Origin of the sequence: Bacillus sp. NH11B (assembly GCF_001884205.1) — a bacterium.
GTDB classification, from domain to species: domain Bacteria; phylum Bacillota; class Bacilli; order Bacillales; family Bacillaceae_G; genus Bacillus_A; species Bacillus_A proteolyticus.
Map to the genome: position 1 here is coordinate 1 of NZ_MAOG01000141.1, position 57671 is coordinate 57671.

Sequence of the window (57671 nt, forward strand, 5' to 3'; positions counted from 1 at the left end):
AATCGGGATGTTGTCTTGCAGGGTGATTATTTGATAATCGATTTATATCAGTGTGATTCATCGTTATTCGGTATGGGTTAATCCATGCGTGAAATTCTATATTTCTTTTATGTGCTTCTTCAACCATAAATGCGAGTGGATCGTATCCAGGGTCTTTTCCTTGTGTGCCCGTAATGTATTCAGACCAAGGACCGTATTTGGAAGGATAAAAAGCATCAGCAGTGGGTTTAATTTGTACAACTACTGCATTCATGCCAGTGCTTTTTACATCGTCTAGCAATCTTATAAATTCTTGTTTCTGCTTTTCAATAGGTAAGCCAGTTTTTGAGGGCCAATCAATATTAAGAACTGATGCAATCCATACTGCACGTAATTCATGTTTTTTGTACGTAGTATTAACTTCAGCATAAGTAGAGTGAGGGGGAATGAAAGAGAAAGGAATAAAAAAGATGACGATACAACATATCATTAATAAACGTTTCAAGATCATTTATACGCCTCCTTATTATATGGTTAACTAAAATAATATCTGAGGTGAGGTTGTTCTTACAATTGAGAAAAATGAATATTGAAACATTAATTTAATAGGAAAAATATTTTTAGTGAAATTTACTTTCATCACAACTAAATTCTTTCACTACTTCATATGCTTGTTAGTAAAGTGAAACTTCCTTTCATTCGAAGGGGATAATTCATAAGTATAGGAGGATTAATAAATGAAGGTTTTATTTGTTTGTTCTGGGGGAATGTCCAGCGCAATTGTTGTAAACGCTTTAAAAAAAGAAGCGGAGAAAAATGGTATGAACATGGAAGTACATGCAATTGGAACAAGTGAGGTGGAGGAAGAAGTAAAGAATGGTTGGGATGTTGTAATGGTTGCACCTCAAATTAGACATCGATTTGATTCAGTAAAAAAACTTGCAGAAGAGGAATCTGTTCCTTGCGGTATCATTCCGCCGAAAGCATACACACCGCTTGGTGGACCAACATTATTGAAAACTGTAAATGAATTAATTAGTTAGGGGGAAGCGTTATGAATAAGTTTGTCACGTTTCTTGATAAAAACTTATCTGGACCGATGGCAAGGCTTTCTGAACAGAGGCATTTACAAGCAATCCGTGATGGAGTTATTTCGGCGTTACCATTTATTATCGTAGGAAGTTTCTTTTTAATCGTAGCATTTCCGCCATTACCGAAAGATAGTTTCATATCCGTTTGGGCATTAAAGAATCAAACAAGTATATTAATACCATATCGTTTAACAATGTTTATTATGTCTTTATATATAGCATTTGGAATAGGATATAATTTAGCCAAAAGTTATAAGTTAGATGCTTTATCAGGGGCGCAGTTAGCAGTATGCTCACTACTTTTAACATTGACGCCTGAATTAATCGATAAAAAAGGATTTATGCTTCCGATGACAAATCTCGGGGGGCATGGATTATTCGTAACGATGATCGTATCTATTTTATCAGTAGAGATTTTAAGATTTTGTAAGACGAAAAATGTAATGATTAAAATGCCAGAACAAGTACCGCCGTCTGTTTCACGTTCGTTTGAAGCACTTATACCTGCTGCATTCGTTATTATTATAATGAGTCTAGTAACTGTCGTTTTTAGCATTGATTTACACCATGTTGTTGATAAATTAGCAGCACCATTAGTAAAAGCTGGGGATAGTTACTTCGGTGTAATCATTCCAGTGTTTTTAATTACGTTTTTTTGGTCATTCGGAATCCATGGTGTGTCGGTTGTTGGAACTGTTGCTCGGCCATTATGGGAAGTATACCTAGGGAAAAATGGCGAAGCAGTTGCTAGTGGAGCAGATCAGTTGCCATTCATTTCACCAGAGCCGTTATATCAATGGTTTATATGGATTGGCGGTTCTGGTGCGACGTTAGGACTTGTATTAGCTATGATTGTATTTGGTCGATCAAAATATTCGAAAGCATTATCAAGAACTTGTATTGTTCCGGGTATTTTTAATATTAATGAACCAGTCATATTCGGATTACCGATTGTACTAAATCCAATTTTAATTATCCCATTTATCATTACACCACTTGTAACAGCAACTGTTGCATATTCAGCAACTGCGATGGGATTTGTAACGCCAACACATATTATGCCACCGTGGACATTACCAGCTCCAATTGGTGCGTATTTAGCTACAGGCGGAGATTGGCGTGCAATTGTATTAGTTTTCATAAATATAGCAATATCATTCCTTATTTATCTACCATTCTTTAAAATGTACGACAAAAATATGCTTGAAATTGAAAAGAATGGAGACGGAGAATCTGTTAATCCGTGATTTTTATACTGTATTTATGAGTGATAGGTATTTTGCCTATCACTTCTTTCACATGAAGTCCAGAGAGGGTGAAATGGAATGAATATAAAATTTAGTTATAAAGGTGTATTTTTATTACTATTTGGAGTGATATGTGCGAATTTACTATTTGTACCTTTATTAAGAATGCTAAATCTATCACAAATGCATAGTATATGGCTCGTTACAAGCATTGCGGCAAGTATTTTGCTTACAGTAGTTGTTTCTTTCATTGATGGGTCGTTTACATCAAAAGTGCAGTTGTTTTTTAGATTTATAATATTTTCAATTGGCTGTACGTTTGTAACTTACATGATTGTTTTTTAGTAAATAGGAGGTTATGCATGTTATGTATATTGCAGGGGTAATGTCCGGTACTTCGTTAGACGGAATAGATGTAGCACTCGTTCATATAGAAGGAAGCGGTGTAGGTTCTAAAGTTGAACTCATCCATTTTACTACTGTGCCATTTTATAATGATATGAAAAATGAGATCCAGCAGGCATTATCAATAGAAAATTCAAATGTCCAACTCATATGCAGTTTAAATTTCAAACTCGGTTTATGCTTCGCCAACGCTGTAAAGGAAGTTTGTAAAGAGTCAAATATTTCATTGGAAAAATTAGATTTAATAGGTTCTCACGGACAAACGATTTATCATCAGCCAAAGCAAGATGGTAATATGATTCCCTCAACATTACAAATTGGAGAGCCAGCAGTTATAGCATATGAAACGAACACTACGGTTATCTCTAATTTTCGAACGATGGATATGGCAGCAGGGGGACAAGGTGCACCACTTGTGCCATATTCAGAGGTCATTTTGTATCGTCATCAAACTAAAAATAGACTACTACAAAATATTGGCGGGATCGGCAATGTTACAGTGATTCCAAGTAAACAAAGTAATGAGAGCGTTATTGCTTTTGATACTGGTCCAGGGAATATGGTAATGGATGATGTATGTCAAAGATTATTTCAGTTACCATATGATCAAAATGGTAGGATTGCAAAACAAGGAGTAGTTGTAGATGAAATTTTGACATATTGTATGAACCATCCATTTTTGAAAATGAATCCACCGAAATCAACTGGTAGAGAACAGTTTGGAGAAGAATTTGTAAGTGAATTATTGAAGCGGTTTGGAAAGCATGGTAAAGAAAATCTTTTGACGACTGTAACGATGTTTACAGCAAGTTCAATTGTTCAACATTATAAGAAGTTTATTCTTCCATATTTTGAAATCGATGAGGTAATTCTAGGTGGTGGTGGAAGTTATAATGATACACTTGTTGAAATGATACGGAATGGATTGAAAGAAGAAAAATGTGCAATATTCATTCAAGAAGATATAGGCTATTCTTCAGAGGCGAAAGAAGCAATCGCATTTGCTATTTTAGCAAACGAAACGCATCATCGTAATCCGAGTAATGTACCGAGCGCAACAGGTGCAAAGAAATCTGTAGTTTTAGGGAATACAACATTCCCTCCAATAAGAAGATGAAAATGAGGTGAACATATGAAGTATATGATTGGAGTAGACGGCGGTGGATCTAAGACAGAAGCAATGGTATTTGATAAAGATGGAAACGAACTTGTAAGAGCTACAAGTGGATTTGGAAACATTTTAATAGATTTTAAAGAAGCACTTTTTCATATTATGGAAGCGATTGATCAATGCCAGAAAAGTGTAGTGAAAGAGAATTGCGTTTGTATTTGTTTAGGATTAGCGGGTATAAGTGGAGCAAATACAAATGAATTAACATTACGTCTAAAACAGAAGTATGGAACACAAATTGAAGTTTTTAATGACGCAATGATAGCGCATGTAGCTGCTTTAAAGGGGAAGGATGGAATTATAACGATTGGCGGTACAGGCGCGATTTGTCTTGGAAAGAAAGGAGAAGTGTACGAGTATAGCGGTGGATGGGGGCATATTTTAGGTGATGAAGGAAGCGGATATTGGATTGCGTTACAAGGTTTAAAGAGAATAGCAAATCAATTTGATCAAGGAGCTGCACTTTGCCCATTAAGCTTAAGTATTCAAGACGAGTTTCAACTTTTGACATCGTCTCATATAAAAAGACTAGTATATAGCTCTTCAAAAAATAAAGTTGCAGCAATTGCACCATTCATTATTGAGGAAGCGAGAAATGGGAATGATGACGCACGTGAAATAATTATACAAGCTGGAAAGGAATTAGCTAGGATTACAGTAAATGTTTATAACAAGCTGAAATTTAAGCACCCAACTCCAATTGCAGTAAGTGGCAGCATATTGCGTTTAGTTCCTGAAATATATGCATTATTCAAGAAGTGCTGTGAAGAAAGTATGGAAGAGATTACATTTGTATCACAAACAGAAATGGCAGTGAAAGGAACATATTATTTAATGAAGGATAGATACTTTTAAGAATAGTTGTATGAGAATTTTTGTATGAATTGTAAATATATGATGTTAAAATATATAAAGGGATGTGGATAAAAAAGTACAATATACATAGTTCTTGAATATTGTATATGTATTCCCATGTAGAAAGTGAATGATAACATGATTAATAGTATGCAATTTTTGTATTTGGTGGCTTCTTATTTATTTGGAAACATATTGACCGCTTATATAGTAACGAAATGGAGACATAACGTTGATATTCGAGATGAAGGAAGCGGTAATCCTGGTGCAAGAAATATGGGGCGCGTATATGGAAAAGGGTATTTCGTCGCTACATTTTTAGGTGATGCAATCAAAGGAGCAATCGTAGTTTCTATTGCAAAATACCTTTTTGAAGATTCTACATTCATAATGTTAGCTTTACTGGCTGTTTTACTTGGACATATTTACCCAATTGTATTTAAAGGCAAGGGCGGAAAAGGCATATCCACTTTTATTGGAGGATTAATCGCATTTGATTATTTGATAGCGCTTACTCTTATTGCTGTTTTCATTATATTTTATTTAATCTTTAAAGGATTTACTAAGCCAGGCTTAATTACAATCGCTTGTTTACCGGTTTGCATGATTTTGTATTCTTACTCTATTGTTACGACTATTTTAAGTGCTCTTATCATTGTACTTATTTTATATGTAAATCGAGAATGAAATGAACTTGTAATAAGTGGAGTTAATCTCCACTTATAATTTTTATTAAATACATAAAGGAGATACAACATGGGGTTAATTTATAAAGTTGCTGATCAAGCTTGGGAATTTGAACGTATACATGAATTGAATTATAAAACATTTGTAGAAGAAATTCCGCAACATGAAGAAACGAAAGAGCGTGTTCGTATAGATCGTTTCCATGAAGAAAATACATATTTAATTTGTTTAGACGACAATAAAGTAGTAGGTATGGTTGCGTTGCGAGGAAAACGACCATTCTCGTTAGACTATAAAATTTCAAATCTAGATTTTTATTTGCAAGAACATGGAGAAAATGTATATGAAATTCGTTTGCTTTCAGTAGAACGTGCATATCGAAATGGAAGAGCATTGTTAGGTTTAATTCGCTTTTTACATCGTTATTTGCTTCTAAATGGATATGAATTGGCGCTCATTTCTGCTACAACTCGTGAACTACCTTTATATGAGCAAATGGGATTCAAATCTTTCCATACGTTAGTTGGAACAGAAGAAGCAGCCTTCCAGCCAATGTATGTTACCCCTGCTATGTTTGAAGCGTCGAATGTTGGGGGTATTATGACGAAGGAATATACGTTTTTACCTGGTCCAGTCGATATTGAAGAGAATGTTCGAAAGGCATTTTCTACTAAGCCTACTTCGCATCGTTCTAAGTCATTTCAAGTGACGATGGAAAATGTGAAAAAACGTTTACTGCAAATGACAAAAGCAAAACGTGTGCAAATCATGTTAGGAACAGGGACATTCGCGAATGATTCGATTGCTTTACAGTTACGTTCTATAAAAGGGAAGGGACTAGTATTAACAAATGGGGAATTTGGTAATAGATTAGTTGGACATGCAACACGCGCACAATTACATTTTGATACGTATAAAAAAGAATTGGGAGAACCGTTTATTTATACAGAATTAGAAAAAATAATGGAAACTGGCAATTATGAATGGCTTTGGTTTGTTCACCATGAAACGTCAACTGGAATGTTAAATGATTTAGACGGGCTAAATACTCTTTGTAACAAGCGTCAAATGAAATTATGTGTAGATTGTATCAGTTCGATTGGAGCAATACCGATAAATTTAAAGGATGTATATTTTGCAAGCGGCGTTAGCGGAAAGGCAATTAAATCGTTTACTGGATTATCTTTCGTTTTTTATAATCACAATGTGAAAGTAAATGAGACATTACCGGCCTATATGGACATTGGTATGTACGAAGAAAATGAAAGTATTCCATATTCTCATTCATGGAATTTAATGTATGCATTGCAAGAAGCATTAAAAAGATTCGAAGATGAAATGGCATTTGAAAAAATAAAAGAGACGTATGCATATATTGAACAAGCTATTACTACTATGAGTTTAAAACTTGTTTCACCTAAAGAACATGCTGCATCAATTATACTTACCATTCAATTAAATAAAGGTCTTTCTTCTAAAGCAGTAGGTGATGCGTTAGCATTACAAGGATATATTGTTCATTATGAGTCATCTTATTTACAAACAAATAATTGGATCCAAATTGCATGTTTAAATCATTATAAAGAACGTGATATGAAGAGGATGTTAAATTGTTTGCAAATGTGTGTATTACAGAATGGGGTACATATATAAAAACTTTTTCTTAACATAGATGGATTCGTATAAAGGAGCTACTGCATACGAAAACTTAGAATAGATCATTGGAAGAGGTGTTATTATGATAACTAAAAAACTACCATTACATATAGACGATATTAAAAAAGCTCAAAATATTCTAGATAGAAATGCTCGTAAAACCCCATTAGTAAAATCTTTTTATTTGACTAGTAAAACGGGCGGAGAAATTCACTTGAAATTAGAAAATATGCAATTAACAGGTTCTTTTAAATTCCGTGGCGCATTTAATAAAATGTCGCAGCTCACGGATCAAGAAAAAGAACGAGGCGTAATTGCATGTTCAGCAGGTAATCATGCGCAAGGAGTTGCATTATCTGCACATTTACTTGGTATTAAGAGTAAAATTGTTATGCCAATTTCTGCACCACAGGCGAAAGTTGAAGCAACTAAAGGATATGGATCTGAAGTGATTTTACATGGTGAAACTTTTGATGATGCAAAGGCAAAATGTGAGGAGATTACAAGGGAAACAGGTGAAACATACTTACATCCATATGATGATGTAGAGGTAATGGCTGGTCAAGGTACAATTGGATTAGACATTCTGGATGATATGTGGGATGTTGATACTGTTATTGTACCAATCGGCGGAGGCGGAATTATTTCTGGTATTGCTGTTGCATTAAAATCTTTTAATCCATCCATTAATATAATTGGTGTCCAAGCAGATAATGTTCATGGGATGAAGGCATCTTATGACAAAGGTACAATTGTAGAACATTATGAGGCACCTACTATAGCAGATGGTTGCGCGGTTAAAATACCAGGAAATTTAACTTTTGAAGTTGTAAAAGAATTAGTAGATGATATTGTAACAGTATCAGAAAAAGAGCTGGAAGTAGCGATGAAAGATTTATTACAACGTGGAAAGGCTGTTGTAGAAGGTGCGGGTGCATTAGCTACTGCTGCTCTACTGGCAGGGAAAGTTGATCAATATATTAAAGGGAAAAAAGTAGTAGCGGTAATATCTGGTGGGAACGTAGACTTACAGCGTATTTCGAGTGTTTGTGAGCAATTTTTTGTGGCGAATGAAGTGAAGTAGTATTTTAAAAAATTGTTTTATGAACAAGGAGCTAAGAGGAATGATCTTAGCTCTTTTTAATTATGCCTGTGCTGAAGAAAATAATGACTCCATTTTTACTTTGCTCTTCTCTCGAATTTCAGCATCTGCGTGTCTCATAACATATTTATGCGCTACAGCGATTGCTAAAACATCATCTAATAAGCCAATCCCAATAATAGCAGCAATATCTGGAATGAAATCAATAGTTAATACGTAATAGGATAAAGCGGCTAATATTATGAACTTCGCTTTAGTAGGTAACCCTTTTTTTCTCATTGTGTAGTATAAAATAATACTTTCATATACGCTTGATTTCCCAAGGTTTGCTGAGCTTTTTTTGAACTTTTTCCAAAGTGTCTGTTTCTCCATATAAACACTCCTTTTACAAAAACATCGATTTTTTAAAAGGATAGACAAAGAAGTAGGGAAATAATCAATTTTATTGTTTTTCTTATTGTATATTCCATAAAAATAGGGAATTACCTGTTCAAAATAATAGAATGTTGGTTATGTAACGACTCACAGTGTTTTGTTACATAAGTATGTACAGTAAAATGTATGTGGATGATTTATTTATTATTAAAAATTGAATAAAGGGTATGGGGGAAGAAAAATGAAGATAATAGAACTACCAATTGAATTTGAATTTAATGAGGCAAAACAATGTATTTATCCGAGCTTACTTATAGTAAACAATGAATTAACTTTAGTAGATACAGGTTATATAAACTTTTTACCTTTAATTGAAGATGCAATTGTAAAACTTGGGTTTGAGATGGAAAACTTAAAAAATATAATTATTACTCATTATGATGATGATCATATAGGATCTTTATATGATTTCAAAATGAAATATCCTCACATTAATATTATTGCTAGTGAAATTGAATCTAACTACATTAATGGTGAAATAAAATCGGAGAGACTAGTCCAAGCTGAAGAAATGTTAGAATGTATGCCAAATGGAGAAAAAGAATTTGGTAAATGGTTTATACAACAGCTAAAAAATATAAGACATATTTCCGTCGATGAAAAAGTAAATGATGGCCAAATGATTTTGAATAATGAATGTCAAATAGTAGCGACGCCAGGACATACTTCGGGGCATATTTCATTATATTTTCCGAATTTAAACTGTGTAATTACGGGAGATGCAGCGGTTCAAGAGAATCGTGAATTAGTTATAGCTAATCCGAATTTTTGTTTAGATTTAGAAAAAGCGGAAGAGTCTTTAAAGAGGATTAAAAACCTTAAAGCTGTAACTTATTATTGTTATCATGGAGGGAAACTTACTGTTTAAAATAATAAAAAAACGATCTTTCCTATATCGAAAAAATCGTTTTTTTAATTCATAGATTCTGCAATTTGGATTAAATCCTTTACGTTATATTTTCCTTGTATATAGCGTTTGTTACCAATTGCAATTGTATATTGAAAACCATTCTTCTGAAAGATAAGTTCATATGCTGAATCAAAATGAGGATTATATAATGCTTTTATATTATTTTTTAAGCTGTAGAACGTAGCTCCCCTATGTACATAGAAGCCTAATTTGTTTTGAACTGGTGAAACAGTGATTTTAAAAATCCCATTAATATCTTCATTGTAGTATTGGAGGTTTAAGTAATCGTTATAGATGTACCCTTGAAATTCGTGAATTTCGAACGGGAATTTTGTAGGAGTAAGTATATGTTCCTTATACTTCATTTCATATTCTTTTACGATAGTAGCTTCTTTCATAAGTGGATTGGTACCATCATAAATTTGATTCATTTGAGATATTTTATTATTTTTTGTTACTATTTCTAAAATGAAACCGATAGTAAATTCATCATTAGTGCCTTTGAAATAAGAAATAAGAATTGTAGTATCTTCTTTTGGAGATGATACTATTTTAATTTCATGAATAGGTTTTTCCTTTTGGAAAGTAGGTAGTTCAACTCCTTCTGTTACATATGACTGCATTAATTTTTTATCATTTTTGAGTAAAGCATGTTTGAATTCACTGATTACATCTGTTTGAGATTTCGCCATTATAATTGTGGTGGATTGAAAATATAGTAAGAAAAATAAGTAAAAAATTTTTATGAATGTAGTAGTTAATTTTATTATCATATAACTATCTTTCCATAAATTTGAAATATATATGTATAGGAGGAGAGAAGATGAGTTTATTGCTTGATGTAATAATGGATATAATTTTATTTTACCCTCGAAATGACATGAAATTAAAACATCATATTGCCAAATTAAGTGAATTTGAGTGGTTTCGAAGGCTACACGAAGATACAAAGTATACGAGATTAATTTGGAGTAATAGAAAAATTAAAAAGTTCATTTTGTCTTCTACTAACATGGAAGCATTAATAAATTCGGAGGAAAAACAAAAAGAATTTATTCATCTAGTACACGAGGAATATAAAAAAAGAAGATAAGAATTTTTTTATTTTTCATATTTGGCGAAACAAATGGTACAATGAAAGCTAATGTGAAAAATAAGGAAAAGAAGTGGTCTATTTGAAAAACTTTTTAGAATTAGGAATTAGTGAAACTTTTAATCATACATTACGTGAAAATGGAATTACAGAAGCAACACCAATTCAAGAGAAAGCAATTCCGGTAATACTGTCTGGTAAAGATATAATTGGTCAAGCAAAAACTGGAACAGGTAAAACACTTGCATTCGTGTTACCGATTTTAGAAAAAATCGATCCAGAATCTAGTGATGTTCAGGCTTTAATTGTTGCGCCAACAAGGGAACTAGCACTGCAAATTACAACTGAAATTAAAAAAATGCTTGTTCAAAGAGAAGATATTAATGTACTAGCGATTTATGGCGGGCAAGATGTAGCGCAACAATTGAGAAAATTAAAAGGTAATACACATATTGTTGTAGCGACACCAGGACGACTATTAGATCATATACGACGTGAAACAATTGATTTAAGTAATCTTTCAACGATTGTACTAGATGAAGCTGATCAAATGCTTTATTTCGGTTTCTTATATGATATTGAAGATATTTTAGATGAGACACCTGATAGTAAACAAACGATGCTATTCTCAGCAACGATGCCAAAAGATATTAAAAAATTGGCGAAACGTTATATGGATGAGCCGCAAATGATTCAAATACAAAGTGAAGAAGTAACGGTAGATACAATTGAACAGCGTGTCATTGAGACGACAGATCGTGCAAAGCCAGATGCACTTCGTTTTGTTATGGATCGTGATCAGCCATTTTTAGCTGTTATTTTCTGTCGTACAAAGGTTAGAGCAAGTAAGCTTTATGATAATTTAAAAGGACTAGGTTATAATTGTGCTGAACTTCATGGTGATATACCTCAAGCGAAACGTGAAAGAGTTATGAAGAGTTTCCGCGAAGCTAAAATTCAGTACTTAATTGCGACTGATGTAGCAGCTCGTGGACTTGATGTAGATGGTGTAACGCACGTATTTAACTTTGATATTCCAGAAGATGTAGAAAGCTATATTCACCGCATTGGCCGAACAGGACGTGCAGGTGGATCAGGTCTTGCAATTACATTCGTTGCAGCGAAAGATGAAAAACATTTAGAAGAAATTGAAAAAACGCTTGGTGCACCACTGAAAAGAGAAATAATTGAACAACCGAAGATAAAACGTGTTGATGAAAATGGAAAACCGTTACCAAAGCCGGCTCCAAAGAAATCAGGTCAATATCGTCAAAGAGATAGCCGTGAAGGTTCTAGAAGTGGTTCAAAAGGTGGTCCAAGAAACGATTCAAGAAATAGTTCGAGAAATGATAACAATCGATCATTTAATAAGCCAAGTAATAAGAAAAGTAGTACAAAACAAGGTCAGCAAAGACGTGGCCGTTAAATAGTTATTATTCTAAAAGAGTCGCAATGCGTTGCGGCTCTTTTTTGTTTTTATACAATGAAGTCGATATAAGTACAAGGGTGGTGCACAGAAGTAATTTTTAAAATTTCATTCACCGAATTTAAAAATTAAAAATTCATAAAGGAAATCAAAAGTAGGATGTTGTATATGTACAATAATTAGGAAACTTTTTATTAACTAAACATATAATTTAAATAGACCGAAAGTCGGTCTGGTGGGAAGGGGAACTTGAATGCGAATTGTAAAGGAGTATGAGGAGCGCAGAAAGGAAATTTTAGAAACTGCTGAACGTTTATTTGTTACTAAAGGATATACGAAAACAACAGTAAATGACATTTTAAAAGAGATAGGGATAGCAAAGGGGACGTTTTATCATTATTTTAAGTCGAAAGAAGAAGTGATGGATGAAATCATTATGAGGATTATTAAAGCGGATGTTGCTAAAGCGAAAGTAATCATCTCTAATCCAAATATCCCAGTTTTAGAAAAGTTATTTCGAGTTTTAATGGAGCAATCGCCAAAATCAGGTGACATAAAAGATAAAATGATTGAACAATTTCATCAACCCAATAATGCAGAAATGCATCAAAAAAGTTTAGTACAATCCATTATACATTTATCTCCTGTTTTAGCAGAGATTTTAGAACAAGGAATCGATGAAGGCGTATTTTCTACACCATACCCACAAGAAACGATTGAATTATTACTCTCTTCAGCACAAGTCATATTTGATGAAGGTTTATTCCAGTGGAAGCCGGAAGAAATGATGAGAAGAGCGAAAGCTTATATTAAAATGATGGAAGTATCTGTTGGAGCGAAAGAAGGATCCTTTGATTATATGATCGAGGTTTTAATGAAACAGAAATAGCTTTTTTCTGTTTGGGTATTATAGACCGGCAGTCGGTCTAAATTTGAATGAAGGGTGTGATGAAGATGCCAGCAAGTATAAAATCTTCTATGAAAGATTTTCATTTAATGGTGAGTGGGCAAATTATTACTATTTTAGGATCAACACTTTTACGTTTTGCTCTGTCGTTATATGTGCTAGATATAACAGGGCGTGCTGATATATTCGCAGGATTATATGCTGTTACGAGTATTCCGTTTTTGTTAGCCCCTGTTGGCGGAGCGATAGCAGATCGTTTCAATCGCCGTAATGTAATGGTCATTTTTGATTTTATTAACGCTGCGATTGTATTAAGCTTTATAGTTTTATTATTTACTGGATCTGTATCTATTATATTGATTGGGACAATTATGTTTTTACTAGCAGTTATTAGTGCAATGTACTCACCTGTTGTAATGGCAAGTATTCCGCAATTAGTTCCTGAGAAAAAGTTAGAACAAGCGAACGGTATCGTAAATGGTGTGCAAGCACTATCTAATATAGTTGCGCCTGTATTAGGTGGAATATTGTACGGCATAATTGGTTTGAAAATGCTCGTAATAATAAGTTGCTTCGCTTTCTTTTTATCTGCGATTTTAGAAATGTTTATTACAATACCTTTTATAAAAAGAGCGCAAGAAAGCCATATCATACCGACAATTGTAAAGGATATGAAAGAAGGGTTTATATACGTTTTAAAACAACCATTTATTTTGAAATCTATGCTTTTAGCCGCATTACTAAATTTAATACTAACACCGCTATTTGTAGTTGGTGCTCCAATTATTATAAGAGTAACAATGGAAAGTAGCGATACTTGGTATGGAATTGGAATGGGGTTGATCGATTTTGCTACTATTTTAGGTGCATTATCAATAGGTTTTTTTGCGAAAAAACTACAGATGAAAACACTGTATTACTGGATGCTTTTAATAGCTTTATTAGTAATACCAATGACACTATCAGTTACGCCATTTATTCTTAATTTAGGATACTATCCATCATTTATCCTCTTTATACTTTCTTCTATTCTAATTGCAATGATCATGACAAGTGTATCCATCTATGTGATTACTGTAGTCCAAAAGAAAACACCAAATGAAAACCTAGGAAAAGTAATGGCAATTATAATAGCAGTATCTCAATGTATGGCGCCAATTGGGCAAGTCGTTTATGGTTTTATGTTTGAAGAATTCAGTATGAACATTTATTTACCTATATTAGCAATTAGTTTCATAATGATAATAATAGCGATAGTGACGAAGAAAATATTATGGAATGAAGGGAACTAGCTTCATATGATTAAGAGAATGTTAAAACGAGATTTATCTCAAAATAAAATGATAATTACCATTTTATTTATGTTTATCATGTTATCAAGTCTTTTAATGGCTAGTGCTTCAAGTAACGTTATAAATCTATTGAATTCAATGGATCAATTGTTTAAAGTATCAAGCGCACCGCATTTCGTACAAATGCATGCTGGAGAAATAAATCAAAAGTCAATCGATTTATTTGTTAAAAGAACGCCTATTATAAAAAAACAGCAAACGGCTGAAATGGTTCAAATAAATGGAACCAACATTTTTATAAAGAAGAAAAATCAAGCGGAACATAATAGTGTAATGGACATTAGCTTCGTGAAACAAAATAGTAATTTTGACTTTTTATTAAATTTGAATAATGAAGTGGTCGATGTTAGGAAAGGGGAAATAGGTGTACCCATTTATTATATGCAAAAATATAATTTGCATATTGGAGATAAAATATGGGTTGTTAAAAATAATAATGAACTAGAATTTACTATTTCAGCATTTGTTCGTGATGTTCAAATGAACCCATCAATTGTTAGTTCAAAACGATTTGTAATAAGCAATGAAGATTTCGAAAGAATAAAGGGGAATTTTGGAGAAAGCGAATATCTTATTGAATTCCAGCTAACAGATGTAGATAAAATAAATGAATTTGAAAACCTATACCAGTCATCGAACTTACCTCAAAAAGGTCCCTCTATTACGTATTCACTCTTTAAAACACTCAATTCATTAACAGATGGAATAATAGCTGCAGTACTTATCATAATAAGTGCATTATTAATGATAATCGCAATTTTATGTATTAGATTTACGATTATTACTTCAATGGAAGAAGACTATCAGGAAATTGGTGTAATGAAAGCTATCGGCATTAAAAGTAAAGATATTCAAAAACTATATGTAACAAAATATGTTGTTATTTCTGCTAGCGGATGTATATGTGGATATATACTTTCATTATTTGTTTCAAAAATATTCACCTCTAATATCTCACTTTATATGGGGACAGCAAATACAAGTGTTTTACATTTTGTTGTACCATTAATAGTCACAGCTTTGTTATTTCTAGCCGTTATCCTTTTCTGTCGTCTCATTTTGCGGAATTTCAGGAGAATAACAGCAATAGATGCTTTACGATCAAAAGATAATCTAGGAAAGAGGAAGGTAAAAAGTTCTTTTTCTCTCTCTCAAACTAATATTACAAATGTAAATATATTTATTGGTATACAAGATGTAGTAAAACGATTTAAGTTATATCGCGTATTAAGTATCGTTTTAATCATAGCCGTGTTCATGATTGTTGTACCTGTTAACTTTTTGTATACGATTCAGTCACCGAAGTTTGTAAATTATATGGGAACAGGAAAAAGTGATATTCGAATAGATTTACAGCAATCTGAAAATATAGAGAAACGATTTAAGGATGTAATTTCATATATACGAAATGATGAAGAAGTAGAAAAATATGCAGCATTTGTAACGAGTACATTTAAAATGGTGAACGCTGATGGTACACATGAAAACTTAAATATAGAAGTAGGAGACTTCACTCAATTTTCAGTAGACTATATTCAAGGTATGGCACCAAAAAATGAAAATGAAATTGCTCTTTCTTATATGAACGCAAATGAATTAAAAAAGAATGTAGGGGATCATATCGTTTTATTTGTGGATGGGAAAGAGGAAACACTAACGATTAGTGGTATGTATCAAGATGTAACGAATGGTGGGAAAACAGCTAAAGCTAGTTTTTCTAATAATAATGAAAATATATTATGGTATGTAGTAAATGTAGATACGAAGCCTACTGTGAATCTGCAAGAAAAAGTGAAGGAGTATAAACAAAATTTTAATTCTGCAAAAATAACAGATACGGATGATTATTTAACGCAAACTTTAGGAGAGACAATTAAACAATTAAGACTCGTGACTCAAGTGGCTATTTTGATTGCGATATTGATATCAGTTTTAATTACTGCGATGTTTTTTAAAATGTTATTAGCAAAAGACTCCTCCCAAATATTAATAATGAAAAGTATTGGTTTTTCTAGAAAAGATATTCGTATACAGTATATAACACGTTCTATCGTCATTGTATTATTAGGCATTGTGACAGGGACATGTATAGCTGCTACACTTGGTCAAATGTTAGTAAGTTGGTTAGGCTCATTTATGGGAGCAGCTCATATAAAGTTTGTCGTAAATCCCATCGTTTCTTATGTAATATGTCGAGCTATTTTATTTATATCTGTGACTGCAACAACAATTTTCAGTAGTTTTACTATGAAGCAAACAAACGATGTAAAGTCAAATGGGGAGTAGGGGTGTATCACTTGAAAAAAAATTTAGAAGTAAGGCAATTAAACAAAACATATTCAATAGATGGAAATGCAAATTATCACGTGCTAAAAAATATAGATTTAGAGGTTTATGAGGGAGAATTTGTATCGGTTATGGGGCCTTCTGGTTCTGGGAAATCGACGTTACTATATAATATTAGTGGAATGGATCAAATGTCATCAGGAAGTGTGAAAATTGGTAGTAAAGAAATATCTTGTATGAAAGAAGAAGCGTTAGCCAAATTGCGCCTTACTGAAATAGGATTTATTTTTCAGCAGAGCAACATTCTTAGAAACTTGAATCTATTTGATAATATCATTTTGTCTGCATATTTAGCGAAATGTGAGAGTAAGAAAATAGTAAATCAACGTGCTCTGGAGCTAATGGGGAAAATGGGGATAAGTGATATAGCGTCTCATTATATAACCGAAGTATCTGGAGGGCAATTACAAAGGGTCTCTATATGTAGAGCGCTTATTAATAATCCAAATGTTATTTTTGCAGATGAGCCGACTGGTGCTCTAAATTTAAAATCAACAGAAGAAGTAATGCAAATATTATTAAATATTAACCGTGATGGAACGACTATTATGTTAGTAACTCATGATGTAAAGGTAGCAGCGAAAACAGAAAGAGTTCTTTTTATGGCAGACGGTGAAATTGTTAGTGAAATACAGTTAGGTAAGCTTAGGAACGATGATTTAAAAGCGCGAGAAGAGAAGTTGTTAAAATGGTTAGCTGTACTTGGATTTTAAAGACAAAAACTCCTATTGGGTATAGGAGTTTTTTCTTTGCTTGAAAGTTCAATAAGATTTATAATAATTTTCTGACTATTAAATTTAGGGGGATATAAATGAAAAGTGAAACTTTGCATACTCAAGAAGATATTACTAAAATGCTCGATTCATTATTAAGATCGGCAGAACCATTTTGGAATGAATTTTATGCGAATAGAGAAAAAGATGTTCCGTTTTTTGAAAATGTTCCGGATGAGAATCTGGTTTCATATATAGAAACAGGATGGGTTTCCAAAGGGAAAGTGCTGGAACTTGGATGTGGCCCAGGAAGAAATGCAATTTATTTAGTGACTGAAGGATTTGATGTAACAGCAGTGGATTTATCTATAGAAGGCATTAATTGGGCGAAAGAGAGGGCATTAGAAAAAGGAATAGGAATTCACTTTATTTGTGATTCAATTTTTAATTTAGAGGTTCAAAATGAATTTGATTTTGTATACGATTCGGGTTGTTTACATCATATTCCACCACATAGAAGGATACATTATGTGGATTTAATTAAAAACTCATTGAAATCGGGTGGTTATTTCGGATTAACATGTTTTGCAGCAGGTGATTTAGATGAGCGAAATGGATCAGAAATAACAGATTGGGACGTATATAGAGGTTGGAGTTTACAAGGTGGTCTTGCCTATTCGGATGAAAAATTAAGGGAGATATTTAAAGAGTTTGAAGTGATTGAAATTAGGAAGATGAAACAAATTGAACAACCAAATACTATGTTTGGAGAGTCATTTCTTTGGACAGCATTATTTAAGAAGAAATAAGGAAGTAGATAATTGACAAACTCATCGTTTTTATAGACAATACATTTACAAGAATATACGTTCGGTTTTTGTTAGCCGGTGTATGTTTTACATAAATACATAACAAGGGGCTGTCTCCATATGAGTAACACAAATCAAAAAATTACTACGTTTTTAATGTTTGAGGGCAAAGCTGAGGAAGCGATGAATTTTTATACGTCGCTATTTGATCAATCAGAAATTGTAAGTATTTCTCGCTACGATGAAAATGGACCTGGTAAAGAGGGAACCGTAATTCATGCAACTTTTACGCTAAATGGCCAAGAGTTTATGTGTATTGATAGCTATGTAAATCATAATTTTACATTCACTCCAGCTATGTCTCTTTATGTAACTTGTGGGACAGAAGAAGAGATTGAAACGGTCTTTCATAAACTAGCGCAGGATGGAGCAATTCTTATGCCTTTAGGTTCTTATCCGTTTAGTAAAAAGTTTGGCTGGTTAAATGATAAGTATGGTGTATCTTGGCAGTTAACTCTTGCTGAATAAAAAAGAAAAAGCGTAGCGTATTTGTTTAATGGATTTAGTTAAAATCTTGAAAAATTAAATAACATAAAAAAGCGTTCCAACTGTCAACAGGTTTGGAATGCTTTTTTTATGTGGAAGTGAGTTGTTTAAAACTTATCAATTCTACGATTATTTTAAATGAATGGAATGGATGTGTAATTTTGTGTCTTTTTAGAATTTTTAGTGATTATTAATATTTATCTGTTAATATAAATATAGACAACTATGTATTAACTATCAGGCGGGTTAATAGAAAAAGGAAAGCATAAATAGTTAATAAGCTTACACATAAAATGCAACTAGATTGTTAGGAGGACTAATCACAATGGATATTACACAACAAAACAGTAATGCATGGGATAAGAAGGTTGAAGAAGGTTCTAGATACACGCAGCCTGTAAGTAGCGAGGTTATTGAGAAAAGCAAATCAGGTGAATGGGAGATTACAGTGACTACGGAAAAATCAGTTCCTAGAGAGTGGTTTCCAAAGTCATTAGATGGATTAAAGATACTTTGCTTAGCATCAGGTGGCGGACAACAAGCACCAGTTCTAGCTGCTGCTGGAGCAGATGTAACAGTTACTGATATATCTAAGAAGCAATTGGAACAAGATGAAAAGGTAGCAAAACGGGATGGTTTGACTTTAAAAACAGTACAAGGAGATATGTCAGACCTTAGTGATTTTGAGAATGAATATTTTGATATTGTTGTAAATCCTGTTTCTAATTTGTTTGTAAAAGATATTCATCTTGTATGGAATGAAGTTTCTAGGGTTTTAAAGAATAAAGGTATTCTTATTTCTGGATTTACAAATCCGTTACTATGGATTTTTGATGATAACCAAGAACAAAAAGGTATTCTTGATGTTAAACATTCAATTCCTTCATCAACATTGGATTATTTACCAGAGGATGAAGTTCAAGATTACATCGATTCAAATCAAACAATAGAATATGCGCATACTCTAGAAGACCAAATCCAAGGCCAAGTTGAAGCTGGTTTTGTTATAACAGGTTTTTATGAGGATGATTTTGGTGGAACAAGGATATTAGATAAGCATATTAAAACCTTTATTGCGACAAAAGCTATAAAGGTAAAGATGGATTAAGAATTTTTCCTTATGTATTTTGAGTGTCGAAACTATTCTCAAAACAAGTTTTACACTACCAATTGTATAATTAGGTTATGCTTTTATATTAAGAATTTTGCTGGCCGAATCTTTTTCCAAGTTTAGCTAACAATTCAGGCTGATCGGCTTGGCTCATTTCAACTTCAATAAAGATAAGTTGATTCTTATTTAAAGTTATATTCGTTAAGACTTCTGCTAACTCTATTTCATTTTCCACCTTACATGTTAGACTTTTTTTTCTAATCCGAATACGTTTGCGAGTTTTGTGTAATACCACATTTGTATGTCATTATACGATTCGTTTTGGCCGTAAATTGCACGTTCAACAGTGTATCCGTTGTTCTTGATTAAAAATATAATCGGTTTCAAATTTTGACGTAGTATAGTTGATAACTCTTGGGCAGTTACTTGGAAAGAACCATCACCAATACTAATAATACAATCAGATTCATCAATTCTCTTTCGCAAATACGGAGAACTTACATCACCAGTATAAACCCCTATAAATTGAGGGGGTTTTTCTGGGAATATTCCTTTTCCCATACTTAACGTCGCGATAGGAAACCCAGTTTTTTCTACGAATTGATGTAAATTTTCTTTAGCGTGAAATCGATCTACTTCAAAATCAGCTAAAATTACAGGGTTTTGGCGTTATTTATTTTTGAAGTGGCATGTAGAAGCATTTTGTCCAATGCTTCTTTATTACTTAAAATCGGTTTATATAAAATTGGTTCTGTAGGTTTATTAATGGGTTTATTATACACATCAATCGGCAAATTAATATGAACAGGGCGTTTTTTCATTCCAACATGCACGTAAAACACGGTCAATTTCCTCAGCAGCATGCTCAGGTGTTACATTTGTTTGTGTCACAGTGATTTCTCGATACATAATGGAAAAGTGATCGAACTTTCCATTGCCTAACGTATGATGGACGATTGCTCCATTTTCCATTACTTTTGTTGGTGGAGTACCCGTGATTTTTATAACTGGCACGTTTTCTGCATATGAGCCAGCAATACCGTTAATGGCGCTTAATTCTCCGACACCGAAAGTAGTAATAAGAGCAGCGATTCCTTTTATGCGAGCATATCCATCTGCAGCATATGCCGCATTTAATTCATTACAATTGCCAATCCACTTTAAATTTTCATGTGCTACTACATCATCTAAAAAGGCGAGATTATAATCACCAGGAACCCCAAATATATGTTCAATTCCTAATTCGTGTAGTCTATCCAATAAATATGTACTTACAGTATATTGTTTTTCCAAATGAATCATCTCCTAATTATGCAATGAATGTTTCAATAAACTAAATAAGTTCTAATGCGTTGATTAAAATATTCAATACTAGATTGTGGTATAATTTACATACAGGGGGAAAGTAGATGACACAACATAAAGAAGAACAGATGAATGAGGCATTAGCATTATTTTACTTTGCATATAAAACATTTACTGAAAAGCCAGATGAAATTATAAAAGAGTACGGTATACAACGAGTACATCACCGAATTTTATTTTTTATTGCACGTTTTCCAGGGATAAGTGTAAATGAGTTATTATCACTGCTAGAAATAAGTAAACAAGCTCTACACGGACCATTACGACAACTTGTGGAAAAGAATTTAATTGAGAGTAATGAAGCTACACATGACCGCCGTGTGAAACAGTTATCTTTAACAGAAGAAGGTACAGATTTAGAGAAAAAACTGAGCGATGTTCAAAGGATGCAAATGGATGCTATTTTTTCAAAATTTGGTGAATCATGCGAAGAAAATTGGCATCAAGTTATGAATGAAATGGCAAATAGCCGATCAGGTTTTGATGCTTGGATATCGAAACGGGAAATACCAGTCGATCAAAAATAATGAGAAAATATATCTGTTTTTATAGTTTGAAAAAGAACAAATTTTATCCATGCATTTGGCAACTATGGATAAATCATAGAGTGAATGGATAAAAAGTTACATTACTAGATACTTTATACGTGTACGCGATGGAACAAAAAAATCCACATTTCCGAGAGGGGAATAATAATGATAAAACTTGTACTTATTCGTCACGGACAAAGTTTATGGAATCTTGAAAATCGCTTTACTGGATGGACTGATGTAGATTTATCAGAGAATGGATTAAGTGAAGCAAGAGAAGCAGGAGCAATATTAAAGGAAAATGGTTATACTTTCGATGTTGCTTACACATCTGTATTAAAACGAGCAATCCGAACTTTATGGATTGTGCTGCATGAAATGGATCTTACTTGGGTGCCTGTACATAAATCGTGGAAACTAAATGAAAGACATTATGGCGCACTACAAGGATTGAATAAAGAAGAAACTGCAAAAAAATATGGAGAAGAACAAGTTCATATTTGGAGAAGAAGCATTGATGTAAGGCCACCTGCTCTTACTGAAGATGACCCTAGATATGAAGCGAACGATCCAAGATATAAAACACTTCCAAAAGATGAATTCCCATTAACTGAATGTTTGGAGGATACGGAGAAACGAGTGCTTAATTATTGGCATTCAGAAATTGCACCGTCATTAAGAAGTGGTGAGAAAGTAATTATTTCATCTCATGGTAATACAATTCGATCGCTAGTGAAATACTTAGACAACCTTTCAAATGATGGAGTGGTTTCATTAAATATTCCAACTAGCATTCCGCTTGTTTATGAATTAGACGAAAATTTACGTCCGATTCGTCATTATTACTTAAGTATTGATGGAGAAGTACCTGAAGGGGAAATTCCGAAACATATTTCTTTTTAACATGAAAATTTGTAACGCGTGCTTGTCTACATATACAATGTAGATTCATGATAAAAAGACGTGGTACCTTCTAATGTATATGCGATATTGCTAAATTTAGAAGCTTGTCCACGTCTTTTGTCATAAAGAGAGCTGCTTGTGCATGTAATGATATCGTGAGTAGTTTTTGAATGGAGGGTGATGTGATTGGTGATCTCTAACATTCGAATCGGCTTATTTATTTTAGCAATCGTTTTTCTAGTACTTGTTTTCTTTTACTGGAGAAACGAAGAGTTATACGAGGAGAAAAAGCAACGTATTAGAAAGACCTGGTATGGGTTGTTTATAATATCAGTCACCGTATATTTCATGATAAAAGGAATTGATTTAACCCTCTGGAAAAATCTTTTAATGTTCACTGCAATGGTTATTTTCGTTGATATCGCATTTATTTTAACACCTAATATTTCAGAAATATGGGGAGCGAAATTTAGTGATATCGGCAAGACTGTTCAATCGATAAAACGGTCATTAATTGCTTCTAAAGCAAGAGGAGAAATATACACGACAATTATTCAAAATGTTAATCCAGCAGTATTCGGTACGATGGAATGGCATACAGAAGAGGAATATACAAAAAGCTTAAATGCATTTTTAGATTCATATGGGGAAAAGGTTGGTGCGAAAATTGTTGTTTTTGAAGCCGCGAAGGAATTAAATACAAACTTTCGTGGTATTCGCTCGCAATTTAGTATTATTGTTCCCGTAGAACACGTTGAACAGTTGAATGAGCAAAAAGCTGTTCAAATAGAAAACGTTGGGATTATACCAGCAAAAATAGTAAGTGATGTTTTCATTGTTATTGATGGGAAGAAAAATAACCTGCAAGATCGAGATTTTGAAAATGTATATAATTTAACTATACATCATAGTTATTTTAGTAAGTAGGACAGAATTTTCTGTCCTACTCTTTTATACATAAATTCGGAATAAATCGGAAAAAGTTGAATAAAATCGGACAATCATTCCTACACTAGCACGTAGAGGTGATTGTAGTGATAAAAGATTATGACAATGATTTTTTTAAAGAAGACAATGAAGATACGACAGATTTCTCGTTAATAAAAGGAGATACATTACAGCAAGTAGAAGAATTAGAAGAAGAGTTAAAAAGAAAATCATGATTGTACACTTTGTCTGCATTTGCTATATAATATAAATAGAAGATTGTATCTTTTTAAAGAGGGGGAGAAGAGATGGCTGAATTAAATGTACAAAAGTCTTCATTTTTTAAAGAAAAAAAAGAAGAACTAAATACAGATTTCTCTCTTGTGAAAGGTGCATTAACGGAAAATGTAAATCGATTAGAAAAATTTGTAGAGGCAATTCCATATAAGTATATAAAAGAGAATGCGTAAAAACATTCTCTTTTAAATTACCTCTTTATGATTTGTTTATGCGTCATTTCTTTTTTTTGTTTAAAAATGATTTTATACATATAATACCGAAGGGATGCAAAAATGAATCCAATAGCAGCACCAACTATTTCTTTCATAAACAATAAGTATAACGAAGCAATAATTAGGGTAAATAAGATTAAAATTAATACATACTTTGAAATAAATTCTAACCCTTTGTACACTAGTAGAATGACACCTGAAAGAACAGTGATGATAGGTAATATCCTATTTTCGAAAAAGCCTTCTTTTTTTTTGCTAGAATGCTGTTGTTTATTCAATATAAATATACTCCCATCTGAAAGGATTAATCTTTTATTAGTTTTGCTATTTCATTTTCGAAAAGATTTTTGGTTAAATAGGTTATATCAAAGGAATCATTTATTATATTTCGAGTTAATAGCCATTGGGTAAGAGATTTATCTAATTTCCCTAATGATGCAGCAGTTTTTTCTAATGTTGAAAAGTCTTTTAAGGGAATTAATTTATTCCATATTTCTCCTGCCTTACCATTAACTCATTTACGAGTGACGATATCCACTAAATCATTTCTTTTTTTGTTAGGAAGAACATTTAATACACCTGCCATTATACCTAATTTAACGGTGGGAGATAATGAGGTCATCAATCCCTTTTTGAGAGATTCGAGCAAACTTCCCTCATTTGTAGATAACTCAGCTCCTGTTTCATTATCTACTTTTCTGAATTTTTCGGCCGCTCTTTTTAGTTGAATTTCAATCTGTTGAAGGCAATGAATATATTTATTCATTACTTGGCTAGATTGTTGAAAATCATAATAAAACTTTTCTTTGGTAGAACCATACCAAATTGATTCAAGATATGAGATATCTTGTCGAAGGTTAGTAAATTGTACTTGTGCTTGCTCTTGAGCACTTTTAAACTTGTTAGCGGAATATTCTAATAATTCTGGAGTCACGATGATATTCAATATGGTTAATCTCCTTGTATGAAAAATTATTTTAACCAAAAATATATTAGATGAAAATTCCATTAAAATCTACTTTTATATAATATCAAATATTATTATTAAATAGTAGATTAATATTGGTAATTTTATGATAATTAACAAAAATAAAAAAGAGAGAATTCCAGGTAGGAGTTGAAGATATAACAGATTTCTCGTTAATAAAAGAAGATACATTACAGCAAGTAGAAGAATTAGAAGAAGAGTTAAAAAGAAAATCATGATTGTACACTTTGTCTGCATTTGCTATATAATATAAATAGAAGATTGTATCTTTTTAAAGAGGAGGGAGAAGAGATGGCTGAATTAAATGTACAAAAGTCTTCATTTTTTAAAGAAAAAAAAGAAGAACCAAATACAGATTTCTCTCTTGTGAAAGGTGCATTAACGGAAAATATTAATCGGTTAGAGAAACTGATGAATAATAGCAATTCAAAATATATACGAGTGAAAAAAACAAAAGAAAATGCATAGTGCATTTTCTTTTGTTTTTTTATTTAATGTTAAACTTTTCTTTTATTTTTTTAGGTAAATCTGCTTTCTGAATCTCTTCATAGGACTTTACTTCAATTGATGATATTTCATTTTTGTTATTATCATCTTGATCTACATAAAGGCGTAAAAACGCGTCTTCATTTAATTTATGGTCGTTTTCTTTTTTTGTACTTCTAAATGTAATTTGTTTTTTGACGCCATCTTCATCATATGCGGGCAGCGTATAGTTTCGTAAGTTTCTACCTTCTACTTTTTCGGTATCTCCTTCGCCTTTTATCTGCACGTAATATACATCTTTACCAATTCGATTTAGTGATGCTTTCTCACAGCCAATAGTAAAACTAGAAAATAATAAACATAGTGTAATAAATGCTGAAAACTGTTTCATTTTCTTTATCTCCTTCACTTTGTTTCTTTACACAGTATACGGCTATTATGAAATGAGAAAAATCGAAATAAATTACAACATCCTTACAATGTTGTAAGAGTGTTGCACATAAAATGAACAACATATTAAAAAGTTAAAAGAAAAGTAAAATAACGAATCATGGTATAATGATAAAAGACTTACATATTATTTTGTCATTTTGAGAGGAGCTTAAAAATGTATTCTACTTTAGAACAATTAACAAAGCACCCTGTATTTTATCATTTTGCGGAAATATCAAAGATTCCTAGAGGATCAGGTAATGAAAAGGAAATTAGTGATTATTTAGTGGGCTTTGCAAAAGAGCGTAAATTAGAAGTGATTCAAGATGAAGCATTAAATGTCATTATTAAAAAAGAAGCAACTGCTGGCTATGAAAATGTACCAGCTATTATTATTCAAGGTCATATGGATATGGTTTGCGAAAAAAATCAAGCAACAGTACATGATTTTGAAAAAGATCCAATTGAATTACGAATCATTGGGGACATGTTATATGCTAATCAAACTACTTTAGGTGCTGATAATGGTATTGCAGTTGCGTATGCATTAGCTTTATTAGATTCAAAAGACATTCCGCATCCAGCACTTGAAGTCGTTATCACTACTGAAGAAGAAACAACGATGGGCGGGGCTTTTTCTGTTGATCCAAATCATTTTGAAGGAAAGGTATTTATAAATATTGATTCTGAAGAAGATCATAAATTACTTGTAAGTAGCGCAGGTGGTGCGAAAGCTGTTGAAACAATTCCCGTGATTTGGGATGAAACGCCAGCGAATATGGATGCATACCGTCTATATGTTGGCGGTCTAAAAGGCGGGCATTCTGGTATGGAAATTGATAAACAACGCGGTAATGCGAACAAAGTATTAGGACGAGTATTACGTGATTTATCAGTAAATACGGAGTTTAACATAAGTGAAGTTCACGGCGGATTAAAAACGAATGCAATTCCGCGTGAAAGTGTAGCTACAATTTTAATTCGTACAGAAGATGTAGGGCAAGTAGAAGACAAATTAGAGGCATGGACACGAGTATTACAAGAAGAGATGCGTGCTGTTGATCCAGATGTTCATGTTACACTTACAAAATTGGATGAAACAGTTGAAAAAGTATTTGCTAAAGAGACACAAAAGCAACTTATTTCATCATTATTCTTAATTCCGAATGGCATTCAAAGTATGAGCATGGATATTAAAGGTCTAGTAGAAAGCTCAACAAATTTAGGCGTTATTGAAACATTGCAAGATGAAATTAAATTACGTAACGAAGTGCGAAGTTCTGTAAGTAGTTTAAAACAGCATGTTGCAGAAGAAATCAAATATATTGCTGAATTAGTTGGTGCTTCATTTGAAATAGAGTCAGAGTATCCAGAATGGCCGTACAATCCAAACTCACAAATTCGTAATTTATTTGAAAAAGTACATCAAGAAAAATACAATAAAGAAATTGAAATCTTCGCTGTACATGCGGGGATTGAGTGTAGTGCATTCGTTCAAAAGATGCCTGAATTAGATGCAATTTCATTCGGACCAGACATTTTCAACGTCCACACTCCGGATGAACATATTAGTATTTCTTCTGTAGTGAATAACTGGGGATTCTTCGTTGATGTAATGAAGGGTACGAAAGAATTAGCTAAATAATAATGATGAAATAAAAGTAGCCTATAAAACTTTATAGGCTACTTTTTTGTGTTGGAATTTATGAGAATTCATTTTCGTTAGTATGTAATATTAAGCTTGAACAATTAATAAGGATGAATTGTTGGTGTTTTTTAGTACTGATGAAGGGGTGGAGAAATGAAGGGAAGAAAGCATTTTATTGTTTGTATGTTTTTATTGTTTTTCACATTTAGTTTTATTGGTGTTCAGAAAATAATAGCGGAAGAAGTTGAATTTTCAGGGACAACAGCTCCATTGAATGTAAATGTTAGAGAGGCAAAAAGTTTGAGTGCAAGTATTGTAGATGTGATTCCCGGAAATACAAAAATATCTTTTAAAGGATGGGAGTATGGTGAAGCGGTTAAAGATTACTGGACAGGAAATTTAGATAATCGTTGGTTTTATTCTTTTAAAGATGGAAAAAAAGTATATGTAACGTCAGCGTATATTAATGGAAATCCTCCAAATACATCAACAAATCGTAAATTATCTGTACCTAACATATTACAAGAAAGATCAAATTGGTGTTGGGCAGGCACTTCTGTTTCAGTTTTAAATTATTTTGGGAAAACTCCTTCACAAGATCAGTATGTTAGGTATGTCAAGGGTGGATCATATAATAATCCTGCAACTTCACGTGAAATACAATATGGATTATCGGGATATGGTGTTAGCTCAGCTATAAGTCCTGGAGCAAAATCGTATGATTGGTTCAAAAATCAAATTAATAGTGATCAACCGATGATTGCACTCATTATGTGGCAAAATGGAGCTAACATCGGACACTTTCTAGTACTTGATGGATTTTATAAAGGAACAAATGGAACAGATTATATAACGTACATGGACCCTTGGTATGGTGATCATTATAATCATAATTTCAGTACGTTCCATAACGATAATAATTTTTGGTGGAGTGAAACTGTTTATAATATCCATGCAAACTAATAATATTAAAAGCGGGGGTTCATTAATGGGAAAACTACTTAAGCTTGTAATACCGTGCATTTGTTTAATGACCGTTATTATTTTCGCTAGTAAAATTAGTTATGCATCAAAAAATAAAAATGAACCAGTACAATCGATTGCATTAAAAGATTATCAATATAGTAAGGGAAGTTCTTCTGAAAATTTAAGTTTTGAAAAAATAACAACATCCTCATTTTCGTTACCAATCTATGAAACAATTCCAGCACAGCAAATTTTAAATAGCTCTGAATTTAAGCATTTACTATTACCAACAAATGAAAAACTGTGGTTTATTATGAAGGGTGAGCAGCCAGAAGGATTAATTGTTGCGAATGATACTGAACCGATTCGAACGGGCGGAGAAAATAGAAGTAAAGATTTATATGGGTTATATAAAGCAATAAAAAATAATACAAATGAAACAAAAGATATTAGTTATTTTGAATTTGAAGGGCAAGGAATATTGGTAGTAAATCAAAATAATGATCAAGAAATATATCTTAGTAAAGGTGCCGCTGCCATATTAAAACTTCCTGCTGGTCAAAAAGCATTGAGCAGTGAAGTAATACAGAAAATGAAAGAGAGAATTGTAACTGCTTTTGAATAGTTAATTATAAACTGAACAAATATATGTATTTAATATGAAATTTCATGTACTGTATTATTTTAAAAAATGAATCATTTCATAAATAATACAGTAGAAGGTGTAGAAAAGATAACAAGAGAAACCAGTGTGGGATGTTATGAAAAATGATGATTATAGTAGGAATAGTTGATTCTTATTTGTTATTTATACGTGGGTGAAAAGAGATCAGGTAAAAGGATTCATGCCAGGGGTATAAACATAATAATGCATATAAAAAGGTTAGAGAGGCTAATTCTCTAACCTTTTTATGTGCATTCCAGAAGTTTTAAAAATAGTGAAGTTACTCCCTACTCATCAAGGTGAAATCTCATACCATCTCCAAAAAGAAAATATTATATATTTTGCTTGGAAGGATACTGTTCCTTTTGTATAGAGTTCGATTCAAATCGCGACTATCATTTGGAATGTTTGAATAATTTGAATAAATTAAAAAGAAAAGCTTGACCTTCACACTATGTAAAGGTTTACAGTAAGACAGAAAAGGAGGTTAAGAAATGAAAAAAATAACGAATTTGTGTATGAGTGCTGTACTAACCACATCTATTATCGGTGGTTATGCTTTAGGTAAGGGGATTGAGAAAGTTCAGGCGAAGGAAATTGAAAAAAAGCAGAGAAAAGATATGAAGAAAGTAGAGGTGCAAAAACAAGTAGGAAAGTATACAATGCCAGATGAAAAAAGCAAACATGAAGGAACGTGGCTACAATGGCCTCATGAATTTACATATGGGCAAAAATATCAGCAAGAGGTAGAGCCGATTTGGATTCAAATGACAAATACTTTAAGCAAAGGCGAAAAAGTTCATATTGTTGCATATGATCAAGAAGAAAAAGAAAGAATTACTGAAGTTTTAATGGATCACGGGGTGAATATGGGAAAAGTTGATTTCTTTATCGCACCTACTGACGATGTATGGGCTAGAGATACTGGACCGATTTTTGTTTATGATAATGACAAAAACCTAAAGATATTAGATCCAGGATTTAACGGATGGGGAAAGAAAACACCATATAAGAAAGATGCTCGTCTTCGTGAGAGTCTTAGCAAACAGTTAGGTATTGAAAGAATTGATTGGAATAAATTTGTTCTTGAAGGCGGCGCATTTGAATTAGATGGTAATGGAACTGCTTTATTAACTAGAAGTGCTGTGACGAATAAAAATAGAAACGCTAAATTGTCAGAAAAAGATATTGAAAAATATATGAGTGACCTTGGGGTAACAAATTTTATTTGGTTTGATGGAGTACCCAACTTAGATATTACTGATTTTCATATTGATGGATTTGCAAAATTTCACGATAAATCTACTATTATAACGTTAAACAAAAAAGATTTAGCTGAATGGGGAACGTCTGATAAAGATATTAACAAGTTGTTGCAGGCAAAAGATGCTGAGGGGAATAAATACAAGTATGTATATCTGCCGCTAAGCAAGAATAATGTTACATTAGCAAATGGGAAGCAGCTTGATTATAAAGGTTCATATATTAATTATTATATAGCGAATCAAGTTATCTTAGTTCCTAACTATAATGATCCTAATGATAAAATAGCAAATGAGATGATTCAAAAACTTTATCCTGATCGTAAAGTGGTGGGGATTGATGTAAGAGAGCTTTATAAAAATGGTGGTATGATTCATTGTATTACTCAACAACAACCAATCAATTTGAAATAATATATTTATAGATTTTTTTAGTTGTCTATTTCTTATGAAGACCTGTTTATCCATAGGATAGGTAAAGATGCCATGGTATTTTTACCTATTTTGTTGTGTTTTTTATGAGTTAATTATTATTTTCCTATAAACTGCAGAAACTAATATATTTTATGTATAAAAGTTAGATTATTTTAATGCTCTTATTGCAGTAATATGCTGTTTAAGGGGAGTTCAAAATTACACAATTTGACTTGTGTAATTTATTGCGTTATGCTTTTTTTTAGTATAAACGAAAGGCTTGAAGATAATGATTCGTCGTTTGAGAAAGCTAAAGAATGTAGCAGTCGTAGTAAGCTTCTAAGTATATTGCAAAAATCTACACTACTTAGAAGCGAGGAATAAAGTTATGAAGCATCCATTATTTAATCATTGGTCAGAAACAAAGTATATAAAAGATATAGTAACAAATCCACTCATTGAGGTAGGAGAGTACTCCTATTATTCAGGCTATTATGGTCATCAAAATTTTGAAGATGGCTGTGTAAGGTATTTGTGGGGGGATGCTAAGTCCCGAGCGCTGTTCAATCCAATTGAACAGATGGATTGGAAACTTGATAAACTCATTATTGGAAATTATGTTTGTATTGCAAGTGGAGTTGTCATTCTAATGGGTGGGAATCATAATCATCATCCTGAATGGATTACAGTATATCCATTCGCTGAGCAAATTGAACAATCATATGAACCGAAGGGTGATACAGTCATTAAAAGTGATGCTTGGATTGGAATGAATGCTATCATAATGCCTGGTGTTACAATCGGTGAAGGTGCAATTGTTGCAGCAGGAACTGTCGTAAGTAAAGATGTTCCGCCGTATACAATAGTGGGGGGAAATCCTGCTAAGGAAATAAAGAAACGGTTCACTGATACAGAAATGAAAATGCTAATGGAAATGCGTTGGTTTGATTGGAATAGAGAATTAGTTGAGCAGGCAACTCCCCTTTTATCTAGTTCATCTATTGAATTATTATATGATTTTTATAATAAGGAAGTAAAAAATAGATAAGTCTGTTAGAAAAACTACACTCTATATAGGGTGTAGTTTTTTTACTATAAAAAAACTAATAGTTTAGACTAAGGAAAATTCATCTCTGGTATGAGCCTAGCAAATAGCTGAATTGGATAATTAAAATCCTTGATAGCTAATAAAACCAGTGTGTCTCGATATTTAATCGGGACACACTGGTTTTATCCCGCATTAACGGGCAGTAAGGCCCCCACCTCAAAATTCAGCGAAAGCGAAGAAGTTAGGTGGGGGATCAACTGCCCGTAAAAGCCCGATTGGTTCAACTAATAATCAGTGGGGGATGAACAAAACCCCCACTGATTAAAGTTTCACTTTATTTTTTGTAAATGTGGAACAAATGTATTATTTAGATTGTCTATTAATTGTAATCCTAAAAAATATGAAAGTACGGATCATTTTGAAAAATACAAGGGTATTAAAAACAGGGATATGTGTGGGAATACAAAGTATCAGTGCGCCTAAAGGTATGGGATGAGATGGTCTATATGAAAGCGATCCCAACGTTTTATATGTATATAGAATTTGAGAACACTATCTATTTTTTGGGGGATTATGTTAGAATAACGTTTTTTTGAGTACAAAGATATTGGAGGTAACAGAAGTGAAAGGTATGTTTTGCAAGAGAATTATTGCAATAGTAACAGTGCTTACACTATTTTGTAGCATGGTCGTTACATTTGGAAGAGCATCAGCGGAAACAGTTCCTGCTATAGACGTAGAAGCAGGATCAGCAATTTTAGTAGAAGCAAATTCCGGGAAAATTTTATATCAAAAAAATGCAGATGAATCATTAGCAATTGCTAGTATGACAAAAATGATGAGTGAATACTTAGTACATGAAGCGGTGGATAAAGGAAAACTTAAATGGGATCAAAAAGTTAAAATCTCTGAATATGCACATAAGATTTCGCAAGATCGCTCATTATCAAACGTTCCATTAGAAAATGGTGGCTCTTATACAGTCAAAGAGTTATATGAGGCAATGGCAATCTACTCTGCAAACGGTGCAACAATTGCTTTAGTTGAAGAGATTGCTGGAAAAGAAGTTAATTTCGTAAAAATGATGAACGATAAGTCAAAAGAGTTTGGAATGAAAAATTATAAATTTGTAAACGCTACAGGCTTAACAAACCAAGACTTAAAAGGCTATCACATTGAAGGGACAACTTTAGACGAGAAAAATAAAATGTCTGCAAGGGATTGTGCGATTTTAGCGCAACGTCTCATTCAAGATTTCCCAAAAATATTAGATACAGCAAAAATCCCCAAAAAAACATTCCAAAAGGGTGGCAAGTATCCAATTGATATGGTGAATTTTAACATGATGTTAAAAGGTTTAATTAAGCAATACGAAGGTGTAGATGGGTTGAAAACAGGAACTACTCCAGAAGCTGGTGATTGCTTCACTGGTACAGTAGAAAGAAACGGTATGCGCCTAATTTCTGTAGTGATAAAAGCAAACTCTCATACGGCACGTTTTGACGAAACAAAGAAATTATACGATTATGGATTTGCGAATTTTGAAGTGAAGAAGGTCTACGGAAAAGATTCAGTAGTAAAAGGGCATGAAACAGTGCGAGTAGCAAATGCAAAAGACAAAGATGTAGTTCTTCAAACGAAGCAAGCTGTTTCACTTCCAATGCCAAAGAGCAACAAAGACGCTTATAAAAAAGAATTTAAAGTATCGAATAAAGAACAAGAAGCGCCTATTAAAAAAGGTGTAACAATTAGTAAAATGATTATCTCGCCTAAAGATAATACAGATCCTGGGTTCTTATTAGGTAAATCGTTACAAATAGACCTTGTAACAAAATCTGATGTAGAACAAGCAAATTGGTTTACACGTTTTATGCGCGAAATCGGATCTTTCTTTAGCGGTATGTGGGATAGTGCGATTGATATAGTAAAAAGCTAACTTTATAGGATACAATTAAATATTAGTCTGAAACAAAAGGTTTCAAAGTATTATAGATTCTTATGTGGATAGCTTTAAATGGAAGATTGCATTAATTCTCAAATTTGGTCCTTCGGAACTTTTGGTATTGCTATCAAGCTAAAATAAATTTGTATCCATATAACCCAAAAACGCTATTCTTTTTGTAGAAATATACAGAAAGGATGGCGTTTATTATGAATCTTTCGATTCAAAGGGTTCTGATGCAAGGTTAGTTTAATAAAGTTACATGATGAAAGAACATTCATTATTCCACCAAGTGAAAATGAAAATTGATACCTGGTACTTATTTCTGTTATCAAATTTTATAAAAATTTAATAAAATCTTTTCTTTCTATTAAATATTTTGCTTTAAATTAATTATATAAAGAAATGGAGGCCAAAAAATGAATTTTTTAAAGAAGTTTAAGTATCTTTTTATAGCATTTATCCCTTTGTATATAGTTATTCTTTAATTTCAATCGAATAGAAAACAAAGTATTCGAGAAAAAAGTACGATTTTAATGGGATATACCATATAGAGGGCTCCCTAATAATTTCACTTGAAAATCGGTAATTAATGAAACCAAGAATAATCATATGATACACGATTACGAGTTAATATACCCAAAAGATATGATTACTAGAGACAATCTTTGATACTGACAAGTGAGGTGACGTCGATGAGAGGGACATTAATAAAAATCGGAGTATTTATTTTGGTTTTAACAGTAGGGATATATCTTGCGAAATCCGTATATGACCATCATACGAACCGAGCTAAAGTAAGAGACACGATTCAACAAATATCAATAGAGCATGGTATACCGCCATGGATTCCTTTATCTATTGCATTCCATGAAAGTAAGTTTGATCGAAATGCAGTTGGAGATCAGGGCACATCATTTGGACTGTTTCAGCTTCATCGAGGTGGACTAGCACCTAAAGATTTAACGAATGAAGATTTGAAAAATGCAGAAACCAATACTCGAATTGCAATATCTAATATGATAAATGCGTACAACCGTGGTTTACAGCAAAATTTAAAAGGGCCAGAGCTATTAAAACATGTTGCAAATACCTCAGGGTGGCCTGGAAATAAGGGGGTTCAATGGACAGATAAACAGACAGACTATAACGAGGGTTTAGAAAACAGTTTTAAAATGTTTTCTAAACGACAATACGATTTTATAGAATGAAATTTCTTTTTTCTTTCTATTATTATATAAATTATGCCTAGATACGAAAGTTCCCTAAAACAGATACATAGATTAACTTTGTACTGCTTACATTAGGAATTTAAAGAAACAATATGTACAATTCTCCCACTACATTCGCATAGTGGCCTTTATGAACAGCAAAATTTATAATTTACAAGGAGAACATTTTATGAGTAAGAGAATAAAAGAATTAGATTCCATACGAGGGTTAGCGGCACTTACTGTGGTATTTGGACATTTTTGTTTAATGCTACCATCGTTGCCTAATTCTATTAAATTTTCCCCGCTTAGGTTTTTATGGGCGGGTGGGGAAGCTGTTATCGTTTTTTATGTACTAAGTGGTTTTGTGTTATCTATGGCACTTTATCATTCAAAAACAAATTATTGGGGATATTTAATTAAGAGATTTGTAAGAATCTATATTCCTTATTATTTTTGGCTAATCGTTACCTTTGTTTTATTTATTTTATTTTCGTCGTATGAAGTGGTAGGACTACGGGATTGGTTCTATGATAGGTGGCAAGGGTCTATAACAAAATTAGATATTCTAAACCACTTTGTGCTTCTTAATAACTTTTTTACGGAAAATTATAATCCAGTTATTTGGTCATTGGCTCAAGAAATGCGTATATCTATTGTGTTTCCTTTGTTATTCCTTCTTTTTTATAAACTGAATTGGAAAAAAACGATACTATTTGCTTTGAGCTTTTCTTTAATTAGTGTTTTTCTTAATATGTTGCATATTGGGAAAGCTGAAGGGTTTTATAATGGTTATGCTGATACACTGCATTTTACATCTATGTTTATGGTTGGAATGTTACTTTTTAAGTATCAGGAAAAACTTATCTGCTCATATAGGAATATGAAAAAAATTAAAAAAGGATTTCTTATTGCATTAGGGATTATTCTATATTTATATTCCATTTTAATTTATGGTTTTTCCCGTAATGATACAACTTTCTTATTAAAAGATTGGGGTGTCGTAATGGGGGTTAGTATATTTATTATAATGGCTATGAGTAACCTAAAAGTAAAAGCATTTTTAAATAAGAGTGTATTTGTATATTTAGGAGAAATTTCATACAGTATCTATTTGTGTCATTTTCCAATCATGATGGTACTATTTAAACTTTTGTATACAAAGATACCTATCTTATTCCTTCTTATTTTGTGCATTACAATGACACTACTTTTTTCTATAGTTTCGTATCATTTAATCGAAAAGAAATGTATAAACTGGGCAAAACAAAGAACAACAAATTTTTTGAAAAAAGTATAATGCCTAGAGAGATTTTATTTCTTTAGTAAATATACGAATATGACCGATTCCTAAGTATACTTAGAAATCGGTCAATTTTGGATTCTAAATGTAAACATACTAAAGTGGAATATATTTGAAATCGAAAACCACTTAGAAATAACAATTACGGTGTGAGCTATTGTATAGTATAGATATGGTTAATAATAAAGGGGGATTACATATGTGGAAGCGATTTGTAGCAATTGGTGATAGTTTTACAGAGGGGATAGGGGATGAAGTTGAGGGAATAGCATTAAAAAGCTGGGTAGATCATTTTGTTCAACTGTGTGTGAACGATATAGAATATGCTAATTTTGCAAAGCGTGGGTTAGTAACTAAAGAAATTCGCTCACAGAAATTGGAAAAGGCATTAACTTTTAATCCAGATTTGGTTAGTCTAATTGCAGGTGCAAACGATGTTTTAAAAGGACGTTGGAATCATCAAGCATATAAGAACGATATGGAATTTATGATAGATGCATTAAGTAAAACAGATGCTGATATTATTATAGCAAACCTTCCAGATTTTACAGTTAGGCTTCCTTTTGCTTCTGAAAAAAAACAAGTAATAAAAGAACAATTATTAGAGGCAAATGAAGTTATACATTCACTGAGCAGAGAGTATAAGCTTCATCATGTTGATTTTTGGAATCATCATTTAGTTAATGATAATACGCTTTGGTCTAAGGATTTAATTCATCCAAACTCAAAAGGATATGTAAAAGTTGCTGAATTGATTTTTAGTAGTTTGCCTGTACATGACTCTTCTAAATAAGCTGTAGAATGACCTAAACCCCTGTCGCATGCTGTACAGGGGTTTTTGGTGCGAAAAAGAAGGATATAGAGTGCTTATAAATTATACTTTAAGTAATTCTTTTTATTGTTTATATTTTTGTTATTTTCTGTTGCAGAATCCTTAGTATAAGGATTCTTTTTTTGTATCAAAAATCTATAAAGAAAAAAAGATAAGATCGGTGAAAATGAACTAAAAGGTATTTTAAATGAAATTGTTAAAACAACACTAATAATGATAACGTTCGCTAAATATATTCGCTCCTTATGTTTGGAAGAAACTTGAAATCTCTCCTCTCGGAATGCAGCTTAACCATAAATTTAATCTTTTTGTAAATATGGAACAATTTTATAACTTACACTGTCTATTAAGCGTTAAAACATTTTTAACTAAGGGAGAAGATTGAATTGAAAAAATTATGGATACTGCTTTTCTTTTGTTTTGCAGTTATGTTGGTAGGATGTAATAAAAATGAACCGCCAAAACAAGCATTTGAAGAATATATCAATTTATGGAATGATAAAAAGTTTGCAAATATGTATGATCATTTATCAGAACATGCAAAAAAGACGATTTCCAAAAAGGATTTCGCAGAGAAATATCAAAAAATCTATGATGGTATTGGAGTTAAGAATTTAAAAGTCAAAACGAAAGGAGAGAATAAGAAAGATAAAGAACTTTTTCTTTTTGAAGTTAATATGGATACGGATGGAGGAACTGTTTCATTCATCCATGAAGCAAAACTCGTGAAAGATAAAGATAAGGAGTCTTGGAAAATAGATTGGACACCAGACTTCATTTTCCCAGGTATGAAAAAAGATTACAAAGTCCGTATGCAAACAGAACAAGGAAAACGCGGAGAAATATATGATCGAAATGGAAAAGGGCTTGTAACGAATGGTAAAGCGACTGAGGTTGGAATTATTCCAGAGAAACTAGGTGAAGCAGCGCAGACAAAAGAAATAGTAGCACAATTACTTGATATGTCTACAGAAGAGGTCAATCAGAAGCTCGCAGCGAAATGGATAAAACCAGACTCCTTTGTACCAATTGGTATTTTAAAAGAGGGAACTAGACAGAATGATTATATTGAATTAGAAGGGGTTTCATCTCGCCCAGTAAATATTCGTACGTATCCATTAGGAGAAGCAGCCGCACACTTAACTGGATATATAGGAAAGGTGAATGCAGAGGAGTTAAAATCGCTTCAAAAAAAAGGTTATCAAGCAGATGATTTAGTAGGTAAGACGGGTTTAGAGAAAGTACTTGAGAATAAATTGCGTGGTGAAAAGGGTGGACGCGTATTTATAGAAGATGAGAATGGGAAAGAGGTTAAAAACGTAGCAAAAAAAGAAGCAAAAGAAGGGGAAAATGTTACGTTAACAATTGATGCTGCAATTCAAGAAAAAATCTTTAATGAGATGAAAAATGAAGCAGGATCTAGTGCAGCGGTCAATCCTAAAACGGGTGAAACAATCGCACTTGTAAGTAGCCCTGCTTATAATCCAAATACAATAGTTAGAGGAGCATCAAAATCCCAACGAGAAGCATGGAATAACGACTCGAAACTGCCAATGATGAATCGTTTCACACAAGCATTTGTACCAGGTTCCGTATTTAAAACGATTACAGGTGCAATTGGTTTGGAAACAAACACAATAAACCCTAAGGAAGAATTTAAAATTCAAGGATTAAAGTGGACAAAAGATTTATCTTGGGGAAATTATTATGTAACACGTGTGAAGGAAGCTAGTCCAGTTGATTTTGATAAGGCAATGAAGTACTCTGATAATATTTATTTTGCTCAACAAGCCTTGAAAATGGGAAAAGATCAGTATGTAAATGAATTTAAGAAATACGGATTTCATGAAAAATTACCAATCGAATACGAATTTCCTATTTCAATAATTGCAAAAGATGGGATAAAAAATGATATTCAACTAGCAGACACGGGATACGGACAAGGACAAGTATTAATGACACCACTTCATTTAGCATTAACATATGCGCCAATTGTGAATGAAGGAAATATTCCGTCGCCACATCTTTTAAAAGAAGCAACAGTAGCGGGGAATTGGAAAGAAAATGTGGTTTCTAAAAAGAATCAAGAGATATTAAAGAGTGCATTAATAAAAGTGATTAATGACCCTGATGGCGCGGGGAGAATTGCTAAGGTTGATGGTGTAACTCTTGCTGGTAAAACTGGTACAGCAGAACTGAAAGAGTCGAAAGAAGCAGACGGAAAAGAACTTGGATGGTTTGCAGCTTTTGATGCAAATGCACCAGACATGATTGTTACCATGATGATCGAAGATGTAAAAGGAAGAGGAGGAAGTAACGTTCCAGGTGAAAAAGTAAAACATGTATTTCAGAAATAACACTTAATTATAAGGTGGATTTTTTCACTAAATTTATCCCGCATTAACGGGCAGTAAGACCCCCATCTCAAAATTTAGCGAAAGCGAAGAAGTTAGTTGGGGGTCGGGCTGCCCGTAAAAGCCCGATTGGTGAGGGCTGATTAAAATTTACTTTATTATATGTTTGCTTAACTCAAAGGTATAAATTTGGGGAAATATAGAACAATTAAATTTCAAAAAAGCATTCTTTCTAATCGAGAATGCTTTTTTGCTGCAACTCTAGAAAATTGATACCTTATCTTTATTTTCATTTCTGAAAAGTTGGCATTGCTAATGGTAAATAGAAGAGTATAGCAAATTGAAATGGACAAGTGGAGTGTTACGTTAAATTCAAAAAAACAGATTTTCATGAGTGGATTTTTATCATTGTATGCTTTACTTGTTTTTTAGTAGTATTATTCTGCCTGAAAAAAGATAAACAATGGAACAAATGAAACTTGTATCTTGTCTATATATTGAAACCATAATAAAAGTGAGGGCAGTTTTATGTTTATTCAAATAAGTTTGAGGTGTGGAAATGGAACAGACGTTTATTGAAAAGTGTAATCATGATGAGCTGGACTATGTTATAAAAGACTATTGGCAAGATGTATGGAATTATTCATTTATTATTACGAAAGATCCACACTTATCAGATGATATCACGCAAGATGTATTTATAAAGGTGTTTAAAAATTGGAATTCATTTCGAAAGGAGTCATCTATTAAAACGTGGATATTAAAAATCACAAGAAATACGGCAATAAACTATTTGAAATCCTCCTATTTTAAAAGGATATCTTTAATAGGATTTTTTAGTGACGATAAGCAATCCCTGTCAGCAGAACAAGAATTTTTTAACCAAGAAGAAATGAATGAGGTGTGGAAGGTTGTATTAAAACTACCTAAAAAGCACCGTGAAATAATTATATTGGACGCAAAATATGAATTATCTTATGAAGAAATGGCTGAAACATTAGGAGTATCCATTGGAACTGTAAAATCGAGATTAAGTAGAGCGAGAAGTAAGGTTTCAAAATTAATAGGGGAGGGTAGTAGTGATGAACAATAAACAAAATCCTGACTGGTATAGAAAAATAAAAAAAGGTCCAATGGAGAATCGTAAAGATGAAGAAGAATTTATTTTTAAAATTAAGCAGTCTATATACGAAAATAATGAAAGGGATTTTGTAAAACATAAAAGACCGTTTCGTAAAAAAGCATTACCTATTGTAGTTGTTTTCGTTTGTACAATGTTATTTTTTATTGTTCAACAACCTTGGCTTGATGATAATAAATCACCGGTACAAAGTAGTACTCAAATTAAGCCTAAAACAAAAGATGAGTCTGCTCAAGATCCATCATTAAAACAATTTATGAATGATTTATATCGAAGCACAAATTCAAAAAATGAAAATGACCTGTTTAGAGCTTTAAATGATGAAGTTCTATTTAAGGGGAAGAGTTATAAGAAGGATGAATTGAAGTTTGATGAAGATATTTTTCATGAGTTGCAGGTCGCTCTTACAATGGGAGGAGAATTTGCAAATGATACAAAAAAAGTATACAAAGTACCAAGTGGATTGACAGAAAGTAACCAACCAAAGCAAGCGCATTTTATATATGCAACTGTTACTGGAAATAAAACAAAAATTTTAGCTGAACCAAAACGAGAATCACAAGTTTTATATGAAGTATCTAATGAAATGGTAAAAGCTTGGATTCCAGAAAAAGTGCAGAATGATGGATATATAAAAATATCTACAATTAACGGTAATACTGGATATGTACAAAAAGAGTATGTTTTAACTGATATTAAGTATTCATTTATGTTTGAAAAGAATGATGCAGGTGAATGGAAAATAATAAATATAGATTCTATATGGTAAAAGAGGAAGGTTCACTTTAATGAACCTTCCTCTTTGTTTTTATTTTCTTTTTGAAGCGTATTCCAGGACTCTAAAATTTCTGATGTAACGAGAGCAGCGATGTTTTTTTCTGAATTACTACCAGGAATAACGACAGAAATTGCAATTTGTGGATCTTCGGTAGGAGCATATGCAATGAAAAGAGAATGATTTATCATTCTTTCTTGCTCATTCGGAAAACCTGTAATACCCGTTTTACCTGCCACATGAAAGGGCAAGTTTTTAATCTCCTCTATATTTTGACCCATTCCACCTTGCACGACGCTCCAAAATTTCATGGGATAACGATTTGAACTTTCTAAAATTGGCTTAAACTTTTTTGTTTCCTTGCTGTCCTGACCAATAATAGCACTTACAATTTGAGGTTTATATTTATCACCTTTACTTGCCAAAGTTGCTGCATATTGAGCGAGTTGAAGAGGAGTATGCACTTCATTTCCTCCCCAAGAGGCATTTAATAAAGCGGAGATTCCATTTTCAAACTTATTAGATGGATGGAATTCATATTGTCCGTCTTCTTCAAAGGGTAAATCAATCCCGGTTTTAGAACGTAGACCGAATTGCATTAAATAATCTGTCCATATATGTGCCACTTTTTCTATATTCCCATTATTTTGGTTGAATAAGGGCAGAGCTACTTTTGCTGTCATAAATGTGTTAGATGAATTAATGATAGCCTGCCTCGGTGTAATCTCACCTGTTGGCGTTCCAGGTGCATTCGTAATGTTATTTTGATTATCATACTGAAAACTACCCTTATCTAAATAAGTATCTTCAGGTTGAAAAAGCTTTTCGTTTAATCCAATTAAAATAGTAAGTGGCTTTATAGTAGAGGCCATATTTACATAAGATTCACCATACTTTAATTTTTGAATTGCTTTATTTTGCGAAAGTGATTTAATGTTTTCATTTTTAGATGATACATGTGTATATAATATATTTGGATTAAAAACTGCCGAGTTGGCCATAGTTAAAATTGCGCCAGTTTTTACATCGGTTACTACAACATAACCAGCATTAGCATCAGGTATTTTCTTAATTTGAGATCTTAATGCTTCCTCTGTTTTTTGCTGCAATTTAGAGTCTAAAGCTAGCCGGACATTTTTTCCTTTTTGTACTTTTTGAATGTTCCATAAGAACTTTTTATTATTCAATTTAAAAATCAGAGTTTTTCCGGGCTTTCCTTTTAAATCATTTTCATATTGAAGCTCAATCCCACTTTTTCCGACAGGTCCATACTTAGAATTAAGGTCATTTTCTACATACCCAATTAGCTGTGAACCAATTTCGTGTTTAGGATAATATCGAATCAATTCATCTTTGATTATTACTTTATTGGGTTTGTTCTTGTTTATGAATGTAAGTTCACTCTCATTTATGTCAGAGTATAAAGGTATATCATTCATAGTCTGCTTTTTACAAGATTGTTGTAATTGTGATTTTATGTCTTCTGCAGAAATGTCATGTTGAAACTCGTTTGAAAATTGATTGAAAAAAGCTAATGTGTTTGATGTATCTTGATTCGATAGTTTTTCATCATTAGAAGTGCAATATAGAGACTTAACTTTCTTATTTGTAGCTAGTATTACACCATTTTGATCAAAAATTTTTCCTCTTTCAGCTGAAGAAGTTGCGATAGTAATTGAAATGAAGTTGATTTTTAATAAAATTAGTAAAATCAAACCTACAAAAGAAAGAATCGCAAAAAATCTCCATCTTTTTATTTTTTTATGTAACATAAAACCCTCCCTTTTTTAGCTTATTTCATCTTATAGTTAATTATTTTTTTTGTAAATGTGGAACAACTTTATTGTTTAGGTTGTCTATTAAGTATTACAGCAGTCAGAAAGGAACAATCAGTATGAAAAATTAATAGTAAGTCTACGTGTAAGTTTAATATGAGTCATTATACAGTTTAGCATTTCTAATGCAAGCGACAAAAAAGTAACAGGAAGGGAGATTTATTAATTACCCGGCTAAACCAAAAGGAATGGATGCTTACAAGGATTTAGCAAAAAAGTTGAGACGATATTTATAACCGGCCAGCGGTATCTAATATATAGGGAACGCTTTTTGTATTTACTAAGTATTAGAAGCAATTCTCAGAAGAATTATATGGAGGATTTATGATAAAACAAAAAGGAAATAAGCAGAAAACATATATATCTATTCGATTAAATATAATGTTCCTTTGCATCTTTCTGCTATTCTCGGCTATTATTATGCAGCTAGGAAAGGTACAAATTGTTGAAGGAGAGGCTTATAAGAACCAAGTGGAAAACAGTCAAAATGAAACAACTAGTATTCCGGTTCCACGTGGACAAATTCTAGATCGAGAAGGAAAAATGGTTGTTAATAATCGATCTCTTCGTACGATTACGTATACAAGGGTGAAGGGGATAACGAGTAAAGACATTTTAAAAACAGCAAAAGACTTGGCAATAGTACTTGAAATGCCTGAGCAAGATATAAATAAATTAACTGATATCGATAAAAAAGATTTCTGGATGCAATTGAATACAAAACGTGCGGAATCAAAGATTACTAAAAAAGACATAGGAAAGTTTAAAGAAAAGGGAATAGAGGGAAAAGAGCTAGACAAAAAGATTGAAGATTTAAGACGAAGTCGTGTGACAGAAGTGGAATTGGCAGAATTAACAGCACAAGACTTAAAGGTGTTAGCTATTAAAAGTAAAATGAGTTCAGGTTATCAACTGACACCACAAATTATTAAAAAAGATGTAACAGATCAAGAGTATGCGCGCATAAGTGAAAACCTTGCGGAGTTTCCAGGAGTAGATGCAACAGTTGATTGGGAACGGAATTATGTAAATGGTAATTTATTTCGTTCCGTGTTAGGTAATATTACAAGTAGTGAAGAAGGATTACCGAAAGAAAACTTAGATTCTTATTTGGTACGTGGATATAACCGTAATGATCGTGTAGGAAAAAGTTATATTGAACAACGATATGAAGATGTGTTACACGGCACAAAAGAAGAAGTGAAAAACATTACTGATAAATCAGGAAACATTGTTAGCGCAGAAATAATCTCTAAAGGAAAAAGTGGTAATAGTTTAACATTAACGATTGATATGGAATTACAAAAAAAAGTGGAAGAAAGTATTGAGAAAAATTTGAGAGCTTTTAAGAGTTCAGAGCCACTGTTGGACCGAGCTTTTGTCGTCATGACGAATCCAAATAATGGGCAGATTTTATCTATGGCAGGCAAAAAGATTGTAGAAAAAGAAGGGAAAATAGAGATTGAGGATTTGGCATTAGGTAACATGACAACTTCGTATGAGCTAGGGTCAGCTGTAAAAGGTGCTACTTTATTAACTGGATATGAGACAGGGGCAATACATCCAGGAGATCAATTTTATGATGCACCGATGAAATTTAAAGGTACACAAGCTAAGAAATCGTGGAACGTATCTGGTTTTGGTAATATTAACGATTTAAGAGCTTTACAAGTTTCTTCGAATGTATACATGTTCCAGACAGCTTTAAAAATTGCGGGAGTTAATTACGTACCAAATGGTTCGTTGGATATTAAACAAGAAGCATTTGATACGATGCGCTATTATTTTAAGCAATTTGGTTTAGGCGTCCCAACAGGTATTGATTTACCGAATGAAATAATTGGACAAACGAGAAAAGTAGATAGTCAACCTGGTTTTTTATTAGATTTTTCTATCGGTCAGTATGATACGTATACGCCATTGCAATTGGCACAATATATTTCAACGATTGCAAATGGTGGATATCGTATGCAGCCCCAAATTGTACAAGAAATACGAGAACAATCAATAAAAGAAGAAGAGGTTGGCAAAGTTATACGCTCTATAGAGCCTGTCGTATTAAATCGAGTTGATATGAAGAAAGAACATATTGATCGGATAAAAGAAGGCTTTAGATGGGTATTCCAAGAAGGTGATGGAACTGGAGTGAAGTATTTCAAAAATGCTCCATATAAACCAGCAGGAAAGACAGGGACAGCTCAAACTGTATATGGTGGAGATGATCCTATTGGTAGAAATGCAAAAGGAGAACGTATGGAATGTTATAACTTAACATTAGTTGGATATGCTCCATATGATAATCCAGAAGTAGCATTTTCTGTAGTAGTCCCATGGCTTCATGATGATAAAAATGGAATTAATTCTATAATTGGAAAGGAAGTTTTAGATGCATACTTTGATTTAAAACAGCAACGTATACATGGTGAAGCTGCTAGTACAGATAGTTCGAATCAAAATTAGAACAATATGTGCACTTTTCTCAGGGAAAGAGCCCCTGTTTATATAAAAACCTTAATAAGTTAAATAAAAAGGAAGATTTAAAATAAGAGATAGCAGCTAACATAGTTGCTATCTCTTATTTTTGTTAATATCTTGGCTACTAGTTAAAAAGGTTTTAAATTTATGGAACAAACTTGTTTCCTAGTTGGTCTATTATGTGTACGTATAAAAACAGGTGTTCAAATTGGATACAGTGTATTGAAAATTTGAAAGGAATGATGATTTTGAAAAACAAGAGGATGCAAATAATAGGGATCTGTGCTGGCATATTAGGCTTAGGTCTTACAAGCTTAGGAACTTTTACAGGAGGGGCATTGCAAGTTGAAGCGAAAGAAAAGACAGGACCAGTTAAACATAATAATCATGCGACGTATAAAGAATTCTCTCAACTTGAGAAAAAATTTGATGCTCGATTAGGTGTGTATGCTATTGATACTGGTACAAATCGAACAATTTCTTATCGACCTAACGAAAGATTTGCCTATGCATCAACCTATAAGGCCTTAGCGGCAGGGGTATTGCTACAGCAAAACTCAATTGATAAATTAAATGAAGTCATCAACTATACGAAAGATGATTTAGTTGAATATTCACCCGTTACAGAGAAACATGTAGATACCGGAATGACATTAGGAGAAATTGTTGAGGCCACTGTTCGTTCCAGTGATAATACTGCAGGGAACATTTTATTAAATAAAATAGGCGGTCCTAAGGGATATGAAAAGGCGCTTAGACAGATGGGTGATCGGGTTACTATGGCTGATCGCTTTGAGACAGAGTTAAACGAAGCTATTCCAGGAGACATTCGTGACACTAGTACAGCAAAAGCAATTGCTACAAATCTCAAGGCTTTTACGGTCGGAAATGCGCTTCCAGCTCATAAACGTAACATTCTTACAGAGTGGATGAAAGGCAATGCTACAGGAGACAAACTTATTCGTGCAGGCGTACCAACTGACTGGGTAGTTGGAGATAAATCAGGAGCTGGAAGTTATGGGACAAGAAATGATATTGCTATCGTTTGGCCGCCGAATAAAGCACCTATTATCATCGCAATTTTATCCAGTAAAGATGAAAAAGAGGACACCTATGATAACCAACTAATTGCAGAGGCAGCTAAAGTTGTAATCAATGCTCTTAGGTAATAAACTCTCAGTTTTCTCATTTCTTTACCTAATTTTATACAAAGTCTTATGCGGGGGAAAAGTGGGGAAGACTAGAGGGGAACAAATAGCATGAAATTATTTAAGAATAATAAATAATAAAACGGACAAATTCAAGAAAGTATGAATTCGTCCGTTTTATTTACTACTTATAATGAGGATTATCTAAACCAAATGTGAATATGGTATACAACTTAATTAAGGCATACGCAATTGGTAAATTTTATTTTAATTGTTTTTCGTTAGACTAGATAGTTCAACAGATTTTTGAGTACAACGCTTCATAGCTGAAATGATGGCTGTTCTTAAACCTTTTTCTTCTAATGTTGCTACAGCTTCTATAGTCGTTCCACCTGGAGAACAAACCATATCTTTCAATGCACCCGGATGTATTCCTGTCTCTAGTACCATTTTTGCAGAACCTAATACAGCCTGGGCTGCGAATTTATATGCTTGATCCCTTGGCATTCCTTCCAATACAGCAGCATCTGCCATGGCTTCTATAAACATATATACATAGGCTGGCGACGAACCACTTACAGAAGTTACTACATCCATTAATTTTTCATTTACTATCTCTGTTTGACCAAAACTATTAAAAATGTTTAATATATCTTCTAAATCTTTTTCTGTAACCAGTTCATTAGGGCATAATGCAGACATTCCTTCGCCAACAAGAGCTGGTGTATTAGGCATTACTCTTACAATCTTTAACTTTCTACCAAAAGCATCCTCAGTACTCATAATGCTTTTTCCAGCAGCGATAGTTACGATTATTACATCGCCATTTATTTGGTCTTTTATTTCGTTAATTACTGATAAGTATAAGTCTGACTTAATTGACAAAATTAAAATATCAGCATTTTTAGCTACTGCATTGTTTTCAGAAGTTATAGTTACGCCATATTTTTCGCTAGCATTTTTTAAATTAGTAACGTTTACGTCTGAACAAATTATTTTTTCTGCAGACACTATATTTTCGTTTATCATCCCGCCAATCATAGCCATCCCCATATTTCCGCATCCGATGAATCCAATTTTTTTGTCCATAATAACTCGATCTTGCTCCTTTTATAATCAATTTTATCGGTTTAAAAATATTATTCTGAAAAAGTTAAATAATATCCCATACAATATAAAGAAATATTTTAAGAGAGTGTAGTCCTTTTTGCAATACTAAAAATAAATAAACTTTATTTGAGACTATATAAGTACATGCAGTAAAATGTAATATTTTGTATTGTCTACACTTGATAACATCAAAGATCGTGTTTGATAATAGCAAAACATTCTATTATTCGTATAAGGAATTAGGAGAAGTTGTAGGATTTGTAACATAACTAGCTCTATGTTGATTAATAATCGATAAGGTATAGTTAAATCCACATTTTTAAGAAATGGTGATGTTCATAATTTTATACTAAAAACTTGTCGCTCTAATAATTTTTCAAAATATCTCTTGACACAAAAACAAACAATATCGCATAATATAAAAAAATTAGATCGAAAATCGTTGAAGGGAATTAGTACATATGTCTTCTTACGAAAGAGAGTGGAATTCACCGGCTGAAAGATTCCTCGTATAGAATGTATCGAACCTATCCCTGAGTCTTAAATGAAAGTTTAGGCGTACGCCTGCGTTATAGGCGCCAAGTGGATATCTATGTATATCAATTAAGGTGGTACCGCGGAACAATGACCGTTTCGTCCTTTTTATTTTATTAAGGGCGAAGCGGTCATTTTTATTTTGCTCTTTAATAGGCTAGGTGCAGCATTGGTGAGAATAGAAATCGCTGCAAGCTGTATGAATAGAAGTGTAATTTATAAAAAACTTTGATTTTAGACTTGGGGGATACAAAAGTGAAAAAACAACGAATTGTTGTAAAGATTGGGAGTAGCTCTCTAGCAGATAGTCATGGAGACATTTCTAAAGAACAACTTTCAGATCATGTTGCCGCATTGGCTCGATTGAAAGAGGAAGGGCATGAAGTTTTGTTAATTACATCTGGGGCCGTCGCTGCAGGTTTTTCTGCTCTAGGGTACCCTAACAGGCCAGTAACAATTAAAGGTAAACAGGCTGCTGCGGCTGTCGGGCAAAGTTTGTTAATGCAGGCATACACGGAGGAATTCCGTAAATATGATATTGTTACCGCGCAACTTTTACTAACAAGAAGTGATTTTTCAAGAAAAGAACAATACAGTAATGCTTATGCCACTTTAGGGGAGCTACTAAACCGTTCCGCTCTTCCCATAATTAATGAAAATGATTCTATTTCTTTAGAGGAGTTGACGTTTGGTGATAACGATATGCTGTCTGCTTTAGTAAGCGGACTTGTTTCGGCCGATATGCTCATGATTTTTACAGATGTGAACGGTTTATATGACCAGAATCCCCAGAATAATGCAGACGCGAAAAAATATTATTTCCTCCCTGAGGTTACGGAAGAAATCGCTTCTCTTGCTGGTGATGCTGGATCAAAACTGGGAACTGGCGGTATGAAATCGAAAATCGATGCTGCAAAAACAGCACTTTCTCTTGGTGTGAGTGTATTTATCGGATCAGGTCGTGGACATGAGAAGTTTTTAGATGTTTTGAAGGGGAAAGGTGATGGAACGTATATCGGTAATGCACCTCCAAAAGCGATTAAGATGAATAAGCAGTGGATTGCGTTACATTCACTTGTTAGCGGACAAATCGAAGTGGATGCTGGAGCAGCAGCTGCTATCATTCAGCATGGAAAGAGTCTTCTTCCTGCTGGTGTTACTAGTGTCTCCGGGTTCTTCCAAGCAGGAGAAGTTGTGGAGGTCGTAACGCAACAAGGGCGTGTAATAGGGAAAGGTCAATGCAGATATAGTGCAGAGGAAATAAAAGATCTAAAAGGTATGCAGAGCCAAGACATTCAAGTTCGAGGTGAAAGGCATAGCTATGAAGTCATCCATAGAGATAATTGGGTTTCATTTTAAGAATAGAGTAGACTCATCTGAATCTTAAAGAAGGAGGAAATGAAAATGAATGAAGTGTTGGCAAAGGGACAAATAGCGAAGAAGATTGCTAGAGAACTTGTACTAAAATCTACAGATCAAAAAAACGAAGCACTTATCGCGATTGCTGATCAATTGATATTAGAAACCGCATATATTTTAGAGGAGAGCAAACGGGATATTGAGGAAGGTAAGGAAAAAGGATTGTCTGCTTCTCTCCTTGATCGCCTTATGCTGAATGAGCAACGTATTATTGATATGACAGAAGGTATTAAGCAACTGATTGATTTGCGTGATCCTGTTGGAGAATGTGTAAGTGCATGGGAATTGGAAAATGGTTTGTCTATTCAGGAGATGCGCGTGCCACTAGGTGTTGTCGGGATGATTTACGAGGCGCGCCCAAACGTGACAGTGGATGCGGCCACGATTTGCTTAAAAACAGGAAATGCAGTGATCTTACGTGGTAGTTCTTCCGCTACGTATTCTAACAAAGCCATCGTGGCTGTTATTCACCGAGCACTTAAACAAACGAGCTTGCCTTCAGAATGCGTACAACTTATAGAAGATACGTCACGTGATAGTGCAAAGCAGCTGTTTACACTAAACGAGTACTTGGATGTTCTTATCCCAAGAGGTGGTAAACAGTTAATCGATACTGTAGTGAGAGAAGCATCTGTTCCGGTATTAGAAACTGGTGCAGGGAATTGTCACATTTTTATTGATGAAACTGCAGATAAACAAATGGCATTTGATATTATCATAAACGCCAAAACGCAGCGTCCATCTGTATGTAATGCAATTGAAACGATTATACTTCATGAAAATTGGGGGCATCGATTTGGTAACGAACTGTTTTCTTCGTTAAAGGAAAGAGGAGTAGAACTACGTGGAGATAATAAAGTATTAGCAATTGATGCTTCTATTGTACCGGCTATAGAAGCAGACTGGGGGACAGAATTTTTATCTCTCACGCTAGCAGTCAAAATAGTTTCCTCTGCTGAAGAAGCGATTAATCATATCAATACTTATGGATCCATGCATTCTGAAGCGATTATTACAGAGAGTGAAGAAAACGTTAGCAAGTTTTTCACATCCGTCGATGCTGCGGCACTCTACCATAATGCTTCGACACGCTTTACTGATGGTTTTGAATTCGGCTTCGGCGCAGAAATCGGCATCAGTACGCAAAAGCTACACGTAAGGGGACCAATGGGGCTTCCTGCATTGACTTCCACAAAATATATGATTCGTGGGAATGGACAGATTCGGAGATAATAAATATAAGGGAAGAGAAAAAAGCTAAATGCCTACTAAACTAACAAGACAGGTTGAGACTTTATCAAAATGCGTATGCTGAAGGTTTTTAAATTGATAACATTAAAATAGAAAGAGGACTGGAATACGGTCCTTTTTTGTTTTTTATCGAAGCGTCATGCTCGTGAAAATTTTTTAATAAAAGGGCATGTCTATAAGTTGAAATGGCCGATTCTTTTTCTATTAGGGTTACATTAGCGTTAATATTGAAAGTAAGTACAAATATATAACAGGAAGACATACGAAGCCATTCAAGGTTCCAATGTTATGGTGATCCGAACTCGATTTTTGTGTTATCGTTATGGAAAGCAGATTAATACAAGTTAAGGTAATAAAGTAGTAAGGAAATAGTTATGGATTTTGATGCTGAAAATAATTAGAGAAATAATTCTATATGTTAAATTAATGAAAACCTTTTAGGAGAAACTATGAAAAAAATATTAATAGAATCATATTGATTATTGGTACATTAGTGGGTATTAGTATATTTTTATATTTGCAGAACAATTTAATAAGTGTAAGTGAAATTAAAATAACATCTAGTAAAATCCCCTCCTCTTTTAAAGGCTTTAAAATCCTCCAGCTTTCAGACTTACATAATAAAATGTTTGGTGATAATCAAGACCTGTTCATTAAAAAAGTAAAAAGTATTCAACCGGACATTATTACTATAACGGGTGATTTAATAGATAGTAAATCATACGATGCAGAAGTTAGTTTGCAAGTAGTGCGAGAGCTTGTAAAGGAGTATCCGGTATATTTTGTTACAGGGAATCATGAAAAGTGGTCCGGGCAATATAACAGTTTAGAGAAAGAATTGAAGAAGCATCATGTCACTGTTTTAAGAAATGAACATATAAACATTCAAAAAGACGGACAGGAAATATATTTGTTAGGTATAGATGATCCTGAGTTTACTAGTGGAAATCATAATGAAGAATCTATAGTGAAAAATGAGATTGCTAAAGCGAAAAATGAAGTAAATCCAGATAGATATATGGTACTACTTTCTCATAGACCTGAATTTTTAAATGTGTATACTGAGGAAAAAATAGATTTAGTTTTATCTGGGCATGCCCATGGCGGACAAGTAAGACTACCATTTATAGGTGGGTTGGTTGCTCCTAATCAAGGTATATTACCTAAATATACAGCGGGTTTATATGAAAAACAAAATACATCAATGATAGTTAGTAGAGGATTAGGTAATAGTATCATTCCGCAAAGAATCTTTAATAGACCCGAGATTGTAGTCGTGCAGTTAAATTAATCTGTACGGCTTTTTTGTTCAGGGGAATAATTTAAAGCTAATTTTTCTTCAGTACAAGTTTCCATTACAATTTTGTTAAATTTTCTCCTCGCTACATAAAGTAACAAAATTTGACTCAATAAGTTTGTTATAGTTTAAATAATCAAAAAATTAAGAATGTCGAATTGAAATGGTCAATATTAGACGTAATTAAAATATAAAGGGGTGTACAAATGCATAAAGAATTTGAAATTGAGGAATATACGGCGATTGAGGAACAAATTCATTATTATTGTAAGTCTTTATTAGTAAGTCATCCTGAACAAATTGTAAAGTATTTAGAAAAAAGATTAGAAAAGTATGCAGAAACTTTACAGTATGCACATCTATATCCGGAAACAGTTATTTTGCCAATACAGCAAATAGTTATCGAATATTCATTAGATGTTGCTAGAATTAGAAAGTATTTAAATTTAAAAACATAAACAAAATCGAATGATTTACAATGAAACAGAGTCGACTTTCAGAAAAAGTATTCTAATGTCGACTCTGTTTCATTGTTTTAGTTATTAACAGAAAAAATATTTATTAGTAAAGTTTGACATATAATAACTCAAGAGTAAAATAAAAGTGAGTACTCACTCATTTTATAGAAAAGGGGGATTTAGAGTGCAACAATCTTCAATTATTTTACGAGATGTATCAAAAAGTTTTGGGAAAAAAGAAGTTTTGTATAACCTTTCATTGCAAGTAGAAAAGGCAGAAATTTTTGGATTGGTCGGACCTTCCGGATCAGGGAAAACAACACTCATTAAAATGATTGCAGGTATTAATGAATCAACTACAGGAGATGTAATTGTTTTTAATACAAACATGCCTAATTTAAATGGCATGAAAAGAATTGGTTATATGGCTCAGGCTGATGCATTATACGAAGAACTATCGGCATATGAAAATGCAGATTTTATTGCAACAATGTATGGATTAAAAGGTAAGCATAAGAAAGAGAGAATTGTAGAAGTTTTTGAACTTGTGCAATTATCCGAGCATATGAAAAAACCAGTACAGCAATTTTCAGGTGGAATGAAAAAACGTTTATCATTGGCGATAGCACTCCTTCATGAACCAGAAGTATTGATTTTAGATGAGCCAACAGTTGGGATAGATCCTCTTCTTCGAAAGTCGATTTGGGAGAAGTTTTATGATCTTAAAAAGAAAGGGACAACTATTATTGTAACAACGCACATTATGGATGAAGCAGAGTTTTGCGAACGTCTAGGGCTAATTAGAGAAGGGAAATTAGTTGCGATTGGTACACCTGAGGAATTAAAAAAACAAACATCATCTGGACGAATTGAAGATGTCTTTATGTTAGAAGGAGTGATTGAATCATGAGAGTTAATGGTGTAGTCATCCGAATCATCCGTCAATTTTTTCGAGATAAACGTTCTTTAGCAATGATGTTTGGGGCACCAATGTTATTACTTTGGTTATTGTCGCTAGTATTTACACAAAAAGACTATATACCGCATATCGCCGTAGTCGATGTACCTGCTCCTATAGTAAAAACGATGAAAAATCAAGAAGCCTCAATTTATGAATACGGCAAAGTGAAAGCAATTTCTGAGTTGGAAAAACAAAAGGTAGATGCAGTAATTTATTTAGAGGATGGGAAAATGAATCTTCTATTAGAAGGCAGTGATTCTGCAAAAAATCGTGCTGTACTCCAAGTGTTGCAAAAAAGTACAGAAAAGAATGATGTATCAGTTATGAAGCCTGAAGTGAATTACTTACATGGCTCTAAAGACATTACGATGTTTGATGGTCTTGGTCCCGTATTAATGGGTTTCTTTACATTTTTCTTTGTATTTATACTGTCGGGAGTTTCTTTTGTAAGAGAACGGTTAAGTGGTACATTAGAGAGATTATTGTCCACGCCGGTGAGAAGATGGGAAATAGTAGTAGGATATATTATTGGTTTTGGAATCTTTGCATTTATACAATCTATTATAATTGTAAGTTTTTCAGTTTATATTCTAGATTTATATGTAGCTGGCTCAATATGGCTAACGCTACTTATAACATGTATGCTTTCTTTAACTGCATTAACACTAGGCACATTTTTATCGGCATACGCAAATAATGAATTTCAAATGATTCAGTTTATACCGCTTGTAATTGTACCTCAAGTCTTCTTTTCTGGATTGTTTCCAATGGAATCCATGAATAAGTGGTTACAAATGTTAGGTAAATTATTTCCACTCACATATGGTGCTGACGCAATGAGGCAAGTAATGATTAGGAATCAAGGGTTTACAGAAATTGCTTTAGATCTTACTGTTTTACTTCTTTTTTCACTATTATTTGCAGTAGGAAATGTATTTGCTTTAAAGAAACATCGCAAAATATAATGAAGACAAAAAGGAGCATTATAAATGAAGAAGGATTGGCTGGAAGAATTAGTTGCCGCAACAAATACTGATAAACGTAATGAACGTCAAATGCGTATATTAGAGGCAGCTGTTGATATGTTTGGAGAAAAAGGATACGCCTCAACTTCAACGAGTGAAATTGCGAAGCGTGCGGGTGTAGCGGAAGGAACAATCTTCCGCTACTATAAAACGAAAAAAGATTTATTGTTTGCAGTTGTGATGCCGACCTTAACAAAGTTCGCTGCGCCATTTTTTATACAAGCTTTTGCCAAGGAAATATTTAAAACAAATTATGAATCGTATGAAGGTCTTTTAAGAGTAGTAATTCATAATAGGTTTGAATTTGCCAAAAAGCACTTTCCAATGATAAAAATACTAATTCAAGAAGTACCATTTCAGCCGGAACTAAAAAGTGAAATACAACAATTAGTAGAAACAGAACTGCTTTCACATTTTAAAAAGTTAATTGTAAAGTTTCAAGAAGAAGGGGAAATTATTGAAATGCCACCATCTTCCGTATTACGTCTTACTTTATCAGCTGTACTAGGATTTCTCTTAACGAGGTTTTTATTATTGCCTGAAGAGAAATGGGATGATGAAGTGGAAATCGAAAATACGATTCAATTTATATTATATGGACTAACGCCACGGAGGTAATGAAATAAATTATGTGAAATTCTCCGATTGCTTAAGTTGCATAAGGGAACGAATTGCTGTTGGGACCCGCTTATACACACCTACTGTTAATTTTTCTAGGAAATCTGAATTCAAACGCTGATATAACGATAACGGCTCTTTGGCCATCTGATCATGCTGGATTAGTGGTGAATCTATTTGTTTAATACAGACTTTCAATAAGAACTACAAAAGATACACGAAATTCAAAGCAATCGATATAAAATCGATTGCTTTTTTTCTATTTCAGAAGAGGAGCGTAACATAATATTGGCTAAGTTAAACGAGCTAAGACAAAAAAACATAACAATAGGTCACAGGATGAATTAACGTAAGAACTCGATGTGAATCGGAAAACGCTTTGGAGTGACCTGAAAAGTAGAGGACTTTATGGCCTTCCAAAACGAGATCATTGATAGTTTTCTAGCAGAAAAGCAGGAGTAAATATACGCACAGTTTATGAATTTAATTGGATTGATTTTTAGATAATAGTCGAATTGATAAAGGTAATGTTACACGACATGAAATAAAAACGAAAAAAATTGATTAAATTAAACGTTAAAATTATGGGATTAAGAAAAGAGATTGTCGAATTATATTATTCGGGAACATTTCTTTAAAAGTCATTTAACAATCGCACATTTTAAAACGTTAGAAATTAATTGAAATATGAATGCCATTTAAATATATAACTTGATTACAGATCTTTATTTATGGCACATAACAAAGTGAAGGATAAAAAATTAGGATGTAATGTTACTAACGTTAAAGGTAGTATTTGAAAATCATGAGAAGATCTTTTATTAGTTATTAATGCATACGCCGCTCTATTTATCAAATTGAAATGTATGTGCGCATATTTTCAGGTATTATAAAACACGGTTTAAAAATGGCATGAGCATTGGCTGAGGTATTTCATCAATATGCAGGGAAGAGAAAAACACTTAGCGGTTTGATTACTATTTTAAAATTGTAGGCAATTCGATTTGATAAAAAGTATTATTAAAAAACATATTTCGAAACATCCTCAGAAACGATAGTGATAATTTCTGATTCGGAAAAAGATAGAGATTATAAAACAAAAAAATACATATTTCGACACAAAACACCCTATGTTGTTGTAGAACAATGTAGGAATTTTTTTGTGCATTGGTACAGAATCTGTTTTAAAATTAAGTTATGACAGAATTGTAGCAATTGTCTAACTAATATTCGTGTCTTTTAAGAAGTAATGTTTGTAGTAGTAACTCGCACGCTGTCGAAACTCAATATTCGATAAGGGGTGTGTAGCGTAATGGAATTTACTCTAACTCGCGAAAAACAAATGATTAAAGAAATGGTACGTGACTTTGCTGAAAAGGAAATCGCACCGAAAGCTGTATATTATGACAAAACTGCGGAATTTCCATATGAAACATTTCAAAAAATGGGCGAACTAGGATTATTAGGCATCCCATTCCCAGAAGAGTATGGAGGTTCAGGTGGCGATACAGTATCGTACGCACTAGCAGTTGAAGAAATTGGTCGCGCTTGTGGTGGTACAGGCTTAAGCTACGCTGCAACAATTTCATTAGGTGCTTCTCCAATTTATTATTTCGGTACAGAAGAACAAAAACAAAAGTATTTAGTTCCAATGGCGTCAGGTAAAACATTAGGTGCTTTCGGATTAACAGAGCCGAACGCTGGATCTGATGCAGGGGGCACTCAAACGAAAGCTATTTTAGATGACGATGAGTATGTAATTAGTGGTGAGAAGTGCTGGATTACAAACGCAGAGTATGCAAATACAATTATTGTAACCGCTATCAATGGTGTTGAAGACAATGGTAGAAAACGTATTTCTGCATTTATCGTACCGACTACAAGTGAAGGATTAACGATCTCAAGTCCTTACGATAAGATGGGTGTCCGCGCTTCTAATACTTGTGAAATCGTACTTGATGGTGTACGTGTACCGAAAGAAAATATTCTTGGTGAT

54 protein-coding genes, 1 pseudogene and 1 other annotated feature (1 of these 56 running past the window's edge) are annotated in these 57671 nt (G+C 33.1%); of the genes and pseudogenes, 46 read left to right on the forward strand and 9 right to left on the reverse strand.

Features of this window, described 5'->3' with window-relative positions; genetic code table 11:
• Window positions 1-490: glycoside hydrolase family 10-like protein (locus tag BAU27_RS26440; RefSeq protein WP_175546569.1), on the reverse strand; the 490-nt coding region annotated here is incomplete at its 3' end.
• 226 nt (window positions 491-716) lie between these two features.
• On the opposite strand from BAU27_RS26440, the gene BAU27_RS26445 reads away from it, so the two are divergent.
• The 8 genes from BAU27_RS26445 to tdcB all read left to right on the forward strand — a co-directional run bounded on the left by BAU27_RS26445 (window position 717) and on the right by tdcB (window position 8175).
• Window positions 717-1022 carry a PTS sugar transporter subunit IIB gene (locus BAU27_RS26445; RefSeq protein ID WP_071772503.1) on the forward strand — a complete coding sequence of 102 codons (306 nt, stop codon included), beginning with the start codon at window positions 717-719 and terminating at the stop codon, window positions 1020-1022.
• 11 nt (window positions 1023-1033) lie between these two features.
• Window positions 1034-2317, forward strand: a complete 1284-nt coding sequence (locus BAU27_RS26450) for a PTS sugar transporter subunit IIC (protein ID WP_071745915.1) — start codon at window positions 1034-1036, stop codon at window positions 2315-2317.
• A gap of 78 nt (window positions 2318-2395) precedes the next feature.
• On the forward strand, window positions 2396-2662 hold the full coding sequence (locus BAU27_RS26455; protein ID WP_071745916.1) for a hypothetical protein: 267 nt from the start codon (window positions 2396-2398) through the stop codon (window positions 2660-2662).
• Window positions 2663-2684: 22 nt separating this feature from the next.
• Window positions 2685-3839: an anhydro-N-acetylmuramic acid kinase AnmK gene (gene anmK / locus BAU27_RS26460; RefSeq protein WP_071772504.1), complete on the forward strand. Its 1155-nt coding sequence runs from the start codon at window positions 2685-2687 to the stop codon at window positions 3837-3839.
• A gap of 15 nt (window positions 3840-3854) precedes the next feature.
• Window positions 3855-4748 carry a BadF/BadG/BcrA/BcrD ATPase family protein gene (locus tag BAU27_RS26465; RefSeq protein WP_071772505.1) on the forward strand — a complete coding sequence of 298 codons (894 nt, stop codon included), beginning with the start codon at window positions 3855-3857 and terminating at the stop codon, window positions 4746-4748.
• A 138-nt stretch (window positions 4749-4886) separates the two neighbouring features.
• A complete protein-coding gene (gene plsY / locus BAU27_RS26470; protein WP_071772506.1) occupies window positions 4887-5435 on the forward strand; it encodes a glycerol-3-phosphate 1-O-acyltransferase PlsY in 549 nt (182 codons plus the stop codon).
• A gap of 69 nt (window positions 5436-5504) precedes the next feature.
• Window positions 5505-7088 (forward strand): aminotransferase class V-fold PLP-dependent enzyme, encoded by a 1584-nt coding sequence (locus BAU27_RS26475; RefSeq protein WP_071745920.1) that lies wholly within the window; start codon window positions 5505-5507, stop codon window positions 7086-7088.
• A gap of 85 nt (window positions 7089-7173) precedes the next feature.
• Window positions 7174-8175 carry a bifunctional threonine ammonia-lyase/L-serine ammonia-lyase TdcB gene (gene tdcB, locus BAU27_RS26480; RefSeq protein WP_071745921.1) on the forward strand — a complete coding sequence of 334 codons (1002 nt, stop codon included), beginning with the start codon at window positions 7174-7176 and terminating at the stop codon, window positions 8173-8175.
• Between the two features lie 60 nt (window positions 8176-8235).
• On the opposite strand, the gene BAU27_RS26485 is transcribed toward tdcB, so the two are convergent.
• The gene (locus BAU27_RS26485; protein ID WP_071745922.1) at window positions 8236-8565 is read right to left on the reverse strand and encodes a YkvA family protein; all 330 of its coding nucleotides are present in this window, start codon (window positions 8563-8565) and stop codon (window positions 8236-8238) included.
• 244 nt (window positions 8566-8809) lie between these two features.
• Between BAU27_RS26485 and BAU27_RS26490 the strand changes: the two genes are divergently transcribed.
• Window positions 8810-9496, forward strand: a complete 687-nt coding sequence (locus BAU27_RS26490; protein WP_071772507.1) for an MBL fold metallo-hydrolase — start codon at window positions 8810-8812, stop codon at window positions 9494-9496.
• Between the two features lie 44 nt (window positions 9497-9540).
• Here the strand turns inward: BAU27_RS26490 and BAU27_RS26495 are convergent, their stop codons facing one another.
• Complete coding sequence (locus BAU27_RS26495; protein ID WP_071772508.1) at window positions 9541-10311, reverse strand: hypothetical protein; 771 nt, start codon at window positions 10309-10311, stop codon at window positions 9541-9543.
• Window positions 10312-10361: 50 nt separating this feature from the next.
• On the opposite strand from BAU27_RS26495, the gene BAU27_RS26500 reads away from it, so the two are divergent.
• From BAU27_RS26500 to BAU27_RS26540, 9 genes are all read left to right on the forward strand, one after another.
• Window positions 10362-10631 carry a hypothetical protein gene (locus BAU27_RS26500; protein WP_071745925.1) on the forward strand — a complete coding sequence of 90 codons (270 nt, stop codon included), beginning with the start codon at window positions 10362-10364 and terminating at the stop codon, window positions 10629-10631.
• A 73-nt stretch (window positions 10632-10704) separates the two neighbouring features.
• Complete coding sequence (locus tag BAU27_RS26505; RefSeq protein WP_071772509.1) at window positions 10705-12057, forward strand: DEAD/DEAH box helicase; 1353 nt, start codon at window positions 10705-10707, stop codon at window positions 12055-12057.
• Window positions 12058-12310: 253 nt separating this feature from the next.
• A complete protein-coding gene (locus BAU27_RS26510) occupies window positions 12311-12946 on the forward strand; it encodes a TetR/AcrR family transcriptional regulator (RefSeq protein ID WP_071772510.1) in 636 nt (211 codons plus the stop codon).
• 47 nt (window positions 12947-12993) lie between these two features.
• Window positions 12994-14256, forward strand: coding sequence for an MFS transporter (locus BAU27_RS26515; RefSeq protein ID WP_083596183.1), 1263 nt, complete (start codon window positions 12994-12996; stop codon window positions 14254-14256).
• Between the two features lie 6 nt (window positions 14257-14262).
• Window positions 14263-16602, forward strand: a complete 2340-nt coding sequence (locus BAU27_RS26520; protein WP_071772511.1) for an ABC transporter permease — start codon at window positions 14263-14265, stop codon at window positions 16600-16602.
• Between the two features lie 11 nt (window positions 16603-16613).
• On the forward strand, window positions 16614-17375 hold the full coding sequence (locus BAU27_RS26525) for an ABC transporter ATP-binding protein (protein ID WP_071772512.1): 762 nt from the start codon (window positions 16614-16616) through the stop codon (window positions 17373-17375).
• A gap of 98 nt (window positions 17376-17473) precedes the next feature.
• Complete coding sequence (locus tag BAU27_RS26530; protein ID WP_071745929.1) at window positions 17474-18184, forward strand: class I SAM-dependent methyltransferase; 711 nt, start codon at window positions 17474-17476, stop codon at window positions 18182-18184.
• A 120-nt stretch (window positions 18185-18304) separates the two neighbouring features.
• Window positions 18305-18712, forward strand: a complete 408-nt coding sequence (locus tag BAU27_RS26535) for a VOC family protein (protein WP_071772513.1) — start codon at window positions 18305-18307, stop codon at window positions 18710-18712.
• A gap of 343 nt (window positions 18713-19055) precedes the next feature.
• Entirely contained in the window at window positions 19056-19838 is a 783-nt protein-coding gene (locus BAU27_RS26540) for a class I SAM-dependent methyltransferase (protein WP_071745931.1), read from the forward strand.
• Window positions 19839-19926: 88 nt separating this feature from the next.
• Here the strand turns inward: BAU27_RS26540 and BAU27_RS26545 are convergent.
• Window positions 19927-21143 (reverse strand): annotated as a pseudogene (locus tag BAU27_RS26545) (alpha-keto acid decarboxylase family protein).
• Between the two features lie 107 nt (window positions 21144-21250).
• Between BAU27_RS26545 and BAU27_RS26550 the strand changes: the two are divergent.
• The 5 genes from BAU27_RS26550 to BAU27_RS32530 all read left to right on the forward strand — a co-directional run bounded on the left by BAU27_RS26550 (window position 21251) and on the right by BAU27_RS32530 (window position 24036).
• Window positions 21251-21733 (forward strand): MarR family winged helix-turn-helix transcriptional regulator, encoded by a 483-nt coding sequence (locus tag BAU27_RS26550; protein ID WP_071745932.1) that lies wholly within the window; start codon window positions 21251-21253, stop codon window positions 21731-21733.
• A 168-nt stretch (window positions 21734-21901) separates the two neighbouring features.
• Window positions 21902-22639 carry a 2,3-diphosphoglycerate-dependent phosphoglycerate mutase gene (gene gpmA / locus BAU27_RS26555; protein WP_071772514.1) on the forward strand — a complete coding sequence of 246 codons (738 nt, stop codon included), beginning with the start codon at window positions 21902-21904 and terminating at the stop codon, window positions 22637-22639.
• A gap of 189 nt (window positions 22640-22828) precedes the next feature.
• Entirely contained in the window at window positions 22829-23566 is a 738-nt protein-coding gene (locus BAU27_RS26560) for a type II toxin-antitoxin system SpoIISA family toxin (protein WP_116733469.1), read from the forward strand.
• 107 nt (window positions 23567-23673) lie between these two features.
• Window positions 23674-23802, forward strand: coding sequence for a hypothetical protein (locus tag BAU27_RS26565; RefSeq protein ID WP_029438356.1), 129 nt, complete (start codon window positions 23674-23676; stop codon window positions 23800-23802).
• Window positions 23803-23874: 72 nt separating this feature from the next.
• Window positions 23875-24036 (forward strand): hypothetical protein, encoded by a 162-nt coding sequence (locus BAU27_RS32530; RefSeq protein WP_071745935.1) that lies wholly within the window; start codon window positions 23875-23877, stop codon window positions 24034-24036.
• 17 nt (window positions 24037-24053) lie between these two features.
• On the opposite strand, the gene BAU27_RS26575 is transcribed toward BAU27_RS32530, so the two are convergent.
• A complete protein-coding gene (locus BAU27_RS26575; RefSeq protein ID WP_071772515.1) occupies window positions 24054-24356 on the reverse strand; it encodes a hypothetical protein in 303 nt (100 codons plus the stop codon).
• Between the two features lie 236 nt (window positions 24357-24592).
• Window positions 24593-25024 (reverse strand): WXG100 family type VII secretion target, encoded by a 432-nt coding sequence (locus BAU27_RS26580; RefSeq protein WP_175546570.1) that lies wholly within the window; start codon window positions 25022-25024, stop codon window positions 24593-24595.
• A 333-nt stretch (window positions 25025-25357) separates the two neighbouring features.
• Between BAU27_RS26580 and spoIISB the strand changes: the two genes are divergently transcribed.
• Window positions 25358-25534: a stage II sporulation protein SB gene (gene spoIISB / locus BAU27_RS32535; protein WP_071745937.1), complete on the forward strand. Its 177-nt coding sequence runs from the start codon at window positions 25358-25360 to the stop codon at window positions 25532-25534.
• Between the two features lie 19 nt (window positions 25535-25553).
• On the opposite strand, the gene BAU27_RS26590 is transcribed toward spoIISB, so the two are convergent.
• The gene (locus BAU27_RS26590) at window positions 25554-25943 is read right to left on the reverse strand and encodes a YxeA family protein (protein ID WP_071772517.1); all 390 of its coding nucleotides are present in this window, start codon (window positions 25941-25943) and stop codon (window positions 25554-25556) included.
• Window positions 25944-26159: 216 nt separating this feature from the next.
• Here BAU27_RS26590 and pepD point away from each other — a divergent pair, with 216 nt between their 5' ends.
• The 12 genes from pepD to BAU27_RS26650 all read left to right on the forward strand — a co-directional run bounded on the left by pepD (window position 26160) and on the right by BAU27_RS26650 (window position 41538).
• Window positions 26160-27629 carry a beta-Ala-His dipeptidase gene (pepD, locus tag BAU27_RS26595; RefSeq protein ID WP_071772518.1) on the forward strand — a complete coding sequence of 490 codons (1470 nt, stop codon included), beginning with the start codon at window positions 26160-26162 and terminating at the stop codon, window positions 27627-27629.
• 156 nt (window positions 27630-27785) lie between these two features.
• Window positions 27786-28595: a papain-like cysteine protease family protein gene (locus tag BAU27_RS26600; RefSeq protein ID WP_071772519.1), complete on the forward strand. Its 810-nt coding sequence runs from the start codon at window positions 27786-27788 to the stop codon at window positions 28593-28595.
• A 25-nt stretch (window positions 28596-28620) separates the two neighbouring features.
• Window positions 28621-29223 (forward strand): hypothetical protein, encoded by a 603-nt coding sequence (locus BAU27_RS26605; protein WP_071772520.1) that lies wholly within the window; start codon window positions 28621-28623, stop codon window positions 29221-29223.
• A gap of 533 nt (window positions 29224-29756) precedes the next feature.
• Window positions 29757-30938: an agmatine deiminase family protein gene (locus BAU27_RS26610; protein WP_071772521.1), complete on the forward strand. Its 1182-nt coding sequence runs from the start codon at window positions 29757-29759 to the stop codon at window positions 30936-30938.
• A gap of 388 nt (window positions 30939-31326) precedes the next feature.
• Window positions 31327-31986, forward strand: coding sequence for a CatB-related O-acetyltransferase (locus BAU27_RS26615; RefSeq protein WP_071772522.1), 660 nt, complete (start codon window positions 31327-31329; stop codon window positions 31984-31986).
• A 622-nt stretch (window positions 31987-32608) separates the two neighbouring features.
• Window positions 32609-33922, forward strand: a complete 1314-nt coding sequence (locus BAU27_RS26620) for a D-alanyl-D-alanine carboxypeptidase family protein (protein ID WP_071772523.1) — start codon at window positions 32609-32611, stop codon at window positions 33920-33922.
• A gap of 701 nt (window positions 33923-34623) precedes the next feature.
• On the forward strand, window positions 34624-35139 hold the full coding sequence (locus BAU27_RS26625; protein WP_071772524.1) for a transglycosylase SLT domain-containing protein: 516 nt from the start codon (window positions 34624-34626) through the stop codon (window positions 35137-35139).
• Window positions 35140-35290: 151 nt separating this feature from the next.
• On the forward strand, window positions 35291-36439 hold the full coding sequence (locus BAU27_RS26630) for an acyltransferase family protein (protein ID WP_083596186.1): 1149 nt from the start codon (window positions 35291-35293) through the stop codon (window positions 36437-36439).
• 175 nt (window positions 36440-36614) lie between these two features.
• Entirely contained in the window at window positions 36615-37235 is a 621-nt protein-coding gene (locus BAU27_RS26635; protein WP_139254698.1) for an SGNH/GDSL hydrolase family protein, read from the forward strand.
• Window positions 37236-37660: 425 nt separating this feature from the next.
• Window positions 37661-39631, forward strand: a complete 1971-nt coding sequence (locus tag BAU27_RS26640; RefSeq protein ID WP_071772527.1) for a penicillin-binding transpeptidase domain-containing protein — start codon at window positions 37661-37663, stop codon at window positions 39629-39631.
• A 556-nt stretch (window positions 39632-40187) separates the two neighbouring features.
• Window positions 40188-40721 carry an RNA polymerase sigma factor gene (locus BAU27_RS26645; protein ID WP_000438330.1) on the forward strand — a complete coding sequence of 178 codons (534 nt, stop codon included), beginning with the start codon at window positions 40188-40190 and terminating at the stop codon, window positions 40719-40721.
• Window positions 40711-41538 carry an SH3 domain-containing protein gene (locus tag BAU27_RS26650; RefSeq protein WP_071772528.1) on the forward strand — a complete coding sequence of 276 codons (828 nt, stop codon included), beginning with the start codon at window positions 40711-40713 and terminating at the stop codon, window positions 41536-41538. Before BAU27_RS26645 ends, BAU27_RS26650 begins: the two co-directional genes overlap by 11 nt.
• Window positions 41539-41549: 11 nt before the next feature.
• On the opposite strand, the gene BAU27_RS26655 is transcribed toward BAU27_RS26650, so the two are convergent.
• Window positions 41550-43316 carry a peptidoglycan D,D-transpeptidase FtsI family protein gene (locus BAU27_RS26655; protein ID WP_071772529.1) on the reverse strand — a complete coding sequence of 589 codons (1767 nt, stop codon included), beginning with the start codon at window positions 43314-43316 and terminating at the stop codon, window positions 41550-41552.
• Window positions 43317-43703: 387 nt separating this feature from the next.
• Here BAU27_RS26655 and BAU27_RS26660 point away from each other — a divergent pair, with 387 nt between their 5' ends.
• A complete protein-coding gene (locus tag BAU27_RS26660; protein ID WP_071772530.1) occupies window positions 43704-45839 on the forward strand; it encodes a peptidoglycan D,D-transpeptidase FtsI family protein in 2136 nt (711 codons plus the stop codon).
• 257 nt (window positions 45840-46096) lie between these two features.
• Window positions 46097-47023, forward strand: coding sequence for a class A beta-lactamase Bla1 (gene bla, locus BAU27_RS26665; protein WP_071772679.1), 927 nt, complete (start codon window positions 46097-46099; stop codon window positions 47021-47023).
• A gap of 246 nt (window positions 47024-47269) precedes the next feature.
• Here bla and proC read toward each other — a convergent pair whose 3' ends face one another.
• Window positions 47270-48091, reverse strand: a complete 822-nt coding sequence (proC, locus tag BAU27_RS26670) for a pyrroline-5-carboxylate reductase (protein WP_071772531.1) — start codon at window positions 48089-48091, stop codon at window positions 47270-47272.
• Between the two features lie 454 nt (window positions 48092-48545).
• Window positions 48546-48756 (forward strand) — a binding site (T-box leader).
• 145 nt (window positions 48757-48901) lie between these two features.
• Between proC and proB the strand changes: the two genes are divergently transcribed.
• From proB to BAU27_RS26710, 8 genes are all read left to right on the forward strand, one after another.
• Complete coding sequence (gene proB, locus BAU27_RS26675; protein WP_071772532.1) at window positions 48902-50005, forward strand: glutamate 5-kinase; 1104 nt, start codon at window positions 48902-48904, stop codon at window positions 50003-50005.
• Window positions 50006-50050: 45 nt separating this feature from the next.
• Window positions 50051-51298 (forward strand): glutamate-5-semialdehyde dehydrogenase, encoded by a 1248-nt coding sequence (locus BAU27_RS26680; RefSeq protein WP_071772533.1) that lies wholly within the window; start codon window positions 50051-50053, stop codon window positions 51296-51298.
• Window positions 51299-51785: 487 nt separating this feature from the next.
• Complete coding sequence (locus tag BAU27_RS26685) at window positions 51786-52607, forward strand: metallophosphoesterase (protein ID WP_412676986.1); 822 nt, start codon at window positions 51786-51788, stop codon at window positions 52605-52607.
• Window positions 52608-52819: 212 nt separating this feature from the next.
• Window positions 52820-53071: a hypothetical protein gene (locus BAU27_RS26690; RefSeq protein ID WP_071745955.1), complete on the forward strand. Its 252-nt coding sequence runs from the start codon at window positions 52820-52822 to the stop codon at window positions 53069-53071.
• Between the two features lie 184 nt (window positions 53072-53255).
• Window positions 53256-53981 carry an ABC transporter ATP-binding protein gene (locus BAU27_RS26695; RefSeq protein WP_071745956.1) on the forward strand — a complete coding sequence of 242 codons (726 nt, stop codon included), beginning with the start codon at window positions 53256-53258 and terminating at the stop codon, window positions 53979-53981.
• Window positions 53978-54997, forward strand: coding sequence for an ABC transporter permease (locus BAU27_RS26700; RefSeq protein WP_071772535.1), 1020 nt, complete (start codon window positions 53978-53980; stop codon window positions 54995-54997). The genes BAU27_RS26695 and BAU27_RS26700 overlap by 4 nt, the downstream gene beginning before the upstream one ends.
• Window positions 54998-55021: 24 nt before the next feature.
• Window positions 55022-55675, forward strand: coding sequence for a TetR/AcrR family transcriptional regulator (locus BAU27_RS26705; RefSeq protein ID WP_071745958.1), 654 nt, complete (start codon window positions 55022-55024; stop codon window positions 55673-55675).
• 1312 nt (window positions 55676-56987) lie between these two features.
• Window positions 56988-57671, forward strand: partial view of an acyl-CoA dehydrogenase gene (locus BAU27_RS26710; protein ID WP_071772536.1) — the 5' portion only. Its footprint extends 462 nt past the window's final position; 684 of the gene's 1146 nt are visible here — the first part of the coding sequence; the start codon lies at window positions 56988-56990; its stop codon lies beyond the right edge, outside the window.

Bases quoted from the DNA above. Each gene is read 5' to 3' on its own strand.
- BAU27_RS26520 (WP_071772511.1), top strand. From the start codon at position 14,263: ATGATTAAGAGAATGTTAAAACGAGATTTATCTCAAAATAAAATGATA.
- BAU27_RS26540 (WP_071745931.1), top strand. From the start codon at position 19,056: ATGGATATTACACAACAAAACAGTAATGCATGGGATAAGAAGGTTGAA.
- BAU27_RS26590 (WP_071772517.1), bottom strand. From the start codon at position 25,943: ATGAAACAGTTTTCAGCATTTATTACACTATGTTTATTATTTTCTAGT.
- BAU27_RS26605 (WP_071772520.1), top strand. From the start codon at position 28,621: ATGGGAAAACTACTTAAGCTTGTAATACCGTGCATTTGTTTAATGACC.
- BAU27_RS26500 (WP_071745925.1), top strand. From the start codon at position 10,362: ATGAGTTTATTGCTTGATGTAATAATGGATATAATTTTATTTTACCCT.
- BAU27_RS26615 (WP_071772522.1), top strand. From the start codon at position 31,327: ATGAAGCATCCATTATTTAATCATTGGTCAGAAACAAAGTATATAAAA.
- plsY (WP_071772506.1), top strand. From the start codon at position 4,887: ATGATTAATAGTATGCAATTTTTGTATTTGGTGGCTTCTTATTTATTT.
- BAU27_RS26630 (WP_083596186.1), top strand. From the start codon at position 35,291: ATGAACAGCAAAATTTATAATTTACAAGGAGAACATTTTATGAGTAAG.
- gpmA (WP_071772514.1), top strand. From the start codon at position 21,902: ATGATAAAACTTGTACTTATTCGTCACGGACAAAGTTTATGGAATCTT.
- BAU27_RS26495 (WP_071772508.1), bottom strand. From the start codon at position 10,311: ATGATAATAAAATTAACTACTACATTCATAAAAATTTTTTACTTATTT.
- BAU27_RS26515 (WP_083596183.1), top strand. From the start codon at position 12,994: ATGAAGGGTGTGATGAAGATGCCAGCAAGTATAAAATCTTCTATGAAA.
- BAU27_RS26660 (WP_071772530.1), top strand. From the start codon at position 43,704: ATGATAAAACAAAAAGGAAATAAGCAGAAAACATATATATCTATTCGA.
- BAU27_RS26690 (WP_071745955.1), top strand. From the start codon at position 52,820: ATGCATAAAGAATTTGAAATTGAGGAATATACGGCGATTGAGGAACAA.
- anmK (WP_071772504.1), top strand. From the start codon at position 2,685: ATGTATATTGCAGGGGTAATGTCCGGTACTTCGTTAGACGGAATAGAT.
- BAU27_RS26610 (WP_071772521.1), top strand. From the start codon at position 29,757: ATGAAAAAAATAACGAATTTGTGTATGAGTGCTGTACTAACCACATCT.
- BAU27_RS26700 (WP_071772535.1), top strand. From the start codon at position 53,978: ATGAGAGTTAATGGTGTAGTCATCCGAATCATCCGTCAATTTTTTCGA.
- BAU27_RS26600 (WP_071772519.1), top strand. From the start codon at position 27,786: ATGAAGGGAAGAAAGCATTTTATTGTTTGTATGTTTTTATTGTTTTTC.
- spoIISB (WP_071745937.1), top strand. From the start codon at position 25,358: ATGGCTGAATTAAATGTACAAAAGTCTTCATTTTTTAAAGAAAAAAAA.
- pepD (WP_071772518.1), top strand. From the start codon at position 26,160: ATGTATTCTACTTTAGAACAATTAACAAAGCACCCTGTATTTTATCAT.
- BAU27_RS26445 (WP_071772503.1), top strand. From the start codon at position 717: ATGAAGGTTTTATTTGTTTGTTCTGGGGGAATGTCCAGCGCAATTGTT.
- BAU27_RS26655 (WP_071772529.1), bottom strand. From the start codon at position 43,316: ATGTTACATAAAAAAATAAAAAGATGGAGATTTTTTGCGATTCTTTCT.
- BAU27_RS26535 (WP_071772513.1), top strand. From the start codon at position 18,305: ATGAGTAACACAAATCAAAAAATTACTACGTTTTTAATGTTTGAGGGC.
- BAU27_RS26490 (WP_071772507.1), top strand. From the start codon at position 8,810: ATGAAGATAATAGAACTACCAATTGAATTTGAATTTAATGAGGCAAAA.
- BAU27_RS26455 (WP_071745916.1), top strand. From the start codon at position 2,396: ATGAATATAAAATTTAGTTATAAAGGTGTATTTTTATTACTATTTGGA.
- tdcB (WP_071745921.1), top strand. From the start codon at position 7,174: ATGATAACTAAAAAACTACCATTACATATAGACGATATTAAAAAAGCT.
- BAU27_RS26530 (WP_071745929.1), top strand. From the start codon at position 17,474: ATGAAAAGTGAAACTTTGCATACTCAAGAAGATATTACTAAAATGCTC.
- BAU27_RS26475 (WP_071745920.1), top strand. From the start codon at position 5,505: ATGGGGTTAATTTATAAAGTTGCTGATCAAGCTTGGGAATTTGAACGT.
- bla (WP_071772679.1), top strand. From the start codon at position 46,097: ATGATTTTGAAAAACAAGAGGATGCAAATAATAGGGATCTGTGCTGGC.
- BAU27_RS26650 (WP_071772528.1), top strand. From the start codon at position 40,711: ATGAACAATAAACAAAATCCTGACTGGTATAGAAAAATAAAAAAAGGT.
- BAU27_RS26450 (WP_071745915.1), top strand. From the start codon at position 1,034: ATGAATAAGTTTGTCACGTTTCTTGATAAAAACTTATCTGGACCGATG.
- BAU27_RS26625 (WP_071772524.1), top strand. From the start codon at position 34,624: ATGAGAGGGACATTAATAAAAATCGGAGTATTTATTTTGGTTTTAACA.
- proC (WP_071772531.1), bottom strand. From the start codon at position 48,091: ATGGACAAAAAAATTGGATTCATCGGATGCGGAAATATGGGGATGGCT.
- BAU27_RS32530 (WP_071745935.1), top strand. From the start codon at position 23,875: ATGGCTGAATTAAATGTACAAAAGTCTTCATTTTTTAAAGAAAAAAAA.
- BAU27_RS26680 (WP_071772533.1), top strand. From the start codon at position 50,051: ATGAATGAAGTGTTGGCAAAGGGACAAATAGCGAAGAAGATTGCTAGA.
- BAU27_RS26645 (WP_000438330.1), top strand. From the start codon at position 40,188: ATGGAACAGACGTTTATTGAAAAGTGTAATCATGATGAGCTGGACTAT.
- BAU27_RS26635 (WP_139254698.1), top strand. From the start codon at position 36,615: ATGGTTAATAATAAAGGGGGATTACATATGTGGAAGCGATTTGTAGCA.
- BAU27_RS26510 (WP_071772510.1), top strand. From the start codon at position 12,311: ATGCGAATTGTAAAGGAGTATGAGGAGCGCAGAAAGGAAATTTTAGAA.
- BAU27_RS26705 (WP_071745958.1), top strand. From the start codon at position 55,022: ATGAAGAAGGATTGGCTGGAAGAATTAGTTGCCGCAACAAATACTGAT.
- BAU27_RS26485 (WP_071745922.1), bottom strand. From the start codon at position 8,565: ATGGAGAAACAGACACTTTGGAAAAAGTTCAAAAAAAGCTCAGCAAAC.
- BAU27_RS26465 (WP_071772505.1), top strand. From the start codon at position 3,855: ATGAAGTATATGATTGGAGTAGACGGCGGTGGATCTAAGACAGAAGCA.
- BAU27_RS26550 (WP_071745932.1), top strand. From the start codon at position 21,251: ATGACACAACATAAAGAAGAACAGATGAATGAGGCATTAGCATTATTT.